Consider the following 57,671-nt stretch of genomic DNA (forward strand, 5'->3'; position numbering starts at 1 on the left):
AGAGATATGGGAGCACCGATCGACGCATCTTTTTGCACGTACATTCAGTTCCTGATTTTACTTATATCCCCTTATATGGAATCATTTATAGATTCCACAAACCTTTCCTCTCGACGGTCGGGGGAATGATCCGATAGGATAGAGACAGGATGGACCGATAAGGTCCTAGAATGGGATGAACGAAGGAGGAGATCGAAATGAATGAGTCGATGAGACAGGAGATCGCTTTATTTCGGTATGGATTGATCGCTCCATTGGTGAATGGACAAGTCGATCCAAAAACGTACTTGAAGGAAGTAGCGGAACGGATCCATCAAGTTCCCCACCATGGAGAGAAACGCATCGCCGCCAAAACGATCCTCGACTGGTGCACGCAGTACAAAAAAGGGGGCTTTGAGGCACTGAAGCCGAAACGACGGTCGGACCGTGGCCATTCCCGGAGGCTGTCACCTGAAGAAGAGGATCACATTTTAGCCCTGAGAAAAAAAACACCCCCACATGCCCGTGACGGTGTTTTACCAACACCTTATCGAGCAGGGGGAAATCCAATCCATCTCTTATTTCACTATATACCGACTTTTAAAAAAATACAACCTCGTGGGGAAAGAAATTTTACCGATTCCTGAACGAAAACGATTCGCGTACGATCAGATCAATGAGCTCTGGCAAGGTGATTTGTCCCATGGCCCGTTGATTCTCGACCGTATAATGGAACATATTCGTTTAACCACCTTTCTTCATCATATAGCAGGCATCAGTCAGCTTAGTTATATGCAGAGCAAAAACTTAGTATTCAGTAGGCAAAGAATCTTCAATTATAGTGCACCGCGCTGCGGTTGCTTTATCTAAAGAATTCATCTACAAAATATCGACCCAAATTTTCACCGCCGTTGCCAAAATTAAAACGGCTAAAATGACTTGGAGTACTTTTGTATTCATTTTTTGTCCTGCTTTTGCCCCTAGCGGTGAGGCAATCAAACTGGCAACCACCATAATGAGGGCAGGGATGTAATCGACCTGACCAGTGGTGATTTTGCCAAATGTCGAGCCAATGGAAGAAATAAAGGTGACAGCCAATGAAGTGGCAATCGTCATTCTAGTAGGAATTTTCAGAATCACGAGCATCACAGGAACGAGAAGGAACGCCCCCGCCGCCCCGACAATCCCGGAGCCAATTCCGATCAGAAATGCCAATGCGGCGGCCAGCCATTTGTTAAAGATCACTTTGTCCAACGGAATATCATCAATCCCTTTTTTCGGTACAAACATTATGATGGCTGCCAAAGTCGCCAAAATACCGTAAACGACGTTAATCGTTCCTTCGCTCATCAGTTTGGAGCCGTAGCCGCCGATGAAACTGCCGATTAAAATACTAATCCCCATATAAAGAATTAACGTTTTATTTAAATAACCGCCTTTTCGATATGCCCATACACCACCAATCGTGGCGAAAAAAACTTGCACGGCGCTAATGCCCGATACTTCATGGGCGCTAAACGCGGCAAGACCAAATAGCGGTGGAAGATAGAGAAGCATTGGATATTTAATAATGGACCCGCCAATGCCAACCATTCCAGAAATGAATGAACCGATAAAACCTATGAGAAAAATCACGATGATGAAATTCAGCGTCACTTCCATCAACACGTCACTCCTTTTGACGTTGTGAAAAATAGGGGGCACTTAATGTCCCCCGAATGATTATTTTCTTTTTATCCAAAATTTCCATACACCGTTTTCTTCTTTATAATCGACTAACTCATGACCGCTTACGTTTATCCAAGCGGTTAGATCATTTTTTGCTCCTTGATCCGTTGTTTCGATTTCAAGTATTTGGCCGGGCGGTAAGTCATCGATAGCCTTTTTTGCTTTCACAACGATCATGGCACAAGATAATCCTTTTGTATCTATGATCTTATTTGCATTCATTTTCTCACTCCTCAATTAACGAGTATGATGCAGCGCACAACGGTTTGGGCCGATTTCGAGTTCTTGCTGCTGTTCGATGTCGACCGCTTTTAGCCCGCGGTTAATCGCTACGATATCTTCAAAGTTTGGCGGTGTCTCTGTATTCGCGTTTTGAACGACAATATCGATAAATTCTTGTTTTTGCTTATACCGCATCATGTCGTTGCGGGCGCGAATGTTGCCTAATGTATCGCCGATATATCTCGCTTTGCTCATTTCTTCATCCAAATTAGCGTAATGGGCAGGCAGAACGATTACATCATCCGCAATCGCGGCTACTTTTTCGTATACCGTGTCATACAAATCCGCGGCCCATTCCGCCGCTTTTCCGCCTAAATCCGGGCGTCCGAGTCCGCCGACAAAAATTGTATCTCCAGAGAAAAGCAATTGATTATTCACGAAGAAGGAAACACTTCCCGGCGTATGCCCTGGCGTTTTCACCGCTAATACTTCTAATTGCACTTGCGCAAAATCAATGCGGTCATGTTTTTCCAGCGGTTCGAAATCAAACACCGCTCCTTCGCTTTTCATCAAATAGTATGTCGCTCCTGTCCGTTCCGCTAGCGCTTTTCCGCCGGAAATATGGTCGGCGTGCAAGTGGGAATCGACGATATGCGTAATCGCTACTCCTTCTTCTTTTGCGACTTGTTCATATACATCAATAAACCGCGACGGGTCCACGACAAGCGCTTCTTTTCCGGAAATCACCATATAAGAGAGACATCCTTTTCCGACACGAATGAATTGATATACTTTCATCTTGTCATCTTCATATACTTTTGCTTTATGAAGATGTTCACTCCACGCTTTCATGCCGCCAACGAGCGTATAAATATTGTCAAATCCTGCTTCTACTAATTGTTCTGCAACAAACGCCGCTGAACCGCCTTTGGCACAAACGACGACAACCTCTTTTTCTTTTGGAAGGCGGTCGATTACCGAATTGACACCATCAATCAACTCAAAGTATGGAACATTAATATATTCAAAGTTCTCCCCTTCAATTTTCCAATCATGAAAATCGCTTTCGTTACGTACGTCAAAAATAACGAGATGTTCTTTATTTAATACTTTTTCCGTGAAAATGCGCGCCTTTGGAGTGGCCATTTTCATCCCGGGTGGAGAGCAAGCGTTGCTCATGGAACTTTTCTGTTAATGTTTGCACCGTCATTTCTTTTACCGCCATTTTTATACCCCCCTATAGTATATTTTTGTTTTTAAAAAACCGCTCAATCAGGATTGAGCTGTATCGAGCGGCCCGTTCCATTGGGACATGCCTGGAACAACATTCCATACATTAGTAAATCCTTTTTCTGTTAATTTTTGTGCCGCTAAATCGCTGCGCGTGCCAGTACGGCAAACAACATAAATCGTTTTATCCTTCGGCAACTCATTAATGCGATCTTCTAATTCTCCAAGCGGAATCGAAATAGCGCCTGGTATATGTCCGAACGCATACTCCGCCGGCTCGCGGACATCTATAATGACCACAGAATCATCATTTATTTTTTCCGCCAGCTGTTCATTGGAAATTACATGAGAATATGTTGCTTCGCTTTTTGTCTCATGGTCACTTGCTTTACGAATATAATGTTTTAACACGTTTCCTTCTTCAATCGTTCCTAAGTATTGATGGCCGGTACTTTCCGCCCATGCTTTGATATCGGCTTTCGAACCTTTATCGGTTGCCTGTACTTCAAGCACTTGTCCCGGTTGCAAGTCATTGATCGCTTTTTTTGTTTTTACAATTGGCATTGGACAAGATAATCCCTTTGCATCGACTGTCATATCTACACGAATCATGCTGCATTCCTCCTTTTGCCGTTTTATTTATTCCACAGGTCCTTCCCAGTCCAACATGCCGCCAGTCATATTGACAACGCGATATCCATGTTTTTCAAGAAGTTCTGCCGCCCGTCCGCTTCGCCCGCCGGAACGGCAGACAAGAATATACTCTTTATTTTTATCAAGCTCATCCATTCGGAATTCAATGAGCCCAAGCGGAATATGCATAGCCCCTGGGATTTTTCCAGCCGCGACTTCATCCGCTTCACGCACATCGACAATATTCAGCGGCTTTCCCTCACGAAGCAACGTTTCCACTTCTTTTGCTGTGATCGTCTTCATCTCGTTCCCCCTCCTTTACACCCATGCATTGATTCCGCCTTTCACATTTGTCACATGTCGGAAACCCATTTTCTTTAATAGTTTGCTCGCTTTCATGCTTCGCATACCACTTTGGCAAATGACGATTACTTCTTTTTCTTTTGACAGCTCATGTACCCGAGAAGGAAGTTCATTCAGTGGGATATTTTTAAATCCCGGCAAATGGTGAGCTCGAAACTCCATCGGTGTGCGGACGTCAACATATTGCACATCTTTTTTCCGCAGTTGCTGCTTCAGTTCCGTCGGGGTGATCATCCGCACTCCCTTCGGCGGCAACACTCTGCTTGTGATAAACCATATAATGAGAATGAATAAAACGATGTTAACAATTGTTTGGACCATGTCGATGTCCCCTCATTTAAATAAACAAATTTACATTTCCTTCAGAAGCATCGGCTAAATACGCGGCCACTCCTGCAAATTCAATTCCATCGATCAGTTCTTCCGGCTTCAATCCTAAAAGATCGACTGTCATTTGACAGGCTACGAGCTTCACCCCTTGCTCTTTCGCCATGTCAATGAGTTGCGGAAGGGGCATGGCATTGTGTTTTTTGATGACATGTTTAATCAATTTCGGGCCGATGCCCGCAAAATTCATTCGCGACAAGCCCATGCGGTCGGCGCCGCGAGGCATCATTTTCGCAAACATTTTTTCTAAAAATCCTTTTTGGACTGGAGCGTGGGCGTCTTTACGCAATGCGTTCAGCCCCCAGAACGTATGGAAAATCGTTACATCATGATCGTAAGCAGCGGCGCCGTTGGCGATGATGTACGCCGCCATTGCCTTATCGTAATCGCCGCTAAACAAAATGATTGTCGTTTTTTTCTTTTGTTGCGACATCTTTCGCCCCCCTCCATGAATCATATGCAAGTGTACAGTAAGCGATCGTATTATCCTTTTTCGATCCAGAAAGTTAGAATGCCATTTTCTTCTTTAATATCGATCACTTTATGGCCGCTTGCCTGCGCCCACGCCGGCAAGTCGCTTTTTGCCCCTTTATCGGTTGTTTGGACTTCCAATACTTGACCAGACGTTAATTCATCCATCGCTTTTTTTGCTTTAACGACCGGCATCGGGCAAGACAATCCTTTCGCATCCAATACTTTTGCTACATTCATTTTTGATAACCTCCTTGATTTACTATTACTCCTATGGGTATATTAATTATTAATAAAAAGAGTGTTGTCAACACCTTTTATACTTGTTGACGCGACGATTTTAGCGACTTTTTATGAGCAATTCCACTGCTTCTTTCACAAGATGATCCGTTTTCTCGCCTTTTTCCAAACTTTCACGAAGACAATGTTCCAAATTAGAGCTGGCGATCACCGCAATGGCGCGATCAATCGCATTGCGCGCTGCCGACAGTTGGGCAACGACGCTTTTACAATCTTTTCCTTGCTCCATCATACCAAGAACCCCTTTAATTTGTCCTTCGATTCGTTTTAAGCGGTTTTTGGCAAGCAAGTTACTTGAAGCGATTCGTTCGTGCACAGGCGGTCCCATTTCACTGTTAATCACTTCCCATTCAATGAACAAAAACTGTCCGTTTGGCTTCATAATGCGGCGAATTTCATCCATCACAGCATCTTTTGGCTCAACCTCATGAAACACGAATGCCATTAAACCTTTATCAATAGAATGAGATGGAAGGGCAGTAGAGCTGACATCCGCGACCTGATACTCAATATTAGTAATCGCCATTTGTTCCGCGCGCTGTTTTAGCAGTTGGATCATTTCCGGTTGTACATCGACAGCATGTACTTTCTCATTTGTTTCCTTAGCAAGCGGTATGGTAAAATAGCCGTTCCCTGCTCCAAGATCAGCGATCACATCGTCCCGTTGAACAGATAAGACAGAAATCACTTGTTCGGGAGAAATCCATTCCTTTCGTTTTGGATCGAGCAGTTTTTCCGCTTTTTCATAATGAAAACGATGTCCAGCCATATGTTCACCTTCCTGCTATTGTGTTTTGCCCTTGCATTAAATCATATCAAAAGCAAGGTGAAAACGAAAGATCGCGAACGTTATACAACGATCCAAAGTGAGACGGCTTTAAAAAATAGAGGGCTCGATGCAACTGCATACCAAGCCCCCTTTTCTTTTTAGCTGCTATATGCTATGAAACGGCTCGGTTATCGTACAGCGCAACGGTTCGGCCCTATTTCCATTTCCCGTTGCTGTTCTTCGTCCGGAGAAAGTTTGCCCATGTTCGTTTGCCGAATTTCTTTGTACGCGTTCGGCTGCGGCGGCAAGTTCTCTGTCACCGTTTTTCGGAATTCTTCCTCGCTTCCAATATTTAAACCATGATTTTGCTTATAGAGAACGCCTAACGCCTCTGCCACACTTCCATCCTCGTTCATTTCATTCGGTCCCATATAGTGCGCTGGCAAAACAACCAAGTCATCAGCGAGTTGTTTATAGCGTTTATATAACGTTTGACGCAAATCACTGACCCAGTCTTGTGCCTTCCCGGCCAAATCTGGGCGGCCGATCGAGTCAATGAACAAAATATCCCCTGTTAATAAATATTGATCATCAACAATAAACGACGTGCTCCCGATCGTATGACCCGGCGAATACAACGCCTTGATCACCACGTTGCCAACTTGGATGCGATCCCCATCTTGAATCGGCGTGTAAGAAAACGTCACTTCTTCCGCATCTTTCGGTGGCAAATAGTACGTCGCTCCAAGTTGTTCGGCCAGCTTGCGGCCTCCAGAAATATGATCAGCATGCAGATGGGTGTCAATCACATGCTTAATGGTAATACCGTGTTCTTTCACAAACCGAACGTATACATCTGTCATGCGGTTTGTATCAATGAGCGCCCCTTCGCCGTTGGACTCGACAAGATAAGATAAGCACCCTTTGCCAAGGCGAACGAATTGATAGAGCGTGCCACCACTTTTCAACTCTCCAATTTTAACTGGTTCTAAATGCTCGCTCCACGCTTTCATGCCGCCTTCAATCGAGTAAACGTTTTGATATCCGGCTTGCTCGAGCTGTTCCGCCACAAACTCCGACGAACCGCCTTTTGCACAAACCGAATAAATCGTCGTGTTTTTATCTTTCGGCAGGCGATCTAAAAACGGCTCCACCCCATCGAGAATTTCAAAATATGGGATATTGACGACCTCTACGTTTTTTCCCTCAATTCTCCAATTAGCAAACTCTTCTGCATTGCGGGCATCAACGATAAACATTTTTTCGCCGCGAATAATTTTATTGGCCACTTCTTTAACTGAAATGATTTTTGCCATCGACTATACCCTCCCTCTAAAAAGATGAATGATCAAAATGCCGTATCCTCTTGGCGGTGTCAAAGACTATTTTTGGGACAAAATCTCTTTTTATCGATTCCATAATTGCATAATTGTTTCCGGGTCAAACCCGAGCACCCATTGCTCGTCAATTTTCGTTTGTGGCACGCCTATTTGCCCAGTTGTTGCAACTAACTTGCGCGCTGCCGCTGGATCTAGTTGAACATTCACCTCAGTAAACGGAATGCCTTGCTCGCGCAAGAAATTTTTTAACATCACGCAATACGGACACGTCGTTGTCGTATAGACAGTGACTTTCTTCATTCTCATTCATCTCCTAATGATCAAAACGCTAATGTAATATCGGCGTCTTTCGCAAATTGCAGAAATGTGGCCGCTCCAGCGACTTCAATTCCATCAACAAACTGTTCTTTCTCAAGCCCCATCACGTCCATCGTCATTTGGCAGGCGATCAACTTCACGCCCATTTCTTGCGCCATTTGGAGAAGTTCTTCAATTGACGGAACCTTCGCTTTTTGGAATCCTTGTTGGAAGTGTTCTTTTCCCGCTGGGATCGGAAGTTGTTTGTGCGCCTCTTTATGGATTAAATTCAATCCTTCAAACGTGAAAAATACTCCCACTTCCGCCTCGACAGCCGCCGCAGCCGTCGCGATATTGAATACTTTGTACGCATCAAACAAACCACCATTTGCAGCAATAATAGCTACTTTCATAATTGATGCCTCCTTATTTTTTTCGTTTATATTTTGGATTAAAAAAATTTCCCTATACACGGGTACATTATTATCCGTGTATCCATTCACATATACACATATAAATTACATATACGTGTATATGTATATTTTATATTACTTAACTTCTCTCCATCTGTCAAAACATTTTCCTTATTGATTTTTATCATACCCTCTCATGCCCTATTGCCATGTTTTAATCTATCCAAAACATCAACACAACTGACAATATCCTGACCGCCTGTTTATTGCAAAATTAAAGTGGTTCTTACGTTCTTTTGGTGAAAAGTCGACATAATTGAGAATAAGAAGCTAAAAATTCTACACACTATTTTTCTCAATTAGTTCCTCCCTATCACCAAGATTGCGTAAGAACCATTAAAGTACAGAAATGTGCAAAATTTTTATGCAATGGTTATGCTGAGAGGCTTTACATGGAGGGGCAGCCATGGTAACATGTTTGGGTTTGCCAAGTCTGTTGCAGTTGGCCGCTTTGCAAAAGAATCATGGTTGTAGAGGCTCCATGTCAAGCCCCCAATAGCGAGAATTCAGATTGAATTTTTATACGATATAAACAAATTTATATACTGAAATGCTCTGCACTTTTTTCTTAAAAAACAACCGCCGCATAGAAAAATAAAAATCGTTTTCACCACTCTAGAACATAGGTTTTGAAAGTTATACTGCGATATAGGAGAATATACATTCACAAATGGCACAAATTATATCCTAGGAAACCATTCTGAAGGGAGGTTTTATTCAAATGAACAAAATTGTTCTAGCCACTATAATTTTATGTTTAGCCATTATCCAATTCCACACTCAGGCCTTTGCCCAGTCCACAAGCAGCTCTTTTATCATCCATGAAGTCAAAGCAGGGGAACCGTTATGGAAAATCGCCAACAAATACAATCAAACCGTAAGCAGTATTCAAAAAATGAACGATCTTTCTACCGATCAAATTGTGCCTGGATAGTCTCTTCTTATTCCAGGAACAACATATACGATTTCTCGAGGAAAATCATTGTGGACGATTGCAAACCGCCATTCTCTTTCGGTTTGGCAATTAGCTCGGTTCAATGGTATTAAAGACCCTTCCGTAGTAAGAAGCAAAGATCTACATTCCGCAATATAAAAAACACCGTATTATGACAGGTGCTTATATGGTGCCGAAAAATAAAGAATCTGATCAATCGCTACTACGTAATTATCGCCCCTTGGTCAGTCAAATCGGTGTATTCGAATATCATCCGGATTGGAATGGAAATTTAAGTTCATTGCAAGCAATAACGGACATTACTGAAGGATGAAAGCAACATATGGTACCAGTAGCCGTTATTACCAACCTAAGTGCAAAGGGATTTGATCATCAATTAGCACACCATATTTTGAATAATCCATCCTTAAGAAAAAAATTAATCAATAATATCGAACGGTTACTCCGATACAATGATTTCAAAGGGGTAAATATTGATTTTGAGGAAGTACGTTCCGAAGATAGGACAGCACTGAATCTGTTTATGAAAGAACTAGCTAATAAATTGCGACCGTCTGGATTCACTGTTTCCATTTCTGTGCCTCCTAAACAAGGAGATCGGTATCCATCTCATTTTGCGGGGTATGATTATGCGGCGTTAGGAAAAGTTGTCGATTATATGTTTCTCATGACGTATGATTGGCACTGCTTTGGAGGGCCTCCTGGACCGATCGCACCCATTAATCAAGTGCGCGCTACTTTAAATTATGCAGTAAATACCGTTCCGAAGCAGAAACTATTTTTAGGTATTGCTATGTATGCTTATGATTGGATCTATTTGCGAAACGGCGCGACAAAAGGAACATCCCATTCACAAAATGAAGCTGTAAAACTTGCCATGGATCACGGGTCGTCAATTATATACGATCCCTCATCAAAATCGCCATACTTTTTCTATACAGATAAAAAAGGAAATAAACATGTGGTATGGTTTGAGGATGCCCGGAGCATTATTGCGAAATATCGATTAATTTCTCAATATGGCATTAGAGGAATGGGGGGATGGAAATTGGGGCTTCCGTTTCCTCAAGCAGAAGCAATGTTGAGGCAAATATTTTGGGTTGAAAACCGTAAATATGTCCTCTCCCACTTGCCAAGGAGCGGGAGGGGATCTTATCTTTTGTTTTATGCATGATCAAAAAACAGACAGAAGCTAATTTCAATTACTGCTGTCCAATTTTCTAGAAGCTAACGGTATCGTAAACCAAAACGAATGTGTATTCCCTTCAGAATACATTCCTACTTCTCCCATATGACGTTCGATAATCTTTTTCACAATCGATAGCCCCAACCCCGTTCCGCCGGTATTTCTACTTCTTGCTGAATCTACTCGATAGAATCGTTCAAATAACCATTCTCTTTTCTCTTCAGGAATCGGTTCTCCTTCTCCTTGCACCGTCACCTTGTACATTCCTTCCTCTTTTCTGCCATAAATACAAATATCCCCATCTCCTATCTTATATTGAATAGCATTTTGTATTAAGTTGTTCATTACTTGCTTCAGGCCATCCCGGTCAACGAGAACTTGTGCCTCTTCGATGCAAACGATATAGGAGATGCCGCGCTGCTCCAAATCTAACTGAAACAATTTTACACACTCTTCTATGAACGTCTTTATATCCACTTTATCTTTTAGCTCAAAATGATGTAAATGTTTGTACTCCCACTCTGTTAATTGATCGAGTTGATTGACCATGCGCGTTAATCGCGCAGATTCCTCGTAAAGTGATTGAAACAATGATTCATCTCCTTTTAATACGCCTTGGCTTAATCCTTCTAGATATCCATTTAGATTGGTCAAAGGCGTGCGTAACTCATGAGCCATATCACTAATCATATTTTTTCTTGCTTCTTCTATCTTTTTTAAACGGATAATCAACTGATTAAAGTTCTTCGTCAGTTCGCCAATTTCGTCTTTCGAAGCCACTTCGAGAAGCTGAGGATACTGACCGCTAGTTAATTTTTTAGTTGATTGGACGAGTTTCTGAAGCGGAGCCACGACTTTCCTTGTTAAATAATAATGCAAAACAACCGCGACAATTACTGCGATGATGCTCGTACGAATTAAATAATATTCCATGGTACTGTTAAAAAAGGCTTTCCTTGCTTCTCCAACCATATTAAATTGATTCACTAAAAAGCAAGCAAAGTCATTAACGGAAACACCTGTCAACCAAATAACGCTGCCAATGACTAACACATTAATCGCGATTAATTTCCAAAAAATTCGGGAATATAGTTTTTCTTGCAAAGTTTTTAATTTAAGACGCAACAAATTTATACCCCATTCCTCGAACCGTTTGAATCCATTTTGGCTGCGAAGGGTTATCTTCTAATTTTTCCCTCAATTTTCCTATATGCACATCAATAGTACGCTCCATCACCCATTTTTCTCCATTTGGATACAACTGTTCTAACAACTGTTCCCGGGAAAGAATTTGATTAGGATGTTGCATGAAAAAGTGAAGAAGGCGAAATTCAGATTGAGTAAGGTGAATTTGCCGTCCATGCAACCAAACTTCTCCCCTGCGCAGCTTAATAGTTAATCCGTTATAAGAAATTTTATTGCATCGTTGTTCTGTTCGTCGCAACACGGCTTCCACACGGGCTACAAGCTCTCTGGGCTAAACGGCTTTATTACATAATCGTCTGCTCCCGCCTGTAACCCAGCAACACGATCTTCCTCCCGTATTTTAGCTGTTAACATAATGATTGGAACATCATGTTTCCAGTCCTGACGAATTTGTTTGCATAGCTCTATTCCATTCATTTTAGGAAGCATGAGATCCAGAATAATTAAACAATGGAAACGCTTTAAAAACATATCCATTCCCATTTCTCCATCTCCCGCTTCCCATACTTCATATCCTTCTTTTTCTAAATATATTTTTACTAATTGCCTAATTTTCGCATCGTCTTCGACAACTAGAATTGGAGTGCTCATGTCCATCTCCTCCCTAAAAAACGGAGTTTATTCCATGGAAGCAATTTTCTCTACCATCCAATCATAGCTCATCGGTCCTGTAATCTTTTCGCGTATGATTCCTTTCGAATCAATAAGATAACTCGTCGGAATGGCTTGAGCTTGATACTTCTCAGACACTTCCCCCATTTCATCAAGAACTACAGTAAACGTAATTCCATAGTCCTTTAAAAAACGAGCAACGTCTTCTTTGTTTTTTTCGGCTTGTGTCAAGTTTACCGCTAATATTTCAACCCCCTCATCTTTGTATTTCTCATAAAATTTTTGCATATCCGGCATCTCTGCACGACAAGGTGGACACCACGTCGCCCACATATTGACAATTACTTTTTTTCCTCGAAAGTCAGACAGCGCAACCGTTTGGCCATCTAATGTTTGTAGTTTAAAGTCTGGTGCACGGTTTCCCTTATTAATTCCTTCCACATAGGAAGAACTATTATTATCTATAGATGAAGATGATTTTCCCTTAAAGGCTGTATCATAGACAGTCCAGCCCAATAAGCCGAACAATATGATAATTGCTATCACTTTTTTCAAAAAAAACACCCCTTTTCAATCCTTAGTACGAAAAGACGGAATAACTCGATAATAAAGCACTTATTTTTTGCATCTGTCCCGTATATAGAAGAACCCCGAGTAAAACCATGACCCACCCGTTTATTACTGATAACGCCGGCAGCCATTTGTTAACATTTTTAACTATTCTTAAAGAACGCGTAATAGCGAGTGAAATGATAAGAAATGGAATTCCTAATCCTAAGGAATAAAACCAGAGCAAGAACATTCCATTGTACATCGTTTCTGTCGATCCAGCCAAAAGCAAAATGGAGGATAAAGTCAAACCAACACAAGGAGTCCAGCCAGTGGCAAACGCCATACCGACAATCATAGAATTAAATATATTTTCTGTTTTCTCTTTACGGAGACTCCATCTCTTTTCACGCATGAAAAACCGAAATTTAAATATTCCAGCCATCTGTAGACCAAAGACTATGATTAATAAGCCGCTAATTTTTTCAATGAATGTGCGGTATTCTATAAAGAATTGCCCAATAAAGCTAGCAGTGGCCCCCATCAGGACAAAAATAATACTAAATCCGAAAATAAACGCTAGCGAACGGGTAAATATATCCCATTTTCTTCCTTGAATTTTGTTATCTTTTACAGATGTTCCGGTAAGATGTGCGACATAGGCGGGAACTAAAGGAAAAATACAGGGCGAGAAAAAAGAAAGCATGCCGGCTGTTAAAGCAAATAACGCAGACATTTTTGTGTTGCACACTCCTTTCCGTCGTTTCATTCTTTTTTCATGATATCTTCCTTATGTTAAGATTTTTTTAAGATTTTAGTTTCTTTCTTTTTTCCACAATAGTACTTTACCAACAACGCCAAACATAAGCATAGAAATGCTCCATACCTGCAGCTTCGATAGCCCAAAGAAATATGAATGTTGGCCAGCGAAAAAGGAAATGAGCAACTGCCCCGTACTAAATAAGATAAGGAAAAAATATGTATGTCCGGGAAAGTTTATCGGTTTTTTACGTAAAAGAACCCATACAATAAGCAAGAAAAACAATAGCAATTTATACAAATGAATTGGATGATGCGTCAATCCAACATGCCACGAATCTTGTGAAATAGGAACACCGTACTGCCGCTGAAACAAATAATAAACGAAGCCAGCCATGACATAGAAAGCTATCAGTGAGTTTGTCAACACATAGATAGGGATCTTTGCACGATATGCTCCAATGAAAACAGAAATAGAAGCAACTACAATTCCCAGGAGAACTCCCTTATTTCCACTAGGCAAATACAAAATGCTCAACGGATTATTCAAAAACAAGGAGGGATCAAATAGCGCGGGGCTGATTTTCCAAATAGCAAGATAATAAAGCAAAGCATTGGACAAAAGAGCTTCTATTTTATCTCTGTATTCTTTCCTCTCGGTTAATAAGAAGTGCAAAAATACATAGCCGCTAATACCAGACAACAGCCATACTAACCAATTGGTGCGGAATAAAAACGGGCCGATTGCTATCACATCACTCATTGATTTACCTCTCCAAATTAAAAAGTGATTATCCACTATTCTACTCCTAAACATTTACACAATACGGAACATTATTACCGATATTCCACGTTATTAATCGTTTCGCTGCTAGGCTTATTTCACTGATATCTCTTAATGATTCATTACAACAATTCCATCTTGAATATAGTGAAAAATTCTATCCTGAAAATACCCAAATTCCAAAATGTATAAACTTAAAATATTCGACAGAAGGGTATTTTCATCCTTCCGATGGCGCCGAATTTTTTCGGCATGGGGGTCTATCTAAAAACTTGTGCTGCTTTTTTTAAACACACTGTCTTCATATACCTATATGTGTATTTTAACTAATTTCTTATCACCTTTACAAAGAAAAAGGACTGATACCCTTATTATAAAAAAATAAGAATGGTTACAATCAACAAGGCGATAGCCATTCTACTTTATAAATTAAAAAATAATAGCCGAACAATAATGTGACTAGTAACATTAACATTGCTAAAAATAAACAAGAGGATGCGATGTACGAAATGTCTGTTCAATAATTTGTTTTGCTTTTAAAAATATCCAATCGTCGAAAAGATCATCGTACATATTCCCGTAATGACCGATAATATGCCGATTATTTGCACCGCTGCATTTGACAAAGGACGGGCGGACGATTTGATATGTAAGTTCATAATCAAAAACCCGATTCCTGTAATCGCAATCGCGGTTCGAATCCATGCTAAAAACGTTCGTTGTTAGCTAATGATGCTGAATGTATTTGGTGTCTTCTGTAACGGTGCGGATTTTTTCCTTCACTTCTTTAACACCTTTCTTCATAAAAATCCTTTCGAGTAAACAATACAAGCCTTTATGTGTTTTTGTTCATCATCGGGGTTTTATCATTGTCATTGATTTTATGTGAATCAATCAACCTTCTTTAATATAAGCAAAATAAATGATTATAATATTAACCCGTGGTGCTAGATAAAATCTCAAGACATAAAAACAGCCCTTGCATGAGGATCTCCTTTAAAATGAAAGTGCGAACAAACATCCAAAAGGAGAAGTCCCATGCAAGAGCACTTTCATTTTACAATAGATCGAGCCAAACTTCAAAAACAATATGTATCGATTTTGTGTTTTGTATCAGCTCAACTATCGAGTATCCAGATTCATCTTCAACGTCGAAATCTTCATTTGTTGAAACAGAAGGACGAGGTCATCATCGCCGTCCATGTCCTTGGAAAGTTGTTAGGCTTCACTTCCGAACGGGCTTGGCACCGGTTTGTGATCGGGAATTTGTTTTCCAAGGACTTGTTCCCTGAACGTTCTCGATACAACCGTCGCTGCCGAGCGCTTGGCTTTGCGGTCAAGTGGATGCGGCACCAGCTGGCCAAGCGTGGACAACACCATGCGTATGCGGTCGTGGACAGTTTGCCGATCGAGCTGTGTCATTCATCCCGAATGTATCGCGCCAAACGGTTTCGTGGAATTGCGGATATTGGCTATTGTGCTTCGAAAAAGATCGCTTTCTATGGGTTGAAACTTCATCTGCAGGTCACCGACCAAGGGCTTCCGATGGGATATGTTGTCACCGAAGCGTCTTGTCACGATCGGGTGGCCGCTGAAACCGTCATGACGCAAATTCCACATCCGTATAACCTCGGTGACAAAGGGTATATCAGCCAAAAGCTGCAAAAGAAGCTGTACGAAGAGCACCGAGTCGCTTTTTGGACGCCCGTTCGAAAAAATCAGCGAATTCGCCAATCGGACGCATGGAAACAGTGGATGAAGCGAAAACGTAAAGTGGTGGAAACCGTGTTTTCGATTTTAGTCGATTCGTATCGGATCACCGAGATTCGAGCGAACTCGGTTTCTGGATTTGAAACGGCACTGGATGGTATTTTACTGGCTTACTCCCTTGTTGTTCTTGGGCTAGTTGAGCGTTAAGACTCAACTAGCACCACGGGTTAAAAATTTTTTAATTACTCGATTAAGCAGACGACGGCGATTTGACCGTCTTTAATTGGAGTAAGTGCTGGTTAATGGGATAAGAAAACGCCAAAGGCCGTGGCAATCCACGAGGAAAGATTCAAAGATGCCATGGCCGTACTGAACTATCCAGTTTGTTATCGGTGATGCCTAAGCACAACAAACTCTGTTAAAATTTCGGCAACGCCTCCACGGCATCCGCCAAATCACTATAGCTGTCTTTTAAGTATCGGGACGTCGTGGCGATATTGCTGTGGCCGGCAAGCCTCCGTACTTTTTCGATATCGTTGTTCGTCGCCTTTAACATCCACTTACAAAACGTATGCCGAAACATATGGGGCGTGAGCTTTTTGTTAGGGAGGCTGTAGCTTTCAATCATTCGCTGAATGCCTCTTACGGAAAACTTCGGCGAGCGCTGGCTGTAAAAGACGTATGGCGATTCGGCCACATGCGGTTTCTTTTCGCCATTTCCGCACGAAACTTAAGCCAATCTTCTAGTTCTGCCAGCAAGATATTCGAGATCGGCACCGTTCTTACCTTCATCCCTTTTCCCACGATCCGAATTCGTTTCATTTCTAAATCTAAGTCCGTTAATTTTAAATTGGATAACTCCTCTACTCGCAATCCCGCATAGGTAAGGAGGTACACCACCGCACGGTCCCGGCGATATTTCTCTTCAGGATCGACACCTCGGCTTTGTACCGGCTTTTTCCGCATCCGTTGCAACAAGTCCTCGAATTCTTCTTCCGTGAGCCACATAATCTTTTCGTTCTCTTCATCGGCCGATTTTAAATCCTGGATATCTCTCATTGGGTTCTGTTCGATCTTGTGATGTTTGACCGCCCACGCATAAAAACTTCGCAGCGAATTAAGCCGGCGATTGATCGTGGAGATGGCCAACGGTTTTCCTTCTGCCGGATTCAACATTTGCTGAATCCATTTGCGGATGTCAGCCGGTGTGACGTAATCGCTTGGACGGATATGTAAATCCTGAAAAAAAATATTTAAGTCATTCGTGTAGGAGATGATCGTGTTTGGGGAAGCACCTTTTTCCTGAAGGTAGATAACATACTCATTTAACATCTTTTCCACCCTTTCACTTATACGACGAGTTTAAAAGGATTCAAAATGCAAAAAATCGGTCAAAAAAATAACATTATATGACGAGTATATCATAAAAAAGAATCAATTGTTAGTCATATAATGTATATTATACGTCCAGTTAAATTGATCTAATGTCACATAATGGCTATTATGTTGCGTTCGTCAATATCCTACAAAATTAGCAAAATCCCTTGTATATCAAGGGGTTTTATTTTTCTCAACTTCGGAAGGAATTTGAACGCAACATATGGAATGAAATTGTTAAGTTGAATGGAATATACTGGAGTGATCATCGTGAAACAAAATGATATTCTTTTCTATCTTGTAGGAGGAGCGATCTTCGGTTTTCTCTTTGGAACCATTCCTGATGAGGCTGTATTCATCATCTCCACTTTATTAGGAGGTATTCTGGCCGTATTAGTCGGTATCTTTAGGGAGTTATTGAACATCTCGAAACAATTGGAGGAGAAAAAAGGAATGACACATCAAGGGCAAAACAGCGTAGAACCGATTCAAGATCCAGAAAAAATTCGAGAAATGAAGGAGTATTTTTATATCTCCAAAAGACAAAGAACTATTTGTTAAAAAGATTGTGGAGTTGAATCAAAATATTAATATTACTTACTTATATGTAATAAAATTCAGGAGCCTTAATAAAATTGATTATTAATGTTTTAAGGGTGATAATGATAATGGAGAAAAAGAAAAGTGAGTTTTGGGGATGGATGAAGGCGATCATTATTGCAATTTTATTAGCTGCTTTTGTTCGGCACTTCATATTTGCGCCGATTATAGTAGAAGGAGAATCCATGATGCCTACACTACACGATCAAGATCGTGTGATTGTAAACAAAATAAAATATTCTTTTGTAAAACCGAAAAGGTTTGATATTATTGTATTCCATACAAAAGAAAAAAAGGATTACATAAAACGCATAATTGGGTTACCTGGAGATCGCATCGAGTATAAAAATGATATTTTATATATAAACGGGAAAGCGTATAAAGAACCTTATCTAGATGAATACAAAAAGCAAAACAAGTTTGGTGGCCCCCTTACGGAATCGTTTACTCTAAAGGACACTCCAATCGGTAGAGACACTGTTCCTGAAGGCTATTTATTTGTAATGGGGGATAATAGAAGATATAGTAAGGATAGTCGTCATATTGGGCCATTCCAATAGATGATGTTGTTGGTCAGGCAAACATAATTTATTGGCCTTTTAAACATATCCGAATAATAAAATAAGCATTTCAAAAAGGTTTTACGACTTTTCAGTAAAACAACTGAAAAGTACCCAATAAATTTATTTTAAAATCAAATCGTAGTTATCAACACTGATAGCTACGATTCTTATTTTCGAGTGTCTCATTAATTTTTTCTCCCGGGTTCAACAGTTTGAAGTCCATTTTAGGAAAACAAAATTTGAAAAGTCCTGTTCTATCGAGGGGTTGAAAATTACTAGTCTAGAAAAAATACTGAGTTTCATAGTGGTTTTATGTCAAGAATGATGTTAGTCTAAAAATTAGACACACCAAATAGAGACGTTATAAAAGTTGGTTGCAGAAGAAGGAAACACTATCGCTGAAACAGCGCGGCATCTCGATTTATCGCCAAAAACATTTCATAGATAGGTAACCGGCTACAAAGAGGATCACGTCAAGGTAAAGTCCAAAGCCGCCAAGGGCTATTTCAATAAACTTGGGTGGGCATATGAACGGAAAGATGACGCTTTTACCCAAAAAGCATGGCGGAAGACACGCACTCCTCATTTATACAGAACAAAGTCCTCGGAATTGCGTATTGGCAATCCCGAGGACTCAAGAGCATTATGCAGAAATATGTTGAACTTCATCAAGATTAGTGAACCACTTAGTTCAGGACCGCGTGCTAGGTGGTGGAGAAGACAAGGGAGAGTCGCCCCGCTCCCCTCTTACTTAATTTCGTAAGAACCATATGACTTTTATAACAGAACACATTTAAGATTTCTTGCCATGCTCGCTCTCGATAATACCTTCTCTACTTGAATGCCTTTCTTTCTAAAATGTTCAATAATCTGTTCTATACTCTTTTTCATTTTCGATTCCGTTTTTTCTGGTTTCATCCGTTTTCCCACCAACGGTTAATCTTTAGCAATTTTATTTTATGCGTGTATCAAATACATCGAAAACTTAGATGTATATTTCTTTATCTAATTTATTACATTATGTTCTTTATTCTCCCACAAAATCGTTAAGCTAATTAAAGTAACTAAAATAGTGGCACCCATATCCGATAAAATAGCAATCCAGAGTGTAAGCAAGCCCGGAATAGTCAGTAATAGAGCTAATAATTTAAGACCTAATGCAAGGGAAATATTTAGTTTGATAATACGATTTACTTTTTTAGCAGTTCTTATAGCGCTCGGTAGTTTTCCAAGATGGTCTTGCATTAAAACGATGTCTGCCGTTTCAATTGCGCTGTCAGTACCTTTTCCCATTGCAATACCCAAATCAGCTGTTGCTAAAGCAGGTGCATCATTGATACCGTCACCAATCATCGCCACTTTGCCTTTTAACGCTAATTCTTTTACCTTTTCCACTTTATCTTCTGGTAACAGATTGGCGTAATACTCTGTTACTCCCACTTTTCGTGCCACTTTCTCTGCTGTTTTTTGATGGTCACCCGTCAACATCACTGTATGTTGAATACCCGCTTGATGGAGCGCCTTAATTAAGCTTTTACTTTCTTCTCTAATTTCATCAGAAATTCCGACTAGCCCCATCACTTGACGTTCATCAGCAAGCAACACTAACGTCAAGCCTTCTTCTTTCATTTTCTCAATATCGGCTTTTACTTTCTCCGTTATTTGTAAATGCGAAATACTTTTCTCGTTCCCCACCCAATATCGTTTGCCTTGAATAAGCGCGATGATCCCTTGTCCAGAAACCGTTTCGATTTCCTCCGGATCATGTAAAGCGACTTCTGTCTCAACCACTTTTTTCATAATTGCCTTGGCCAACGGGTGGGATGAATTTTTCTCAATTGAACCGATAATCCGATAAAACTCATCTTGATCATCTATATAAACCGTTACTTTTTCAACATGTGGCTCTCCTTTTGTAAGAGTTCCCGTTTTATCGAAGGCAATCGTATTAATTTTTCCTAACTGCTCAAGAAACACTCCCCCTTTCACAAGAATCCCGTTACGGGCATTTCTTGTAATCCCAGAAACAATCGCAATCGGTGAAGATAAAATTAATGCACACGGACACCCGACAATCAAAACGGCTAAACCTTGATAAAACCATTTGTTCCACTCGGCACCAAAAAATAGTGGAGGTACCACCATAACTAAAACAGCAACAATCATGATTAGAGGAGTATAATATTTGGCAAAACGATTGATAAACAATTCTGTTGGCGTTTTTGTTTCCTGTGCTTCCTCGACTAAGTGTAAAATTTTGGCTAATGATGAATCCTCATATGATTTTGTAATCTCAATTTTCAAAATCCCTTCGTTATTAATACTTCCGCCAAATACCGTTTCTCCGCTTTCCTTTTCAACAGGTAATGACTCCCCCGTAATGGCGGCCTCATTCACGGAGCTTTTACCTTCCATAACTACTCCATCCGAAGGAATTTTTTCTCCGGGTTTTACTAAAACAATATCTCCTACTTGAAGGGACTCAATAGGAACCACTTTCTCTATGCCATCCTTCAATACTGTCGCTTGCTTTGGAGCCACTTCCAACAATTTTTCCATCGACTTTCTGGCCTTTTCCATTCCAATGCCTTCAAGATATTCATTTAATCCAAAAAGAATGGCAACAACCGTTGCTTCCTTCCACTCTCCTATGGAGATGGCCCCAATTAATGCCACGGTCATCAACGTATCAATGTTGAATTTCAGTTTAACTAAGTTTTTTAAACCTTTCAAAAACGTCTGATATCCACTAATAACCATGGCAATTAAGTACAAACCGATCACCAGAAAACTGTTTGTCTGCTTCTCAAGGAAAAACGCTATGAAATATAAAGCAGTCGAAACAATAAGTAAAAACTTTAAATTGACTCCTTGATGATGTGAATGCTCATGTTCGTGATGATGAGCTTGAGTTTTTTCAATAAATGCTCCGTCTTCTGATAAAATTTTTTCGACTTGTTTTAAATCAACTTTTTCATCAATTTTTAGTTTTCCTGTATTATAATTTAGTGTTGCTGATTCCCCATGTTCTAAACTCCGAATTTTCTTCTCGATTTCGGCGGCGCAATGAGCACATGACAAACCTTTTATTCGATATTCCTCCATGATAAAATCCCTGCCTTTTTAATGATGTCTCGCGTGATCAATTGTTTGTTTCAGGATGTTCATGACATGTTTATCGTCATGAGAATAATACAGCGTCGTTCCTGCGCGTCGGTATTTAACAAGGCGCAAATTTTTTAGAAAGCGCAATTGATGTGACACAGCTGATTGTCCTAACGACAATTTTTCAGCAATTTCGTTCACTGAATACTCCTTTTGTGATAGTAAATATAAGATTCTAATTCTCGTCGGGTCACTTAATGCTTTAAACGTTTGTGAAACAATAAATAAGGTTTCCTCGTCTAAATCCTTATCAACAGATGGTGTAGTATGTTTAGATTCTTCCATAAAATATTCCTCCTATATTGAATATATGAACACATTTTCATATATGCTACAAAAAAAGTATCATAATACTCTATACACTGTCAAACAATATTTAATGAATAAGTAATAAAAACATATAAACAAACAATAAACCAAGTAATACATACAACCCAAACTCATGAAATTTCATTTTTCTTTTGGCTTTCCATAAGATTTCATGGAACGTTACGAATGATAAAGTGCCAATTGCTCCTCCGAACAAGAGAGTATTGAGTTTGTAAGAATTGTCTCCAATTAGAAATCCGATAAAAATGCTTGCGCCAAGAACAACAGCCAAAAAAACAGCACTAATTACAAACAATACGGATGGGGATTCTACAAATGCCATTGACCCCATTAAGGCCATTCCTTCAGGAATATGATGTAGAATCAATGCGGCTAACAGTGGAGAAAGAGAAAATGCATCGGTTTTCATTGTGGTCCCTAACGCCAAACCAGTTGGCAAGTTATGAATGCCAATTGCAACAAGCAAAAGTACAAAAGAACGTATATACTCTAGGCTTCCATTAGCCACATTTAAATTTTTATGTAATAATTTCTCAGCTATACTCATCGATAAAATACCTGCTAATATCCCTAAGACAATTCCCATCCAGCTATTCTGAGTAAAACTTTCTGGAAGCAATTCGAATAGAATCAATCCGAGCAACAGACCGCCGCAGAAAACGAAAGTCCGCTCTATTTTCATTCCTAAAATAAAACGGAATAAAAAGCTGAAAATCCCCCCCAAGGTAATTCCTAAAAACATAAAAATAGTAATGATGGGAACCATTAATATTTCTCTTTCTCCCATGATGTCACCATCCATTTTGTCCATAATTCATTTTTATCTATCCTATGCATGAATGAAACAAAACATGTCTTATCAACATAAAAACACACTTTTCTTTCTGTCTTTCCGCAATAAAATGATTCGAGGTTATAACGGAAAAATTAGATCGTTATCTTTTACATCAAAATTTTTACTTCTTCCGCCTCCCTAGTATCTCATATTCCGTTTAACCACTATGTATTGTGTTGTTTTCAAACTGAAAAGCTTTTCTATGTGTTAAGAAAACGTGTATAATAGAGACGTATCTTTTATGAATATATGTTCATTTATTAATCTAGTGTCAGGAGGATATAAAATGGTAAATTACAAAAAATTTTTCCCTATTACATTATTAAGTGCGTTCTTAATTGTTGGTTGCTCTAATTCGCTACAAGAATCAGGAAACAACAAAAAAGAACATCAACAAACAGAAAGCAGAGATATTGTAGAAGAAACAAAAAGTGTCGAGGTTCTACCAAGTTTCTTGAACGATAAACCGAAGGAAATGAAAAACTTATACGCTAGCGTAGCGAAAAACAGAGAATTGCTTGAAAATATTCCGTGTTATTGCGGCTGCGGTAAATCTTCTGGTCATAAAAATAATTATGACTGCTTTGTATATAAAAATCATAAAGACGGAGCAATTGTGTGGGACGATCATGCTACAAAATGTGGAGTTTGCCTAGAAATTGCGGCCACTTCCATTCAAGATTATAAAGCAGGAAAATCAATAAAAGAGATTCGAAAAAAATTGATGAAGCATATAAAAATGGGTATGCCGAACCGACTCCAACGCCAAACCTGTAATATCTTAATAACGTTGAAGTTTTAAAAGTCCCTGTACTGACTCTTAGATGGAGTACTCTTCAAACTTGTAAGAGTACTCCTAATCTTTTTTATAAAAAACAGCAAGCATGAATCGATAATAAGCAAAAGGAGTTAATTTTATTTTTTTGACATTAGACGCAAGAAAAATTTAATGGAAAGCATACGCTTCAACACCCGCAAAAATAAAATGAGGGCATAGACGATCTGATTCACTCCTTTTGAATAATGCCTCTTGCAACATACCAAGAACTCTTTATAAAAATAAAATTTCATAAATATAATAAATTTTTAATGAAAGATATTTTTACCTAAAAATTACTCGAATCAATAAAGTTAGTTAATATGGGACGGGAGAAAAAGCTTTAGTTTGAACTAACAAAAAACCGTACAGATGCGTTTCTGTACGGTTAATGAAAAATTCTCCAATTTTTTCTTAATGACTTCCATGCCCTTCTCCACTCTCTGGAACAATTTCAAGCTTTTCATCAATAACCCCTTGCGTTTGATACGAAATCAGTTTTTCTGTTCCGGATAAATAAGCATGATTATACGGTCCTACAGTTGGATCGTTTTCAAACGTTGGTTTTAAGGTAGCCATAAACTCATAAACTTCTGGGTAAGTTCGCCATTCTCAAGCCAAATAAGTGGCGCATGTTTTCCTAAATGCGAAAAAGGCGCTGCTGCTAATGCCATTTCAGGAGATTTGGTCGAAACAAATGATAAACCGTGTCCCGGATTGTTTAATCCCCAACCAAATCCTGTTTTCTTATCTTTAAAAGTCGCAAATGCAACAGACTGTTGAGTTGGAGTATCTCCTGAAATTCGTGTAACCTTTCCAAATTCTTTTAACTTCTCTTCGACTTCCTTTGATATTATGGACTGAGGACCTAAAATGTAGATATTCGCTTTTCCTTTTCTTTTTTTCAATGCTTCTTCTGTTTGTTTCGGAATTTTATTTTGACTAACGTATAAAATCGGTTCTTCCATATGAGCAATCCAATTGGCCGCAGGAATCGTATAAAGTTTTGCTTTTTCCTCAAAAGAACCAATGATGACACTCTCTGGTAGTTTACCTGCTACTTCAGCATACAATTGATCAATTTTTTGTGCTAATGCTGCATAATCGGTTTCATTAATTTGTTGAACTTTATAACGTTTTAGTTTATCCAACTCTTGTTTCGGCAAGTTACCGATAACAAAAATTTGTGTACCGTCTTTAATCCCAAGTGGATTTAAACGTTGAATTTCATTCAACACTTGATTTGGAATTGTATTGTTTTTTGTAAATAAAATAGGTCCGTTATTTGGATGATGAATAAGATCAGCTGCAGCCAATGTTGCTTGCCAATTTTCAAGGGGAGCTAGGATAATCCCATTTGGTTGATTTTCTTTATGAGTAGCCGGCCATACCGTTTGTGATACTAATACCGAAAGTTCAACTGGATCATCAGTATTTAATCGAGTAACGTTTTTTGTTGACAATGTAAGAAGATTTTTACTCGCTTCTTCATTATATACACTCGGTTCTTGAACAACTATAGCTGTGTTTTCCTTGTCATTGCTTGCTCCATTCGATTGACTACTTCTATGCTGACTATGCTCCATTGATTGCTCTGCTTTTTTTGAGTCATTTCCATTTTGTGCGCTACAACCTGCCGCAATAATAGTAGACGCAAAAAGTGCAATTAACATTTTGAGAATTTTTTTTGTGTTCATCTATCCATATTACCCTCCTTGATTTCTATTATGTTCAGTGATTAAACTGTTAAAAAATACTTGTTTAAAGACTCTTAAGCTTTTTTCAACATACCGTATATTTCTACTTTTTTTATATTATCTTGAATTTGTGCAGAATTTATGGATTTTATTTTAATCAATGCTCAAATGCCATGTAAAAAGGAGAAAAAGAAATGAATAACAAATGGAATCGGATTATTTATAAATGTTGGGCTCCTTTTTATGATTTATTTTTTAATAGAGGTGTGTTTTATTCAGCGCGAAAACAGATATTTCATGAATTTCCTTTTGGAGATGGCGAGAATGTTCTATTTGTTGGAGTAGGAACGGGTGCTGATTTGGCCTTTTGTCCATTAGAAAAAATAAATGTAGTTGCTATTGATTATTCTAAAGAAATGCTGGAAAAAGCAAAAAATAAGTATCAGAATGAAAATATAAAATTCATTCAAATGGATGCTCAATCTCTAACATTTCCAAACAATTCATTTGATGTAGTAGTAGCAAGTTTAGTCATAAGCGTATTCCCTTCCCCCGAAAAAGTGATGTCAGAAATCGTGCGTGTAACGAAGAAAGGTGGACGTATTATTATATTTGATAAATTTGCACCTAAACATAGAGAACTGTCATTCGGAAAAAAAGTAATTCGTCCCATCATCAAGCTGTTGGGTACTGACATAGGTATTTCATTTGAAAAGGTTTACAAAAAGTTCAAACATGAATGTTACTTAGTTGAAGATAAAGATGTTATGATGAAAGGTATGTACCGAAAAATCATATTAAAAAAGAACTAGGTGATTAAAAATGATAAAAAAAAAATAATTCTAATGATGTTTCTTACCTTTTTATGTATTCCATCCATCGGACATGCTCATAGTTACTTATCGTCTTCTAATCCTAAAGCAAAAGAAACAGTAACTCAACCACTAGAAACAATTACTCTTACATTTGAGACAAAAATAGAGAAACTAAGCACAATGCATCTTCTCAACAATGGAAATGAAATTCCATTGAACAATATCACGGTGAAAGACAATCAACTTATCGGTACTATTTCAACCCCACTTGAGAACGGTTCATATACGATTGTATGGAAAATTGTTGGAGAAGACGGTCATCCAATCACTGGCGAAATTCCGTTTAATGTAAAAGTAGCACAAAATAAGACAAAAACGCCAACCCAGTCAACGACCTCTACAACGAAACAAGACAGCATTGAAAAAGATACGAAACTAGAAAAAAGTCAGAAAACAGAAGAAGATAGTCAAGCAAAAAATACATCTTCCAGCACATTGATCAGAATTTTAACAGTTAGCTTAGGTATTATTCTTATCGTTGGTTTGATATCAATCTTGAAAAAGAAGGGATAAGCATTGCCATTCATTGTTTCACTTAGCGAATTTTTTAACTATATTTTCTATTCTTTACTTGCTGGTCATGTTGCATTATCTTTCGTACCTGATGAAAAAAAACCAAAAATCATTATTCCAAAACCAATGCTCCTTTTATCTATATTAGGCATCATCGTCTCATCCTTTGGTCCAGTTTTACAAGTCATTTTTTATTTTTCTGATGGTAGTGACTATTTTAATCAGAAATCATGGTCAATCTTAACTGACTTTCAAGTTGGAAAAGCGTGGATTTTCATTGGTTGGGTGGCAACCTTCTTGTGGATGACCGTGTATGTGGAAGGTTCGAAATATTTACAAGCCTTTTGGTTATTATTGATGATTTTAGCAGTTGGTTACGCTAGCCATGTTACATCATTATCATTTTGGACTGGGCTGCTTTCTCACAGTATTCACTTTTTAGCAGTAGCATTATGGACTGGAATTCTCATTCATGTTGCATGGTTTTCAAAAAACCTTCATAACTGGATGACCTTTTTAAAATGGTTTACACCATTTGCTATTGGTTGTATGGTAATCATATTAACAAGTGGCTTTTCTGTGATGCTCTTTGTAGTAGATATAAGTGATTATATCAATTCATGGGTTCTGCCTTATGGTCAAATGTTATTATTAAAGCATATCAGTATCATACCTTTACTTGCATTTGCACTAATCAATGGAATTCTTTTAAGGAGATTGTCAGCGCAGCCTAATCTTAATATTCGAGCTTGGTTGAAAGCTGAAACCATCATTATTACTGTCATATTCTTTTTCACAAGTATACTTGGCACCTTATCTCCCCCACACGATATAGATTTTACAGTTAAATCTGAGGGAGCATCTAAGTGGCTTGAATACTTAATCGGCAAAACGATTATAACTCCCGTTAATCTAAAACCAATGTTTTCTGTTGAAGGATTTTTCTTAATACTCTTTAGTTTTATATTTTTAATTATGATCTTTTTGAGCTTTTACAAAAAGATGAAGCCATATTTTGCAGTAGTTTGTGGATTGTTATTTATAGTTTGTACTTATTTTGGTCTAATGGTGAGTATAAAATAATTGGTTAACATAAAGAGTTTGTCTTGGCGCATTTTTAGGCCGTTGCATTTTAAAAAATGCAACAGGCCAAAAATGCGTTTTATTTTTTTACCTCCTTCCCAAGTACGCTCCTTCCTTTGCCTCTCCCCATTATAATTTTTGCTTGTTAGGCGCGTAAAGGGTCTGCGCTCTTCGGACGGCTTGGGGAAGCCAAGTCGGCTAACCAACCCTAAAAAGCATAGCTTTTAAGGCTTGCTAAGTCATTGGGCTTCCCGCAAGCCGTCAGCGAATCGCTTGATACTTCGTATGCTCCACTTCGTTCCGCACCCTTCTACCCGCCTTCGCGCAAAAATTCCCCCGTCGCCAAACAAAGAAAGGAGTGTTCGACCATGGAAAAAATCTACGAAATCCAACGCATTAAACAAGTCGTTCAGGAGGTGGAAGCTCGATACATCATCCGTTGTCCGGAGGATGCAGCAAGAGTTGCCGCGCATTTCATCGGCGACGATGACAGAGAAGTGTTCTTCGTTATGTGCCTCAATACCAAAAACGAAGTCGTTGCAGTTCATCGCTGCCATATCGGTTCTCTCAACGCATCCATCGTTCACCCAAGAGAAGTCTTTAAAGCAGCCATCCTCAATAACGCAGCTAGCATCATCGTCGCACATCAGCATCCAAGTGGTGACGTCACTCCATCGAAAGAAGATGTTGAAATGACTCGACGGCTTGCAGAAGCCGGAAGGATACTAGGGATTGAAGTTCTCGATCACCTAGTCATCAACTACAAAGCAGAATACACTTCCCTCAAAGAAAGAGGATTCTTTTCCTGAAGGAAGGTCTTCCTCCTTCCTTCTTCTTTTTCTTTCTTCCCCTTTCTCCATTTTTGAATAGCATCGAGCTTTTCAAAAATGGGCTGTTTTAAAGCGTTGCAATAAAACAGCCATTTATTTTAGGAAAAAATGTTGTGATATACAACATTTTATGCTATTATTGTAGTAACTTACAACAAAGAGGTGGATTAAATGAAAAATACTACACAAAAGATCATCAATCAATTTCCTCAATTAAAACCTTTACTGGATGAATCCAATAAAGAAGTATTGAAAACTTCCTCGACATTAAGTGAGTTAGAAAAGACATTTTTGCAATTGGCTCGATTCTTTGAAAAACCGAATGAGGAAGCATTCTCGCTCCAATTACTATATCAGCACCTTGAAGATGAATGGCTGGAATTTGCGTTGCAACTAATCGTGGAGTTTTTCAGAAACGAAACGTATTTGATTAAAAACCCTAACTTCTCGATCATTAGAGACTCCCAAGACTACTACACCCAAAGTGATTTTGCGCGCTATCTAGAGGATAAAGGAATTCATTTCCCCCAAAACAAGATTGCTGTCTATCGCAAAAGAGGAAAGTTCCCAAAGGAAGACTTAGTAGTATCCGGAACGCCATACTGGTCAAAATATACCGTTGAAAGCTTTGCCAAGCATTTATTGGAGCAACAGAAGAAATGATCAGGGAAAAAATATAGCAAAATTTTGATTGAACAAAAGGGGATACGTTTTAAAAAGCCATAAATGCCCTATAGAGACGCTTTTTCTCTTCCGAATATAAAACAATTGAAGACGCGTTATACGCCAATCTGAGAAGCCGTTTTTTTAAAGGGGGGCTGAAAAATTCAGGATACCTCCCCTTTTCGTATTCCGTGAAAGTATCACTCACAAGTCCACTACAAAACCATGAAAACAGAGGGCCAATGCCCTCTAGATGACGAAATACAAATCATTCACCCTTATTTTTTTTGTTTTCTGTTTGTCGATAGCGGCCTGAAGATAAAGACTCAACAGCAATTTTCATTTCCTTATCGCTTGTGGCCACGTACCTCCTGGTCGTATCTAAATCACTGTGACCCGCAAGATCGGCAACATAAGTAATAGGAAAACCTTTTTCAATAAGATCATGGCAAAAAGTGTGCCGTAGCACATGCGGTGTAAGTTCTTCAATTTTTAAGTCATGTCGAATCTTATTAAATAAGTTATTCACGCCAGATATGGTTAGATTGCCGCCTTTCTGAGAGACAAAGACTTTATTTGTATTCGTTTCTTTGGTTTTCCTTTCGCTTATCCATAGACTTAGGGCATGTTTTAGATCGCTGTTCATGGGAATACGTCTAGCCTTACCACCTTTACCATCACGTATATTGATATAACCATTTGCGAAATCAATATCCTCTAATTCCAGCTCTACAACCTCACTGACCCTCATTCCAGCGTGAAGCATACAGTAGATGATTGCTCGATTTCTCGCATAGCGCCACGGATTTTTCTTTTGCTTTTCCTTATCGTCAATGTAATGCAAAAGTTTATTTTTCTCAACACGTTCAAGCCAACGCGGTGATAATGGTGTTTGTTGTTTTTGTACTGAAAGAGAAGAAGCCGGATTATCTTTAATAATACCGGTATCATAAAGATACCGGAAATAAGCCTTCAGGCTCTCAATTTTGTTGTTAACGGTAGAAATCGTGAGTTTTTTCCTTTCCCCTGTTTTTGGGTTTTCAATACGCGCAATATTTATTAAATAGTTCTTCCAGTCCTGGAGATCGATAGCAGACACATTTTTGGGATCGAAGGGAACTCCACCCGTCATTCCTTCGTACCATTGTTGAAATTCTTTTAGTACGGTTTTATAGCGACGGATGGTATGTTCACTTTTTCCTTGTTGCTGTAACCAATGAATGTATTTTTCCAATTTCCCTTCTCTCCTTTTGTAATTAATTACCAGATATTCAAAATCTAAAAATTGTGATAATCTATTAGTGGCGGTTTCCTGGCAGGAGTTCGGCATAACGCCGATCAGTATTTTGATTGCTTTGATTGCATCATTGATTTTCAGCCAACTCTCTTGCTTTTTTTAGAAAGGTTGCTCGGCTAATATCTCCACTCAATGCAGCTTTAATTAGTTTTTCTTCTTCTTCAGCTATTTGCAAACCTTCAAAACTCAACGACGCTTTTACCTCCGGCAAAATTCCTTCAATTTTTTGGTTCATTGTATTCTTTTTCGTAACAATCTCTCTCCTTTAGAATAAGCAAACAAAATAAGCAAACAAATTTGCTATCTTGTTTCGTAAAATCTTCGAAATGTGCAATAACTTAAATATCTGTAACACTAATTTAATCTCAACTTAGAAAATATCTCTTCCGGTTAATCTGACCATTGCTTTATGCGTAAAACTAACCAAGTCCCGCCACTTTTTCTCGCTTCATTACAATTTAAAATTTCTTTTCGACAAAACATTATTCTTTCTATTGCACATTATGTGTCTAAAACGCACGAATGGCTTTTTTCATTTCGTTAAGTAATCTCTTTTCTTTTTCCTTATCACCAAACAAATTAAATGGAAAAAAACTTTTTAATTCACTTTCATCTTTCGCGCTCCATGAAAACGAAATGGATGGAATAGCAAATATATACTGTGATGGTTCAACTTCATCATCTTTTGTCACGTACATGATAGCTTCTGTTTCGTTATCAAACACACTTTCCCTTATATCAATAGCGATAGTTTTCATTGTTCATCTCCCTTTTCTACACTTCACATTAGAAGTCTACCGCGAAACAAAACAATTGTTATTTTAAAATGGAAAATCATCAGGCCACGGGCAGCAAGCTCCCCAGTTTTCAGGATTGGCACGCCAACGTGCATCCTCAATTTCCTGTCTTTTCTGACGAACCAATTGAAAGAATTCACGTAATTTTTCCCCGTCTGGATCTTTCAGCTGGCTGACCGCACAATCAACATATAGTGCGAATTCGATCCATTCATCATCAGAAAGCGAAAGCGTTACAGTTAATCTTTTTTCCATAAGTAAATCCCATCCCCTCCTTTTAAAAAAATAGCCGAATTATCTTTCGTTTTTCTATTATATATTCTACCGAATTATCTCTCGTTTTTCAATGATTTCTAATAAAAAAACAGAAGATAATTCTTATTATCTTCTGTTTTCAGCAGATGCAAATATATGGTATAATAGAAAGGCAATAGAACGGAAGAACTCAAGGGTGGGTCGGCATTGTACCCCTTCATATGAAGAAAGGGGGTGATGCCGATGACGGTATTTGAAGCGTTAATGTTTGCGATTGCTTTCGCAAGTCTCATCGTTTCAATACTGTCTTTCAACCAAAAGAAATAATCCACCCTTGAGTTAACGGCCGGTCGGGTGGATTATTTCCTCTCCGCTGCCGATCCCCCTTGTAGGGAACCGTTCTATTGCGAAGGACCGAGGGTGTTGCTGCACCGTCGGTCTTATTTTTATTTATATGGAGCTTCTATATATATTATACATGTTTGAATGATGAATGTATAGGTCTATTCGCTCAAAGGTGACTTCGCCAAACTAAAAATCAAAAATGTTGTAACTTACAACAATAGATGTTATAATAATTGTAGTAAGTTACAACAATATAGAGAGGGAGTCAGTATGAAAACTTGCCCGTACTGTGGAAGTGGGGTACAAAATCACCAACATCGTTATTATTGCGGCTTTTGCAAAATGAAGCTTGATCGAAACGAAGTTCAGGAGAACGGGAAAAGAAAAAATCTCCTTCCTCAACAGCACCCGACGATCGAAGACGCTAAAAAACCCACTCCTGAACTGATGAAACTCTCCACTGTCGAATTGCTTTACCTTCTTAAATTAGCTCGAAAAGAACGATCAGATACGTATAACAACCGGTACATTTTCATTCAGGCGATGAAGCAAGGAGCGAAGGAATTTTCCGATGCAGAACAATACACGTATAAGGAGTATGAGTACTGGACGAGAAAATGCTTTGTCATCGAAAACATCCTTCGCGAACGAATCGGATTCATCCCTAAGAAAATCAATAAAGAGTTTATTCAAAATATGATACAACGGATGCAGCAACCCGTGAAAGACATGAACATCCAGCCTCCCAAAAAAGAAGTGGAGAGGGTGAAATGATCGCCCCTCTCCACTTTTTTTAGATGTTGTTGATCGCTGCTTCCAGTTGCTTAATCTGTTCATTCAGTTTTTTCACTTGTTCATCACGTTTTTTCGCGTCTTTTTCATTTTTTTGCACCTGTTGCACCTGCATTTTCAAATCCTCGACTTGTTTTTTCTTCATCTCGAAATCCTGGACTTTCTGGCTCAATTCAGGAGATTCCGCAGCCAATTTTTTAGCTTCATCCATTCTCCCCAAATGAAGATATGCGCTTAATAATTGGTTTTCCCGTCTCTCGGTCATTTTCACTTTGTCTTTTAATCGGACTACATCTTCCCATTTCTTATCTAAAAAAGCGACCTCATAATTAACAACTGGATTATCAATTTTACTTTGCAGCGTTCTTAAATCGTCGTACTTTTGATTACTGATTAAGTCGTTCACGACTTCTTCCGCATATTCCGGCTTCAGATTAATCGCTTTTTCGGGCTGTCCTGTCTCTTCATATAGACTCAACATCACTTTTTGGTCTTTCTTGCTCAGATTATCAAATCCCAATCTCTCCAATTGATCTAACGCTTTTTGTTTGTCTCCCGTAATTGCATGCCGGTAAATACCGATGAGCTTGTTAGATGGAATGACTTCTGTCTGTTCTTGTTTAGCTTTTGCTTCTTCAGTCTTGGAAAAATCAAATGCCCCTGTTGAGTTTCCAATGAGAATGACCAAAGCGAGTGCCGAAGCAGAAAGATACACGTATTTATTATCCCAAATCGACTTTTTCTTTTCATATGGTGCCGAAAGATTCGATTTTTTCTTGGAGAAACGCCAGACTGGCTGTTCAACAGTAGCAGCCGTTTCTTTTTTCGCGTTCCACTTTTCCTTAAAGGCCGTAAGGACGTTGGATTTCGGCTGCTCTTTTTTCTCCTGTTCTAACTGACGTTCAATTTCCAAAATCGTATCTTCTACAACTCTCCCGATTTCACTAACGGATTTTCCGTGCAAAATGTTTTCCGCAAAACGGATGACGATCTCCCGTTGATCGATGAAATCAATCCGTCTTGGTTTTCCCAACACACGATGAAGGGTGGTTAATGCCAGGATAATCGTTTCTTTTAGTCCGTCCACTGCATCTTGCGATACATGAATCGGGTGTTTATCGAACCCGAAGAGGAACGTTTTGATTTTCCCATCCGTCAAGTCCACGAGAAAGCTGTTTTTATCCCACACAATTGGTGTCTGTTCAATATTTTTCGCCATTTCCACCAGCGAACGAAGATAGTATAACTGTTCCTCAAACGGGAACTGTCGAATATAATGAAAAGCTTTCATTTCCTCCAACTGGAACGTGAAACAGAAGCGATTTCGTACTACTTCGAGGTTGCTCGCAAAGAGATAGTAAGGGGAATCCATTAATTCTTTTCCTTTTTTTCTGTAAGATTCCTCTAATTCTCCTAAATCACTGGCTTCCGTATAGGCGATAGGGATAAAATACCGAAGCTCATTATTTTGTACCTCAACTTCGCCATATTTGTTCAGAGGAAATTGCATAAGTATCACCTCTCTTTATTGGATGTTCAGTTCTTCTTTTACTTCTTGCTGGATTTCTTTCCGATTGTATTCATCGTAATAAGCGTCTTCATCTTTTGTCTCCAAGTCCATTCCGATCAACATTGGTGCATCCAAAATTAAAATTTCTCCATCCGTCGTTTTAACGAAACGAATAAACGACTCTAACTCCACATCCTCTGGGGACGTATCAGACTTAACGATATATTTAATTGGCAATCTCAATTCATGAACATCAATGTACTTATAATAAATTTCTTTAAATTCATCGCCTAATTGAAAGCGATCTTTCCGAAGAATTAATCTACTGTCTTCTTTAGCATTATCATCAAATTTAGTGAGATTTGCGAACGAAGTTTCAGGATGAATCAACTTTTGTTCATCTGCCTTTTGGCTTAACTCCGCACGAACTCTCGCATTGTCTTCATCACTAAAAATGGAGCGACCGTGAAATTCAGTGAGAAGAACGATAAATTTTTCAGCTTTTTCTTTTGCAATTTGACGATCTTTTCTCGTAAAGACGCTTTTTGCTTCTTCGTTTTCATCATTTTCTTTGGTCTTCGTTCCATTCTCTACTTGTGTGCTTTTGACTTCAGGTTGATCATTTTGACATCCAGCCAAGAACATCAACGACACAGCTGCACTGGCCAACAATATTTTTTTCACGTTTCATTAACCCCCTTATCGTCTCATCGCTACTCTGGCGATGGTTTTCGCTCCTGACATTACAGAACGTGCTGAACCGGTGCTCAATCCCCATTGACCCAAGAGGGATGGCAGTGTCACAGCGAGAATAAAAAAGGCTGTTCCGATAAATAGATTGGCCGTATCGCCGAAATACTGAGGTCTCTCAAAAAAGCGTTGCAGCCCAATGGCCGTAGCGATCAATTGTATTGCCAACGTGAGAAACGCGCTGATGAATTGTTTGAGCCAGAAATCAAAGAAGTTAAAAGTATCATTAATTTTCGTAACAATAGCGATCGGGCCGATAATATACAAGATCGCAACGAGAGCGATGCGATAGAAAAACTGAAGTGTTAGAACCACTAGAATGATTCCAATAACTAATACTGTAATGAAAGCAAATACCCCCGGAGAAAGTAATATATTGGAGATCATGTTTTCGACCATTTTTTCTGTTTGTATCGTGTCAATGATCGCAGTCATGAGTTTTTCTTGGAAGTTTAGAATCCAGTGGATAATTGATTCGTACAAGAATAGGAACACACAGATCACGAAGATGCTTACGAGCTTTTCGTTCATGACAATCGGGCCGTCATCCGCATCCGCCATGCGAAGGCTCATGATTTTTGTCATGTTAAATACAATGAAGATCGCCAATACTGTTTTTGATAATGCGAACAGTCCATCTTGGTATCTTTCATATAACGGATTCTGAATGATGTCTGTAGGGGAAATAATCGTCTTTTTCATGATTTCCTTAATGAATTCCATCGCTGAAACTCCCGTTTCAAAGATGAATTTATAGATATGGCAAGTAACCTGAAATTTTCCGCACTCAATCGTTTGACTGTCATCATCGTAGTTTTTTAGAATTTCAATATAAGCATTCGACGATCTATTCTCATCATCTAAATTTCCTGGCTCTTCAAAGAACGTTTTATTTTTTTCGTAAAAATCCCCTTTTTCCGCTAAACTTGCCGTTGGAAAGATCACCAAGGACAACAGAAGCGCAACGACCAGGACTCGAACAAATTTAGCCAAAGATTCTCCCCCGATCTCTAGCAAAAGCAAAATGAAGATAAATAAGATAACCGTCCACCCTACCGTCAATCGATATTGATACTCCCGAATTTCTTCCTCCGTCATTTCTGTGCGATACGTGAGGAAAAACTCTCTTTTCTTTCGCTCCACCGGCTTTTCATACAGCTTAAGTACAAAAGAGAAAAAACGATCGTAGACAGCGAGTATTTTTTGTGTAATCTGATATATCTGTCTACGCCGTTCCGGCGTTAGTTTCACTTTCCCTCTCCCCCTTTTCTTTAACTGGCTTGACCGGCTTTCCGTAGCGCTTCTTCAGCTTGTTTCCGCAACATTTCATCCCGACTGTCCTTCAGTAAAGACATTTCTAAATGATCGACTTTCCATTCCCCGGCGTCTTTCACCCAATGAGAGTTGACCGTTAATGTATGAATGTAGTCATCCCCGTATTTATTAGGATCTCCTGTTTCATATCGGACCTGTACGACGGCATACGATTCAGCTTCGTTGTCCTTATTCTTAATTTTTTTCGTGAATAGTTGCTGAATCTTCATTTCATTGACTTCTGCCATGTTTTTTTCAGTTGGTGTGCCATATTCCTTTTCACCAGTTTCATATTTCTCCAACTGCTCTCCAGTCAGATATTTTTTATGTTTGCCATAGATCAATGCTCGAATAAAATCTTCTGATCGTTGATTCAGCCTTTCAATGTCTTGATACTTTTCAATTGTTGCTTTGGCTTCCTGAAGGTTTGTATACAAGAGGAAGCTAAAGCTTCCTGCAATCAATAGAAGAGCGACTAGCACAAGGTTAGTAACGGTGATTCTCATTCATCTTCCTCCTTCTTTGCTGGCTGGAAGTACGTCATTGGGTCTACTCTTTCACCATAGATGCCACCTAGCTGAACTTCAAAATGCAAGTGGTATCCCGTTGAGGAACCGGTTGTTCCGCAAGTACCGATCTTCTGTCCTTTCTGCACCGTGTCTCCTACGTCTACATCCACATGTTCCATGTGGCCGTACAAGGTGAATTTATCGCCGTGGCTGATAATGACATGGTGTCCGTATCCGCCACCATATCCGGACTTCACGGACACTACAATTTGCCCCCCATCGGCTGCATAAATTGCATCACCTCGCGAACAAGCGAAGTCTGTTCCCTTGTGGAATTCCGTTCCGCCTCCGAATGGATCACTCCGATATCCAAAATTGGACGTGATGCTCATCGAACCGGTAGGCAGCGCGAATTCTCCTGTCCCCATAACTTCGCAGTTCATCGAGAGGCCGCCTAGTTCATTTGCGATATTGGTGACTACTGGCACCCAATTCGCGTTTAAGTTCGAGGGGTCATTATTCGCTCCAATTGGAGCGTACTTTGCCCCAATCTGTTGAATCGTTACTAATCCTTGAGATATATACACTCGATAGAGGTTTCCTGCCATAAAATCGATGCCGTCTTCCAGGCTATCAAATACTTTTAACTTTCCCGTGCTTGGGTCCATAATACCACCAGGATTGTTTTTGTTTTTCACGGCAGGGGATGTTCCGTATCCTGTTTCATGCAACGCAATGGCGATGAGTAGCACGGGATCAATACCGTATTTTTCAGCTGCACTCATGAACACATCTTTTTTTCCAGCAAAAACTCCGGCGTTAGATAGTACTTCTTCAATTCTTGCTTCATCCACTTTTCCCTTCGTACACATTGCTACTCCGCCTGAGATATTGGAGAAGCTCTCTTCTTCCCCGAAAATAGCGTTACTGATAGCACTAATGAGTACGATGATAAACAGAACCCCTGCCCCGATCCAAATCAACGGACCTGCTTTCCAAAGAAGTAGAGAGCGTATGACATCTTTCATACGATCAACTCACTTAAACTCTTCCGTTCAAACCATAGTTGTTTTTCAACATCCGTTAGTTGCACTTCCAATTTGATTTTTTTCGAGCCGACAAAATAGATGCCCTTACCTGCTTGCTCGTCTTTTCGCCCCTCAATGACCGTTAGTGTCGTTCGTTCCTCTTCAGAAAATTGATGTCCAAGTTCTTTCTCCAAGAAGTTGATTTCTACTTCTTGCATCGGCAAATACAAACGTTGAATAGCTTGTGAAATGACAGCTTCCCCATAGTTTCGTTTATCATCTTTTGCAGAAAGGAAGTCTTTGATCGACTGGGTAGCAGGAGTTACACCGCAATTAAACGACCGCAATACTTTCATCATGAAATACACATATTCCATCGCCAGAGGCACTTTTGGGTCAGCGATGATATGCGCCTCATCAATATACACTTGCGTTGGATGCCGGTCACCGTTCAAGATGTCATAGTTGATATGAGATAATAGGTTGAAGTATACTACTCGTTGTGCTTTTTCCCGGTTTTGGAGGTCAAAAATATCATAAGCAACAAGTGGATTCGACACATCCACATTGGTATGCCCATTAAACACTTTGGCAAACATTCCTTTCGCATAAGCGTGCAACGTGGTATGGAAGTCCCTTACGTGCTCATACTCTTCAGGGTTTGTTTCCTTGATTTCTTCAAGAAAATGATAGAAGTCTTCCATAATCGGAAAGTCTGTTACTGCTAATGCGTTTACGTCTGTTTCTTCCGTGATGCCAAACTTGGCGTACAGCTCAATTAATAACTTCGACAAGACATCTTCCTGCAAATCTGTCATCTGCGGATACATGAGGCGGAACATCGTCAACAAGGTACTGATTTTAGCGATCAGTGGATTTCCTTCTTCTGTTCCATGTTGATTTTTCGGGATATCAAACGGATTGATGATGTTCCCGCCTTTTAGGCTGATTTTCACCCACTCACCGCCAAGTGTACGAAATACCTCCCCGAATTCTCCTTTCGGGTCGATCACAATGATTCTGCGTCCTAACATGTACTTCCGCATCATATCTTGAAAAATGTAAGTGGATTTCCCAGAACCGGAAATTCCAATGACAAATTCATGGCGGTTTAACAACAAATCGTCGTCCACGATTACCACGTTGCCGGTCGTCATGTTGCGACCTTTAATAATGCCTTTTTCATCAAAAATCTCGTTTTCGTGGAATGGAAAGAAATAAGAAACAGCCTCGGCATTCATCGGGCGATATGTCAAGTCATATACTTTGTTTTTGCCGATTGGTAAGAAGCTATCAAACGCATCTTTCATTCTGGTTGTTGGGGTTAATGTTTTGGCAAATGGCCCGACGATGGCTTTCACTTGTTGAGTCAGCGCATCCAGCTCTTTCAGGTCGTTTGCAACAATGTGAATCAGCATTTGAAACATGAACATTTTTTCGTTCTTGAAACTCAGCTGATGAAGCAACATTCTAGCACTGTCGATCTGCGCTTGTGCTTCAGCTTTTCCTGCATCATTGACGTATTTGGAATATAGTTTCTGACTGTTTTGCTTAATGCTTTCCGATAAATGTCTCCGCACTTCTGAAGAATCGTACTCCGTGATGTACTGAATGACGCTGATGTTATCACTCAGATCATTCAGACGTTGAACATATTCCTGCACAATAATGGACGAATACTCTACAACAACAAGTGTTCGGGTATAGTTCGTACCCGAACGGACATAACTCTCTTTTTCTTCGATACTGTCAGGAGAAAGCAAATTCAAAATATGTTCATTAGCGTTGTAATACGATTCCTCCAAACTCTCTTCTTTCTTTTTTCGGAAAAAAGGAAGTGTAAGTCTCATCGTCCTTCCCCCTGGCTTAAATGATTTTCTCCGTTACTTCTTTCTCCCATTTCTTTTTCATCTCTCTATATGTCTCTTCCCCCAGTGTGATCGGGAATGTACTTGTTTTGATTTCCGCATTGACTTGTGCATTTTCGTAGTCAACACAGGTGTAGATGAGATGGAATAACTCTTCGTTGTTTAAGACTTCTGCTTTCAGCTGAAAGCGACCGCCGAGCATATTCTCGATTTGAGAAACAAGGATTCTTGCTTGTCTGTCGAGTTCCTCTAGTACACTTTCTCTGTTTTGCACTGTAAACGGTTTTGAGATAATGACATATCGGTTTCGAGATACCATGTTCTTAGACTTTTGAATATCGTCGATAAAATCAAGATATCCTTTCGCCAACAATTTTTTCGCCATATCTTGTTCTTGGGATGTCTGCTCTTGGATGAACAGGAAGTAGTTTTTCAAATTGACTGGTTGCGCGATCTGGCTGATTTGGAGCGTCAGATTTTTTGGAAGGTCGTTGAGGAAAGTTTCGTATGCTTGAAAAATCATGCGTTTCTCTTTGTTATTTAGCAACGAAAGATTGATGCTCGACACTTTAATCACTTTAACTAATCTTTTATCCGTTGTCTCATAGCAATCCGAATAAATGTTAGAAATGCCGAGCTGTTCACGAACATCTTTTTCCTTCTTCTTTCCCATCAGATCACCCTTTGTGTAAACAAACAGTTTTTGACGGTTGTTGTACTTAATGCGCCAAACAATCCGGTGTTCGAAAAACGAAATGTTCTTCCGATCGGGATGTTGAATCGTCAGCAACAGTAAGAACGTTGCCCAGGGAGCAAAGCAGACAATCACGTTCTGCGAATTAATGCCGATTCCCGTTCGATGGATGATATACAGTGCCACAATGCCAGCAATCAATAAAGGAAGGGAGATCAGCACGTCTCGATAACGAATGAAAGAGAGTAAATACTTTCGTGTATCAACGTTTAGAGGTAGCTCTATCTTCCCCTCTTCCCGCAACTGTTCCCTTCGTTCAGCAATTGACTGTGTTTCATATGCCAAATTCATTCACCCCTCCGATTAGAGGTTGCTTTGGAAGTAGTAAACAATCGGGCGAGCAAGCAAGAACACAATCAACCCAGAGATGCACAAAAACAACCCCCGTTTGAACTTTGCTTGATTTTCTTCTCCACCAAATGCCGCCAATAGGCCACAAATAAGAATCCCAATGGCGAACAAAGTGATAAATGTAGACGTAATGTCTCCGAACAAAGAATTCAATAGCCCTCGAAGTTGGTCAAACACAATTATTCCTCCTTTTTAAATTTTTAAAAATTAACTTATTATCCTAAATTTTCTGACGCAACTTTTATACTAGCCCCTCCCTCTTTTTTAATCTAATACAATTTTATCAGAATAAATTGGAAATGTAAAGAAAAACAGCAAAATTTAGCTGTTTTTTACAAAGATAAATCTTGACAAATCTGAGCTGCCACCAAGTTAAGAAAAAAACGATAAGACACATTCATCTCGATCGCCTTTTTTCGAATCATATCCTTCACGTTTTTCCCTAAGGTTAAATATAACAGCTCTGGTTCTTTAATATGGAACGACTTTACAGTTATTTCTTTATTTAAGATGTAGTATGAGAAGAGACTGTTGATAGAAATATATTGTTTCTCACAATACTCTACAATTTTATCTTTCACTGTCTTATCGAGCTTGATCTGCAAATAGTCTCGTTCCGTATTCACTTCTTTCTCCTCATCTATTTCATCTTTTGTTATGAAATAATGGTAATAACGATAGAAGTAGTCACAGATCAAGTAGCCAAAGAATAACCTTTTTGAAATACCATATCTAGATATGCGATCAATTTTTTCAGCAACGTGTTCGTTAATAGTCACGGTAGTCGCGTAATCCAGCTGAATAGATTCTTTTAACTTTTCAATCTCATCCTGAGTATATGACTTATTAAGAATATCTGTTAGAGCAATGGAAATGACATTTCGTTTGCTTGTTCCCATTTTTTTTGCTGCTAATTCGATAAAATGATTAATTTCTTTATTGATGAAAATATTTAATTTCAAGAAATGTCCACCCCTCCCAAATTAGCTCTTTTATTCACCTAAGAATTTTTCGATAACTACAATTAATTAAATAAACAAAAATTGTATTGGATTTTTATTTATATCTATATCTAAAAAATACCATTTTTTTCATGTGAGTTCAAACAAGACTTTCAACAAGATCAAAGTAGAAAGTAACTATTTGAACATTTGCGTCACGAAAACAAACAACTACGCAAAGAAAATGAACAACTGAAGTACCGTGTTCAAGAGCTGGAAGCACGCACGAAAAAAAACAGCTCCAATAGCCATTTGCCCCCATCTTCTGACCGTTTTGAGAAAAAGCGTTCCTCCCGCGAGCCGTCTGGCAAAAAGCTTGGTGGGCAAGAGGGACATGAGGGGAAGACGCTCCGTCAAGTGGAACATCCACATCATCGTGTCGTCCACCGTGTGCATACGTGTCAAGGATGTGGAGCTTCTTTGCGTGAAGTCAAACCGTTCAAAGTCGATATCCGTCAAGTGTTTGATGTCCCTCCTGTGGCGATCGAGGTGACACAACATGAACGTGAAGTGAAATCGTGTCCACATTGTCGATGCGTGCAACAAGCCGAATTCCCATCCCATGTCACGAATCATGTGCAATACGGTCCACGGCTCACGGCGCTCGTTGTTTATTTACATCATATCCAATTGATCCCGTACAAGCGTTTAAGTGATACAATCGAAGCGTTATATCAACACTCGATTAGTACGGGAACTCTTGCCAATATGGTGAAACGAGGACGCGAATCGTTGGAATCCAATATGGACATCATCGAAGACGCCTTACTGGAATCCAACATCCTGCATGTCGATGAAACGAGTTTGCGCATCAATGGGAAACTCGCATGGGTGCATGTCGCGTGTACATCGAGATATACATACTTGGCTCCTCACGCTTCTCGTGGAAAAAAAGCGACCGATGATATCGGGATTCTTCCCCGATATGAAGGGACGATGATGCACGATGCGTTCGGTACGTATCCAAAATACACACATGCCACCCATGCCCTTTGTCATGCCCACCATTTGCGTGAGTTAAAAGGATTCATCGAACAGGGGCATACGTGGGCGATGCGCATGACCACGTTTCTGTTAGCCGCCAAGCAAGCCGTCGAAGCCCATCACGGTGCACTTTCCGAAGAAGAAGCGAGACGGTGGGAACGAGTGTATGATCGCATCCTAGAAAGAGCACAACACCGATTAGAAACGATGACGCCTCTTCCGAAAAAAGCACTCGCTTTTGTTCGACGCCTTCAAAAACGAAAGGAAGAAGCGCTGCGTTTCTTACGTGAAGTACATGTTCCCTTTGATAACAACCAAGCCGAACGCGATCTTCGCATGGTCAAAGTCAAAGAGAACATTTCGGGTACGTTTCGCGAAGAAACATTCGCGCAGTCGTTTTGCATCGCAAGAAGCATCGTTTCCACACTGACGAAACACGAAAAAAACGTGTGGGATTCGTTATGTCTTCTGTTGGCAGGCGAAACGATCGATCGAGTTCTTTCCGCTACCTAGGGCATTTTCTATGACCGAAATGCCCTATTTGTGCTGGGCTTTTTTATACACTAGCACTGGGTGAATAGTTACAATATCTCTTTACTCATTCCGATTTCTCCTTCACACACCGAGGAAACAGGCACGAAACAATATAAATTCCCTGCCATTTCCTCTTTCGCTTTTTCTTCTTCCTCATCTTATCGTTCCATGCCTGCCACCTCGCTTTCTGATTTAGCACATATTTTCGTTAGAATACTTCGTTTTAGGCATAATAAAACGCCTGTCATTTAGACAGACGTTCCCGTGTATTTTGTATGTCTTGTTCAACTATCGCACCCGTTAGTTCAATTATTTTTTTAGTTCTTTTTTGTCAGGCAGTCTCTTATAAATATCAAATAAATCTATTATAGTTTTTTTAATAAATTCATCTCCACCAGTTCCATTTATTGCAGTATCAAGCCTTGCATACATAATCATTAACAGACTTTTCGCTTCCGACTCATCTAATTGAGTAATTTTCTCTTTTACTTTTTCAATTTCTAACAACAAAAACCCCTCCCATTCAACAGTATAGCACTTTCACTATCCTTCCCCGTTAGTTGAATAAGAAAAAGCGATGAAATCAACATTCACGTTTAACAAATCCTTGGAATAAAAACACCACCCCAATCGGGTGACGCCCTGCTTCAATATCCCACGATACCATCATAACACGTCTAAACAGAAATATTCTTTCATCTTTCTGTCATTTTTCCTTCACTTTTCCGTCAGTTTTCTGTCATCCATCCGCGCTCGGCCGCCACCTTTTTAGCTTCCTCGATTGTGTCGCAGGTTTCACTACTTTCATTTTTCATTCTCCTTTCTTGGTTCTCCGAATACCATTTCCATTCCATCTTTCGTCACTACCCATTGCTTTCCAAACTTCCGCACCGTTCCAGGCGGAAAATCATCAATACGCTTCCTAATGGATGACTCATCAATTCCCCATAATTCCGCTGCCTCTTTCGTGCTCAATAATTCGTCAGACAATATTTTCTCGACATTGCCAATACCATCAACAATCTGTAGGATGAATCTATCTTCTTTTTCAATAGCAATATATTCATCTGTGATTTCGATCAACTGGCCGTTTTCAAACCGAATTGGCGCAGTATCCAATAATGAATCTGTTTCTTCGTCATACCAATCCAAAAAGTTTTCCCAAACGATGACCATATGTCCTTTGTCTTCGATCTTCATTCTTTTTCCTCCTTTGCTATTTCGTATCTGCGGAAAAATTCTGTGACTGGCACTCGTTCAATATCTTTTTGCCATACAGCCACGTTCTCGCCATTGTGACCGTCAATTCCTGTATCTTCTCCTTCAAAAATCAAAACATAGTATTCATCGCTTTCTAATGCATCTGGATCGCGTTCAGAGAAATAATTGTATAGCTTTTCTGCCGTTTCTTCTTCCTCGCCTTCTTCAAACCGATAGCAGCTAACACCCGGAAGAGCCATTCCCCAACGGCAATGCTCTTCCCAAAATTCTTCGATCATCCGTTTTTGTAAATCTTCATTCTCTTCTTCTCCGGCCGGTCGTCGTGAATAGATACGATTTGGAGATCGCTGCGTCAACCTAGTGGAAATGGAGCGCTATGCTCGAAGACACGGGAACAGACATTGTCGCGCTAAAGACGAGAGAATGACGCTTGAAAGCGCGGCGAACAAAGTCGTTAGTCGTGTCCAGAAAACGGAGGACATCGCCCAGGAGTCAAATGTACCTCGCGCTATGACACACTACGGCGACAAGCTAGACCCTTTGTTATAAAGGATTCCATATGGATTGTATCGAATGTATATCGTATGAGGAGGCGAAAACGAATGCGAATGAAGGAATATTCCACAAAAGATATAGCGAATATCGTTGGTATAGCGACTCCAACCGTTCGCAAATATGCTCAAGCGCTCGAAAAGGCAGGTTATACATTCATAAAGAACGATCAAGGATTTCGTATCTTTTCCGATAATGATGTTCAAATATTCGAACGCATAAAAGAAATGTCCAATGATACAGGGATGCCAGTAGATCGGATCGCATCAATGCTTGTCAGTGAACAAAAAAATGACACATCTGACCCGATTCGTATCGAATCGGAAGTCGCTACACCACTAGAAAATGAGTTGAAAATGATAGACGAAAGCGATATAGGTCGCATTGATCGTCAATATGAAGCGTTACTGAAAGAAATACAGGAACTCAAACAAATGGTAATAGCACAACAGAAATATATAGATGAACGATTGAATAAACGAGATGAGATGCTTTTGAAATCGATTCGAGCGCTACAGGAACAAAAAAGAGCGATGATTGAAGAAACGCAAAAACAAGAGAAAGTCACGTTGGAGGCAGCAGCGACAACGGAGGACAAAACAACAGAGGACAAGAGGACAAAAAAGCGGGGATGGTTGTCACGAATTTTTGGAAAATAAATCTTGTCGCGACACAGGAAGTAATAGTAAAATATAAATAAGTTAATATGAACGGGGCAAAATAAAAGAGCTTCCAAGCGTGTGTAAGTGGTGCTGCCAACACCCTTACACCGTTCGCCGTACCCGACCTACGGCAAACACCTGCTCGAAAGCTCCCTCATTAGCCATGATATGCTTTGTCTTCATTTTAATGCATATCATTGGCTAATGCAAGGGGTTATCCTTGGAAAATCTCGTTTTCCATATATTTTGACTAAAGGACAAGAGTCTCTTTTCCATAAATTAAAGGATAAGAGCGTAGAGCGTGTTTGCTGTGCTAAAAAAGTACGGCGGCACGCTCTTTTGTTTGTCCCGAATTTCGGGAGAAACAGGAGGAGAATATATATGGCAAAAGTAGAGTTTACTAGAGCAAAGAAAAACAGAAACGAATTGCAGCTTCCAATTCTTCATTTTGTTGTTGCTGACGATTGGATTGATAAACTTGGCCCTGAAGCCTTCGCAGCCTGGCTAAAATTCTACAGTTGGTGTGATCGTTCAGATCAGCGAAAAGATAAATATAATGATGTGATTCCTTCAAGCCTTTCCAAAGTCATGAAACGTTTAGGGGTTGGAAAGAAAAAATTCTACAATGAGATCATCCGGCCTTTATGGAATTATGGTTTGATTGATCTTGTCACATATGAAGATGACGAATATCCAGGGAACAAACCTGTAAATATTGTAGTTTACGAGTATCCGCAAAACGATATTCAAAAGAAATATCAACCACTTGAAAAGATTCGTGATTACGATACTGAATATGAAACAAGCAGCAGAACTTTTGCCAAAAAAGGCGGAAGAAAACAGAACGAAAGTTCGGATGGTTTCAATATGAAACCAGGGGTGGTTTCTGTAGGAAACCAGGGGTGGTTTCCTATAGAAACCGGGGGTGGTTTCGCAGAGAAACCTAATAATGATTCAAATGATATAAATAATGATTCAAATGATATAAATAATGATTCAAATAATAATCATCATCATCCACTGATTGAAGGCTTTAACCAACAGCAATCCGATTTGATCCATGAGTTTCTACAAGCCAACAAGATTGATGATGATGACTTGAAAAACAAACTGTTGGAGAAACTAAAAGGAAAACGATTCAAATACATGGCCTACATAGAAAAGACATTTGAAACCGTGAAGAAAATGGTAGACTCTAATTCTAGCGAAGGGCAAAAAATTCAGAAACCGACACGTAAAGAATTAGTACCGGATTGGTTGAAGATGGACTATAACCAACCGAAGGATGATGAGGATTTCGACATTGAACAGGCACGACGGGAACTTGAGGAACGGTTGAAAAAATATAGAGACGAATAACCAATGAGACTAGCATCGATAAGACTCTTAACGACTCAATGAAACGTGTGAAAACGAAGGCTAAAGCCGAAAAAGCTCGCCGTAAGCCAACCGAGGTGACAGACTATAAACCTGCCGGCTTAATTTGGTACGATTTCACGAAGGAACCGGCGAGCGCCAGCTTTTGCCTAGAACTAGTTCTGTATTTCCTTTTCAATCTGCGCAATCACTTTCGGCAAGTCGTGGTAGATCATGCGCCCACTGTACCGTAGCACTTTCCAGCCATTCTTGCGCAGATAAGCGTCTTTTCGCCGATCATGGGCCTTTTGCTCAGGCGTCGAGTGATATGCTTTGCCGTCGCACTCTATGGCGATTTTATACGCTGGTAACGCTAGGTCAATGCGGTACTTACCGCAAGGTACTTGTGTTTGTACGTAATAACCTAGTATCCGAAGTGTATCGTAAAGGTGGCGTTCGATCGGACTTTCGCATTTTAGGCGCTCTTGATCGATTGGAATTGCTTGCGTTTGTGGCCGTCTCAAATCGAGTACAAAGAAGACGAAACCGACGATAATTAACCCGAAAAAGACAACGTACTCAATCATAGCTATCACACGTTAAAAAAGTCGTCCGGTACGTTTTTACCGAGCTGTTTCAGTGCTTTTTTAATCTTTGCTATCGTCGAGTGTTTAGGCCGATACGAGTCATCGTTACACAACCTCGAGATAGTGCCGCGACTTAGCTTTGACCGCCTTTCTAGCTCTAATTGTGATATTCCCTCGCGGTCAAGCCATTTGCCGAATTTACTCCGTTTCTTTCCAAGCCCTAGCCAATTGAACATGGTTATAAACCTCCTCGGTACCATTCTTGTCCGAGATGTCATTTTTTAAACCTAACGCAAAAAAGTGACAACTTGGACAAGCAGTGTCGCATAGGCTATTAACACAAAAGTGACGAAGCAATAACGTTGTAGCTTTCTCGTCGAATACTCGTTAAGATCTGCCAATCAACGAAAAAGCAACATTGTAGCAACGTTTCAATAACAATGTTTCGGAAATGTATTGCGACACAAAAGTAAGAGCAGAAACGCCGCAATAGCGCCAAAAAATCGATTTGTTAAAAGAAGGGAGCGAAGCGAACGACGGAAGGGGGAGCGCGAGGGGGAAACCAAACCATTTTTTCTAAAGGAGCGATAGTGATGTTCCGCAAAAATGAAATCGAGGCGATTGACTTTCGCGAGTTCATGGCCGGCAACCATCACACGCAAAAACAATCGCCTCGTACTAAAAATGTACGCGCTATGTCAGCGTTTTTTCCTGTAATTACGCCAGGCTCATTTTTTCCGATTTACGACCCTGTGTTTGCGCTATTCCTAGTCGGAAGTAATGGGGAAAGCGCCCACATCCCTTTTCCCCGCCAAAAATCCCCTCCCCCCCCTGGGGGCGAAAAAAAAATACAAACCAATCCTGTTTAACCGTGGGGGGTTTTTCGATGGGGTTTTTGGGTTCGAAAAAAGAGGTGGAAAAAAAATTCCCCCCTCTCATTTTGAAGGTTTGTTTCCCCACCGAGTTTTAATTTCGAGGTTCCGTGAGGCTTTTCCCCCCCTTGTATTTTGAAAAAATTTAAGGGGGGGGGTGAGGGCCTTTTTTTTTTTTCCTGCCCTGGGGTTTCCCCCCAACCCGGTATAAATAAAAAAATCCAAATCCCTTGGCTTTTCCATTAATTTGCTGCCCCCGCGTTTAAAAACGTGGTGGCACCCCATTTGACCCATGGGGTCGGTACCCCCTTCCCTGCTACTAGTTTGGCCAAAAAAGTTTCCCACCCCCCCCCCAGTTCCAAGCCGATTTTACCGGAAAAAAAAAGTGGTTCCCGTTTTACAATTTGTCAGTTTTTCCCTTCGAAAAAAAAACCGTCACTTAAAAACCGGTAAAACAAACCGGTGCAAGGAAAGAACGTTTTTTTTTCTGGAAATTCCTCCCCCCCCGTCCCTAGCTAGCCTCGATTATTTGCCCGCCCACGGGAAAAAATTGTGGGGCTCAATCCAATTATTTTTCTTTTTTTTTTTGCCTTTAACCCTTCTTTTTTCCGGGTTTTACCCCATTCCCCCAGTTTTTAATCCCAATTGTAACAACGTATTCCCCCCCCTTTTTGGGGGGTCCTCCCCACCACCACGTCGTCAACCAAACATTTTTTTAACCCGGAGTGATTCCTTCGGGGGAATAAAATCCCTATATTAGTTTACCCAATTTTATCCATCCCCCCACCAACCATTTTTTTGTAAAAAAACGGGGAAATAACCGAACGGCCGCTTTATAAAAAAGGTGCCTTTTTTGTGAAAGAAAAAGCAAAATCCTTGACCGGTTGGCCGCCCCCCGAATAAATTTCCCCGTCAGGACTGTTTTTTGCAATTGCTACACCCCCCCCCCTCCTTTATATACGTTGGAAAAGAAAAACCCAAAAAAAATCCCCGCAAAACCGGAAAAACGAGTGGGAAAAAAAACCGAGAAAAAAACACCAAATCCTAGCTAAAAGTGTACTTTCCGAGTGCCCCCGTGTTTCCCCTGAAATCGCGATTTGGTTGGGAGGCCTCCCCCATTTTTTTTGGCCGCCCAAAAACAGTTGGGCTGGAAAAAAAAGGGCGTGAACCCCCAGCAATCGCCCAAACGCCACTTTTCCGACTTATGGAAATAGCCCGGGGGGCCAAAAAACCCCCCACCCGGGTTACCCCCACACCCCCCCGTTTAAATCCCGGAAAAAAACAATGAGCCCTGGGCGTTAATTACAAGGCAAAAAAAAACGCCCCTGACATAATGCCCGCGTTACAAAATTTTTTTTTGGTTTTTTAGTACGAGGGTCGTAAACAATTTTTTGTTTTTGTGTTTTGCCGTGGGGGTGGGGGGTGGGGGTGGAAAATTGGTTTTTTTTTATGCCCGGCCAATTATTGAAATCCCCCCCCCCCCTCGCGAAAAGTCCAATCCCCCGGCCCCCCCCCCCCCTTCCCATTTTTCATTTGTTTTTTTGTTTTGCTGAAACTCCACACCTAAAGGCCCTCCGGCTTTCCCCCTTTTAGAACAAAAAAGTTGGTTTTTTGTTTTTTTTTTTGGGTGGGTTTGTCCCCCCCCTCGCGCGGTCTCCCCCCCCGCCCCCCCTTCTTCCCCCGTCACGTGCGCTGTTCGCTGTCCCCCCCTTTTTCTTTTATTTAAAACAAAAATCGGATTTTTTTTGGGCGGCCTCATTTGCGGGCGTGTTTTCTGCTCTTACCTTTTTTTGGTTGGGGGGTCCCCCACCCCCACGCACGATTACATTTTCCCGAAACCATTGTTTATTGAAAAAACGTTGGTTTCTTACAAATGTTTTGGCCGTTTTTTTTTTTTCGTTGAATTTTGGCCAAAGCATCCTTTAAACGAGTAAATTCCCCGACCCGAGGGGAAAAACTAACAACCACGTTTTTTATTTGTTTGCTCGTCCACCCACACTTTTGTTGGTGTTTAATAGCCACTTTGGTGTGGCCCCGACACTGCCCCTGTTGTTCCACCCCCAAGTTGTCCCCACTTTTTTGTTGTTTGTTTTTTTTTTTTTTTTGCGGGGTTTAGGTTTGTTGTTAAAAAAAAATGGAGCCCATCTCCCACGGGACAAGAAAAATTGGGTAACCGATGCGGGTTTTTTTTTTGTTTATACAAACCACATGGTGTCCAATTTTGGGCTTTTAGCCGGCCCTGGTTTTTTTTTTGGGGGAAAACAAGAAAACCGGAGGTAAATTTCCCGGCCCCTAAATGGCTTTTTTAACCCCGCTGAAGGGTAAACACCAAGATTACACGGGGGCTAGAAGGCGGGGGGTTCCAAAAAGCTTAAGTCGCCCCGGGGGCCCCCAACTAATCATCCCCCCGAGGGTGTGGTGGTGTAAGATGACTCCCCCCCGCCTGTAATCATGGCCCCCCCCTAAACCACCCGTCCCGACCAGATTAAGCAAAGATATTTAACAAAGCCCAACTGAAACCAGCCTTCGGTTTAAAAAAAAAACCCACGTAAAACCGTAACCGAACCCTTTTTTTATTAACGGGTTGGGGTTATTAATTTAAGCTAATGATTTTGAGTTAAACTGTTGTCTTTTATTAGTCGGTTTAGTTTTCAAAAATCGTACCCCGGTTATCCCCCTGTTCCTGTCCCCTTTTTTCCCTTTTGTACTCTGATTCGAAAGAAGACTACCCCCAACAAACGCAAGATCCAATTACCCAATTCGATTCAAGTGAATCTGCCCCCCCCTGAAAAAAATTGGGCCGGGAAGTTCCCGATCGGAAAACGCCAAACCGTTTACTAACAAACTTCGGGTTACTCGGTATATAAATACCTAACAAACCAACCAGTAACCTGTTTGGCGTCAAAAGTTAACGGCCCATTTTTGACACCCCTAGAGTTTTTTACCCAAGCATCCTTGTCATAAAAATCGCCCCATAGAAGTTGTGTGGCCGTACGGCCCCCAAAAATTAGCATATAAAATCAAACCCCCTCGAACCCTCCCTTAGCCAAAAAGGCCCTGAAAAACTCGGGCCCCCCCCGAAAAGAAAACCGCTTATCTCCCCTGCCCCCCGCAAAAGAAAGTGGCCTTTTGGGTAAAGTGTGGCCTAACGGGTAAAACAGGTTTTGGGCCCTGCCCAAACCATTGACCCGTACCACGACACCCCTTGGGCCTCCCGTAACGGAAAATTGTCCTGTCCATAGTTTTGTTGAAAAAATGAAACAATACGTACTATTTCCCTAGTTCCACTAAAATCTTTTCCTCTCCCCTCCACCCGGTTTTTGTTCCCCCCTTCCCTGCCCCCCTTTTCCCCTTCCGTGGAAATCGTTAACCCCAAAATTTAAAAAGCCGGCAGAAGGGTTTTATAAGTTCCCCCCCCCTGGTTCCCACCTTCCCCGGTTTTTTTTTTGGCCCGTTACGGCGCAAGCTTTTTTTCGGACCCCTTTCGCCCCTTTCGTATTTTCCACAACCCCCCCGTTTTTCCCCCCCATTGAGTTCCGTTTTTTTTAAAGAAAGTTCCCCCCCCCCCCTTTTTTAATCCCGCATGGCCCTAGTACTTTCCAACCCCGTTCCTCAACGTTTCCCGTTCGCCCCGTTGGCCCTGTTTTTTCAATGTACACCCCCCGAAAAATCCTCAATCCCCCCCCCCCTTTCGGTTGGGGTTGTTATAGGTCCATGTCTTCAACCAATCCCGGTACTAATTCTTTTACGTGGGGTGTCCCGGTTTTTTGTTTCCCCCCCTGAATTTTTTTTTTTTTGCCCCTTTCCTAGGGAAATTAAAGTTCCCCCCCCTAAACCATTTTTTCCCTTCAACGGTTTTTGTTCCCCAAAATTGTCCCCCCCCCACCCTTATTTTCTGATGTAGCCATGTATTTTGAAACTCCCGTTTTTTTTCCCTTTTATTTTCCCTCCTCCAACCCAGTTTTTTTTTTCCTCAAAAGTCCCACCCCCCCACATCCAATCCATCAATCTTGTTTTTGGCGTTTTGGGGATAAGACACTTACCGCTTGGAATTCCAAAAATTTCGGAAATTGCACTGTTGGTTTTTGGGTGTTTGGTGTGTTAGAAAAAAGCTTCCCACCACAATCCAGTTGGGTTGGATTTGAATGACAAACAAAATTAAAAACAAAAAAATTAGTTTTTTTGAATCAATTTATTTGTTATTCAGTTATTTTGAATCCCCCATTTATTTAAAATAATTCATTTTTGGAAAAAAAATGCATTTTATTTAGGTTTTCCTCCTGCGGAAAAACCCCCCCCCCACCCGGTTTTTTCCTATAGAACCCCCCCCACCCCCCCCTTGGTTGTTCCACCCCCCCCCCTACGAAAACCACCCCTGGTTTCCATAAATTGAAAAAAAACCAATCCCCCGAAACTTTTTTCGTTTTTGTGTTCCTGTTTTTTTCTACCTCCCTTCCCCCCCCCCTTTTTCGGTGGTTTCCATAAATTCCCCCATTTAAAATCCCGTAATCACGGAATCTTTTTAGTCAAGTGGGTTTGGAAAATATTTTACCCCCTTTTTTTGAAATACCGTTTTTCTTGCCGGGAGGGAACCAAGATTCCAATCCCCAAACCATAAAGTTCCCCATAAAAAGGGCCGGAATGAAAATATCTCAATTTGGTAGAAATTTTTTTTCTTTCCCCCAACCCCCCTACGTTTTTTCCATGACCCTTTTTTTGGGAATAGGCTTTTGAAAGGAAAAGTCACCAATCATTATTTTTAAATCTTTTTCGCCCTTGAAATCTGGAAACGATTCACCCCAACTGGTACAGAATTTTTTAGCCCCGGCTTGGCCGAGGCCCTTTTCCCCGGGGCCCGAAGGGTTCATCAATTCCCCATCCCGTCCCCTCCCCCCCCCCAGCAAAAACCCCCAAAATTGAAGGAAGTTGGAGGAATCCTTTGCAATTTCCCCCCGTTTCCTGTTTTTTTTCCTTTTTTGCTCCCTAGTCAAACCAACTCCTTAACCCTTTTTTTTTTTTTTCCCCAATCTATTAAATATTCCCTCCCCTTTTTTTTCCCCCCTCCCTCCCATATCCCCGAAAATTTCCCGGGACCCACCGAACAGAGAGCTGGGCCCCCGCCGTTACGTTTTTGAGCCCCAGCCAAACACGCCTTCCCTACGCTTCTTGTATCCGCCTTTAATTTTAAGGGAAAAAAGAGAAACCCCGTCTTGTCCCCGTTTTTTAGAGTGTCCCCCCCCAAAAAATAATTACTGGACAACCCGAGGAGTTTTTTTTCCCAGGGGATAAAACCCCTGCCCTTAGCCCCATTGGAATATGCCATTAAAAATGAAGACCACAAAGGCATTCAATGGCCTTAAATGAAAGGGAGCTTTCGAACCAAGGTGTTTGCCCGTAGGTTTCCCCCGGGTACGGCGGGAACCGGGTGGGGTGGTTAAAAGGGGTGTTTGGGGCAAGCACCCAAACTTACAAAGCCAAACGCGTTTTGGAAAAGCCCTCCTTTTATATGTTTGTGCCCCGGTTTCAATAATTAAACTTATTTATTATTTTTTAAAACTATTCTTTCCCCTGTGGTTCCCACCCCCCCCGCGACAAGAACCGCCAAAAGATTTATTTTCCACAAAAATTTCCGTGAACAAAACCCATTTCCTCCCCCGCTTTTTGTGGTTTTTTTTTTTTTTGGTCCCCTCTTTGGTCCCCTCCTTGGGTTTTTGTTTTGTTGTTTGTTCCCCCCCCGTTTGTCGCTTGCCCCTGCCCATCCCAACGGTGACCCTTCTTCTCCATGTTGTTTTTTTTTTATTTTTTTTGCGGGTTTCTCCTAAATCATCCCGAGCCTTCTTTTGTTTTGTTTTCCTGTTAAAAGCCGCCTCCCCGAAATCCGGATTTTTTTTCAAAAAAAGCATCTCCTCTTCCCGTTTCACTAGTTTTAATTTTTATTTAATATTACTTCAATCCCCCGTTTCCATCTTAATAATATTTTTCCCTGTTGTGCTTAATTACCATTTTTTGGTTTTGGGGAGTTTTTCCCCCCCCTGGTTTATTTTTCTTTGTCCAGTAACCCCGCCTTTTTTCCCTAAATTGGAAACGATCAAATTTGCCGGCACCCTTTTATAATACCTTTTTTCCGGTCCACCCCGCCCCCCTTTAAATCAGTTTTAGTTCCCCCCAAACTCCAATTTTTTTCCCCCCTGTGGGTGGTTTAGCGAACTTCACCGCATTTTTCGATAACCCGAAGTCGGGGGTCCCCCCCAAAGAGCAAATTGTCCCCCCCCCCCCCCCCCCCGCAATTTTTTTTTTGTTTTTTTCACCTGACCCAAGGCATTGGAAATGCGATTCCGCAATCTTACTGGCATCCCCCCCGCCCTGTAATCCATTTGGACCCCCCCCATTTCCTTTGTCATGCCGTTTTTCGAAATATTTTGAACACACTTTTATCCGTTAAAAAAAGGAAGTAAACTAACTCCCCTTGATCGTTTTTTTTTTTCCCTTTATGAATGTATAAAACCCCTTTGCCTTTTTTTTCGCGAAAAGCTTTGGAGCCTATGTTTTGGCGAACGGTTTTTTTTTGTAAGGTCCCGCCTTTAAATTTTACCAGAAGAACGATGTTTCCGCTATAAATTCCTTTTTTTGTGGAATTTAATTCCCACCCCTTTTCCCATTTCCCCCCGCTATTTCCGGGTTTTTTTTATCGCCCCCCCGGCCTCCCAACCCCCCGAATTAGTTACCTTTCGGATACAAATTCCCCACCATAAAGTGGGGGAATTCCTTTAATAACCCCAAAGGTCCCCACCCCCCCCGCCCCCCCCCCTTAGCCCCTTTTTGGGTCGTCCCCCCGCCGTAGTTGGTGGGGTAAAACCCATTTAAGCGGGGCGAGGTCACTTGTGCTCCCTGGGCGATGTACCACTACTCCCCGTGTTTCCTGGGACACGAACCTAACACCCGGACCCGTTTTGTTCTCCCGCGCTTTGAAAAAATTCCCAAAGCCCGTCTTTTTCAAGCCGGCGCAATGTTTCACCTGGTTGTCCCAGGTGGTCCCCCCCCCCCCCCCCCCTTTTTTTCGAGCAAAAATATGCGGGCTCCTTACCCGTTGTTGTCCACTAGGGGTTTGAATCGCAGCCCCCGATCCCCTCCCCAAAATCGTAATCCCTAGTTCCAACGACCGGAAAACCCCGGCCCCCCCCCGTAAAAGAAGAAGATAAGGGGAAAATAATTTTTACAAAAAACCGGATGTGATCGAAAAGAAAATTTTGTGGAAAGAACATTGGCCCCGTTTTGGGGAATATGCCTCCTTCCCGGGTGTTTGGGGTTTTGTTCAGCTTTTTTTTTGACCCTATTCGGTTTGGAAAAGAAGGGCGAGAAAGCAGAAACGGCCCCCAAAAAGAAAAGCCCCTATAACCAATTATTTTTTTCTCTGAAACGCCCGATGCCCCAGGATTTGCATGTAAGAAAATTGGCGATGAAATTAAACCTATTGGTTTTGAAATTTTTTGAAGTGGCGAAAATCCCCAGGAAAATTGACTGGGTCAACAATGGCGGAAGAACCGTGGCCTTTTGGTATGGCCCCAAAAAAAAAGATATGGGGGGAAAACGAGTTTGGGGGGGCCCCAGTCCACAAGAATTTTGTTGTCTTTTTCCCCGCAGATATTACCGAAAAATAAGGCCAAAAAAAAAGGGAGGAAAAAAAAAAGGGAATGGGAAGAATCGTAAACGACCCAAAGACCAATATTGGGTACCACAACCCCAAATCGTATTTTTGTGGAAAAAAACTTTTTGTTGTGATTGGGGTTTAGAACCGAAGGAAAAACAGAATTTTTCAATTTTTTATTTGATAAACTCCACGCCAATTTCCCCGGTTTGGGAAAAAACGGGAAAAAAACGGCCCCAGTATTTGAATCGAAAAACCCCACAGATAATGTAAAATTTTGGGGCTTAATTTTTTGTGGAAAAAAGAAAGAAATAGAATTCCCAATCCACCCTACAGATATGTTTTTTTGAATGGTAATTGGCAATGGGGTGCGGAGGAAAATTCTTTTTTCCTGGAACGGAATGTAATTGAGCCAACGAAAAAGAGGGCCCAAGCCGGGGAAAATGTTTATGGGGGGGAAAAATTTGAAATGGAGTCCCCCCCCCCCCCAATCCCCAATTAGAAAGCCGTATGGTTGGGGGAAATTGAGTTTTGTCCCCTTTTCCCGCCCCCCTGGAAAAAAAACGTGGTGTGGCCGGTTGGAAAAGTTTGTTTTTTTGGGAAAAAGTCAAATGGGTAAAGTTGGAACGAAAAAGGGATGGGAAAAATTGAAAATGGTGTTATTTCGGAAGCAACAAGAAAAGGGAAGGAAAAAAATTTGGAAAAAAAATTGAAAAGTAGTGAAAACCCTATGCCCGACAACCAATACCGAAGGAAAAAAAGCTAAAAAAAGGTGTGTCCGGGGGCGTGGCCCCCCCCAAGCGGCGAGGAAATTGGGATAAGACCTAAAAAACCGTGACCCCCGGGAAAAGTGGGAAAAGGAAAAAAAAGACACAGAAAAGAATTGGAAAAAGAAAAGTATTTTTTCTGTTTGTTTTTTTTTGTAGGGACCACCCCACCCGTGGGGGGTTTTATAAATGGTGTATACCCCGTGGGTTGTTGGAAAAGGGCCCAGTGGGTGGGTCCCCGCCACCACCCCCGATTTTGGTGGGTTTTGGGTTTGTTTTTTTTTATTTCCCAAGGGGACTTTTTGTTTTGAAACGTGACATGTTTTTGATTTTTCACCAGTCCGCTTTTTTATTTTTTTCCCCCCCTTGTTTTCAACTTACCTGGGAAGGAAAATTAAGTGGGAAAGTGCCCTTTTTTATACCTGTTGTTTTTGTTTTTTTTTTGAAATGGGAGGGTTTTGTTTTATTGTGTGGGTTTTTTTTTAGACAAATTTGAAAAAAAAAGGTTCCAAAAAGGAGAAAAATGTAACTCCAATTAAAAGGGAGATTCACCAACCCCGGGGAAAACGAAAAAGGGTTGCCTGGGTTAATGAATTTGTGGATAATGGCAAGGCCCTTG

General features: G+C 40.5%; 58 protein-coding genes and 8 pseudogenes. 19 read left to right on the forward strand and 47 right to left on the reverse strand.

The window, feature by feature from the left end:
• Positions 1-197: 197 nt before the first annotated feature.
• Positions 198-696: pseudogene (locus NXM86_RS18025) on the forward strand (helix-turn-helix domain-containing protein); the annotation flags it as partial.
• A gap of 162 nt (positions 697-858) precedes the next feature.
• Here the strand turns inward: NXM86_RS18025 and NXM86_RS18030 are convergent.
• The 14 genes and pseudogenes from NXM86_RS18030 to NXM86_RS18095 all read right to left on the reverse strand — a co-directional run bounded on the left by NXM86_RS18030 (position 859) and on the right by NXM86_RS18095 (position 8,132).
• Positions 859-1,641 (reverse strand): sulfite exporter TauE/SafE family protein, encoded by a 783-nt coding sequence (locus NXM86_RS18030; RefSeq protein ID WP_498959083.1) that lies wholly within the window; start codon positions 1,639-1,641, stop codon positions 859-861.
• Positions 1,642-1,701: 60 nt separating this feature from the next.
• Complete coding sequence (locus NXM86_RS18035) at positions 1,702-1,929, reverse strand: sulfurtransferase TusA family protein (protein WP_108897626.1); 228 nt, start codon at positions 1,927-1,929, stop codon at positions 1,702-1,704.
• Positions 1,930-1,944: 15 nt separating this feature from the next.
• Positions 1,945-3,075: an MBL fold metallo-hydrolase gene (locus NXM86_RS18040; RefSeq protein ID WP_498959084.1), complete on the reverse strand. Its 1,131-nt coding sequence runs from the start codon at positions 3,073-3,075 to the stop codon at positions 1,945-1,947.
• On the reverse strand, positions 3,029-3,154 hold the full coding sequence (locus NXM86_RS18045; protein ID WP_498959085.1) for a hypothetical protein: 126 nt from the start codon (positions 3,152-3,154) through the stop codon (positions 3,029-3,031). Before NXM86_RS18045 ends, NXM86_RS18040 begins: the two co-directional genes overlap by 47 nt.
• A 47-nt stretch (positions 3,155-3,201) precedes the next feature.
• Positions 3,202-3,771: a sulfurtransferase TusA family protein gene (locus NXM86_RS18050; protein WP_498959086.1), complete on the reverse strand. Its 570-nt coding sequence runs from the start codon at positions 3,769-3,771 to the stop codon at positions 3,202-3,204.
• 27 nt (positions 3,772-3,798) lie between these two features.
• Entirely contained in the window at positions 3,799-4,095 is a 297-nt protein-coding gene (locus NXM86_RS18055) for a rhodanese-like domain-containing protein (RefSeq protein WP_498959087.1), read from the reverse strand.
• A 15-nt stretch (positions 4,096-4,110) separates the two neighbouring features.
• Entirely contained in the window at positions 4,111-4,476 is a 366-nt protein-coding gene (locus NXM86_RS18060; protein WP_094245782.1) for a rhodanese-like domain-containing protein, read from the reverse strand.
• A gap of 16 nt (positions 4,477-4,492) precedes the next feature.
• Entirely contained in the window at positions 4,493-4,975 is a 483-nt protein-coding gene (locus NXM86_RS18065) for a DsrE/DsrF/DrsH-like family protein (RefSeq protein ID WP_094245781.1), read from the reverse strand.
• 50 nt (positions 4,976-5,025) lie between these two features.
• Positions 5,026-5,253 (reverse strand): sulfurtransferase TusA family protein, encoded by a 228-nt coding sequence (locus tag NXM86_RS18070; RefSeq protein WP_108897621.1) that lies wholly within the window; start codon positions 5,251-5,253, stop codon positions 5,026-5,028.
• Between the two features lie 100 nt (positions 5,254-5,353).
• Entirely contained in the window at positions 5,354-5,602 is a 249-nt protein-coding gene (locus NXM86_RS18075; protein WP_498959113.1) for a metal-sensitive transcriptional regulator, read from the reverse strand.
• Positions 5,594-6,082 (reverse strand): annotated as a pseudogene (locus NXM86_RS18080) (class I SAM-dependent methyltransferase); the annotation flags it as partial. The pseudogene NXM86_RS18080 and the gene NXM86_RS18075, both read right to left, overlap by 9 nt.
• 188 nt (positions 6,083-6,270) lie before the next feature.
• On the reverse strand, positions 6,271-7,398 hold the full coding sequence (locus NXM86_RS18085) for an MBL fold metallo-hydrolase (protein ID WP_498959088.1): 1,128 nt from the start codon (positions 7,396-7,398) through the stop codon (positions 6,271-6,273).
• Between the two features lie 90 nt (positions 7,399-7,488).
• Positions 7,489-7,722: a glutaredoxin family protein gene (locus NXM86_RS18090; RefSeq protein WP_108897617.1), complete on the reverse strand. Its 234-nt coding sequence runs from the start codon at positions 7,720-7,722 to the stop codon at positions 7,489-7,491.
• A 20-nt stretch (positions 7,723-7,742) separates the two neighbouring features.
• Complete coding sequence (locus NXM86_RS18095) at positions 7,743-8,132, reverse strand: DsrE/DsrF/DrsH-like family protein (protein ID WP_108897616.1); 390 nt, start codon at positions 8,130-8,132, stop codon at positions 7,743-7,745.
• A gap of 781 nt (positions 8,133-8,913) precedes the next feature.
• Between NXM86_RS18095 and NXM86_RS18100 the strand changes: the two genes are divergently transcribed.
• A complete protein-coding gene (locus NXM86_RS18100) occupies positions 8,914-9,126 on the forward strand; it encodes a LysM peptidoglycan-binding domain-containing protein (RefSeq protein WP_270897437.1) in 213 nt (70 codons plus the stop codon).
• Positions 9,127-9,469: 343 nt separating this feature from the next.
• A complete protein-coding gene (locus NXM86_RS18105) occupies positions 9,470-10,321 on the forward strand; it encodes a glycosyl hydrolase family 18 protein (RefSeq protein ID WP_108897613.1) in 852 nt (283 codons plus the stop codon).
• Between the two features lie 24 nt (positions 10,322-10,345).
• On the opposite strand, the gene NXM86_RS18110 is transcribed toward NXM86_RS18105, so the two are convergent.
• The 7 genes from NXM86_RS18110 to NXM86_RS18140 form a co-directional block, all read right to left on the reverse strand.
• Positions 10,346-11,458 carry a sensor histidine kinase gene (locus tag NXM86_RS18110; protein ID WP_498959090.1) on the reverse strand — a complete coding sequence of 371 codons (1,113 nt, stop codon included), beginning with the start codon at positions 11,456-11,458 and terminating at the stop codon, positions 10,346-10,348.
• Complete coding sequence (locus tag NXM86_RS18115; protein ID WP_498959092.1) at positions 11,448-11,777, reverse strand: winged helix-turn-helix domain-containing protein; 330 nt, start codon at positions 11,775-11,777, stop codon at positions 11,448-11,450. Before NXM86_RS18115 ends, NXM86_RS18110 begins: the two co-directional genes overlap by 11 nt.
• Positions 11,778-11,794: 17 nt before the next feature.
• Positions 11,795-12,130, reverse strand: coding sequence for a response regulator transcription factor (locus NXM86_RS18120; protein WP_498959093.1), 336 nt, complete (start codon positions 12,128-12,130; stop codon positions 11,795-11,797).
• Positions 12,131-12,157: 27 nt separating this feature from the next.
• The gene (locus NXM86_RS18125; RefSeq protein WP_333723906.1) at positions 12,158-12,697 is read right to left on the reverse strand and encodes a TlpA disulfide reductase family protein; all 540 of its coding nucleotides are present in this window, start codon (positions 12,695-12,697) and stop codon (positions 12,158-12,160) included.
• Between the two features lie 31 nt (positions 12,698-12,728).
• The gene (locus NXM86_RS18130; RefSeq protein ID WP_108897609.1) at positions 12,729-13,436 is read right to left on the reverse strand and encodes a cytochrome c biogenesis CcdA family protein; all 708 of its coding nucleotides are present in this window, start codon (positions 13,434-13,436) and stop codon (positions 12,729-12,731) included.
• 78 nt (positions 13,437-13,514) lie between these two features.
• Positions 13,515-14,222, reverse strand: a complete 708-nt coding sequence (locus NXM86_RS18135) for a hypothetical protein (RefSeq protein ID WP_108897608.1) — start codon at positions 14,220-14,222, stop codon at positions 13,515-13,517.
• 557 nt (positions 14,223-14,779) lie between these two features.
• Positions 14,780-14,902: a hypothetical protein gene (locus tag NXM86_RS18140; RefSeq protein WP_244910497.1), complete on the reverse strand. Its 123-nt coding sequence runs from the start codon at positions 14,900-14,902 to the stop codon at positions 14,780-14,782.
• Between the two features lie 379 nt (positions 14,903-15,281).
• On the opposite strand from NXM86_RS18140, the gene NXM86_RS18145 reads away from it, so the two are divergent.
• Positions 15,282-16,160, forward strand: a complete 879-nt coding sequence (locus NXM86_RS18145; RefSeq protein WP_498959096.1) for an IS982-like element ISGth1 family transposase — start codon at positions 15,282-15,284, stop codon at positions 16,158-16,160.
• Between the two features lie 211 nt (positions 16,161-16,371).
• Here the strand turns inward: NXM86_RS18145 and NXM86_RS18150 are convergent.
• Positions 16,372-17,285 (reverse strand): annotated as a pseudogene (locus tag NXM86_RS18150) (tyrosine-type recombinase/integrase).
• Positions 17,286-17,600: 315 nt separating this feature from the next.
• Here NXM86_RS18150 and NXM86_RS18155 point away from each other — a divergent pair.
• Complete coding sequence (locus NXM86_RS18155; protein WP_042410031.1) at positions 17,601-17,891, forward strand: hypothetical protein; 291 nt, start codon at positions 17,601-17,603, stop codon at positions 17,889-17,891.
• A 107-nt stretch (positions 17,892-17,998) separates the two neighbouring features.
• A pseudogene (gene lepB, locus NXM86_RS18160) lies at positions 17,999-18,555 on the forward strand (signal peptidase I).
• Between the two features lie 943 nt (positions 18,556-19,498).
• Here the strand turns inward: lepB and NXM86_RS18165 are convergent.
• The 3 genes from NXM86_RS18165 to NXM86_RS18175 form a co-directional block, all read right to left on the reverse strand.
• Positions 19,499-21,598, reverse strand: coding sequence for a heavy metal translocating P-type ATPase (locus NXM86_RS18165; protein WP_042410014.1), 2,100 nt, complete (start codon positions 21,596-21,598; stop codon positions 19,499-19,501).
• Positions 21,599-21,616: 18 nt separating this feature from the next.
• Entirely contained in the window at positions 21,617-21,943 is a 327-nt protein-coding gene (locus NXM86_RS18170; protein ID WP_042410013.1) for an ArsR/SmtB family transcription factor, read from the reverse strand.
• A 91-nt stretch (positions 21,944-22,034) separates the two neighbouring features.
• A complete protein-coding gene (locus NXM86_RS18175; RefSeq protein ID WP_161939236.1) occupies positions 22,035-22,775 on the reverse strand; it encodes a ZIP family metal transporter in 741 nt (246 codons plus the stop codon).
• A gap of 334 nt (positions 22,776-23,109) precedes the next feature.
• On the opposite strand from NXM86_RS18175, the pseudogene NXM86_RS18180 reads away from it, so the two are divergent.
• Positions 23,110-23,600 (forward strand): annotated as a pseudogene (locus NXM86_RS18180) (PCYCGC motif-containing (lipo)protein).
• A gap of 79 nt (positions 23,601-23,679) precedes the next feature.
• Here NXM86_RS18180 and NXM86_RS18185 read toward each other — a convergent pair.
• Both NXM86_RS18185 and NXM86_RS18190 read right to left on the reverse strand, forming a co-directional pair.
• A pseudogene (locus NXM86_RS18185) lies at positions 23,680-23,783 on the reverse strand (undecaprenyl-diphosphatase); the annotation flags it as partial.
• A gap of 271 nt (positions 23,784-24,054) precedes the next feature.
• Positions 24,055-25,337, reverse strand: a pseudogene (locus NXM86_RS18190) (cell wall-binding repeat-containing protein).
• Between the two features lie 194 nt (positions 25,338-25,531).
• Between NXM86_RS18190 and NXM86_RS18195 the strand changes: the two are divergent.
• From NXM86_RS18195 to NXM86_RS18215, 5 genes are all read left to right on the forward strand, one after another.
• Positions 25,532-26,149: a class I SAM-dependent methyltransferase gene (locus NXM86_RS18195; protein WP_498959099.1), complete on the forward strand. Its 618-nt coding sequence runs from the start codon at positions 25,532-25,534 to the stop codon at positions 26,147-26,149.
• Positions 26,150-26,725 (forward strand): copper resistance CopC family protein, encoded by a 576-nt coding sequence (locus tag NXM86_RS18200; protein WP_498959101.1) that lies wholly within the window; start codon positions 26,150-26,152, stop codon positions 26,723-26,725.
• Between the two features lie 3 nt (positions 26,726-26,728).
• On the forward strand, positions 26,729-27,808 hold the full coding sequence (locus NXM86_RS18205; RefSeq protein ID WP_498959102.1) for a CopD family protein: 1,080 nt from the start codon (positions 26,729-26,731) through the stop codon (positions 27,806-27,808).
• A gap of 368 nt (positions 27,809-28,176) precedes the next feature.
• Positions 28,177-28,617, forward strand: a complete 441-nt coding sequence (locus tag NXM86_RS18210) for a JAB domain-containing protein (RefSeq protein ID WP_071997951.1) — start codon at positions 28,177-28,179, stop codon at positions 28,615-28,617.
• Between the two features lie 192 nt (positions 28,618-28,809).
• Positions 28,810-29,301, forward strand: coding sequence for a hypothetical protein (locus NXM86_RS18215; RefSeq protein ID WP_008881757.1), 492 nt, complete (start codon positions 28,810-28,812; stop codon positions 29,299-29,301).
• Between the two features lie 268 nt (positions 29,302-29,569).
• On the opposite strand, the gene NXM86_RS18220 is transcribed toward NXM86_RS18215, so the two are convergent.
• The 4 genes from NXM86_RS18220 to NXM86_RS18235 form a co-directional block, all read right to left on the reverse strand.
• Entirely contained in the window at positions 29,570-30,535 is a 966-nt protein-coding gene (locus tag NXM86_RS18220) for a tyrosine-type recombinase/integrase (protein ID WP_033016622.1), read from the reverse strand.
• Positions 30,536-30,665: 130 nt separating this feature from the next.
• A complete protein-coding gene (locus tag NXM86_RS18225; protein WP_498959103.1) occupies positions 30,666-30,833 on the reverse strand; it encodes a hypothetical protein in 168 nt (55 codons plus the stop codon).
• A gap of 274 nt (positions 30,834-31,107) precedes the next feature.
• Entirely contained in the window at positions 31,108-31,356 is a 249-nt protein-coding gene (locus tag NXM86_RS18230) for a hypothetical protein (RefSeq protein WP_033016628.1), read from the reverse strand.
• 63 nt (positions 31,357-31,419) lie between these two features.
• Positions 31,420-31,650 carry a hypothetical protein gene (locus tag NXM86_RS18235; RefSeq protein ID WP_498959104.1) on the reverse strand — a complete coding sequence of 77 codons (231 nt, stop codon included), beginning with the start codon at positions 31,648-31,650 and terminating at the stop codon, positions 31,420-31,422.
• Positions 31,651-31,893: 243 nt separating this feature from the next.
• On the opposite strand from NXM86_RS18235, the gene NXM86_RS18240 reads away from it, so the two are divergent.
• Both NXM86_RS18240 and NXM86_RS18245 read left to right on the forward strand, forming a co-directional pair.
• Positions 31,894-31,977, forward strand: a complete 84-nt coding sequence (locus NXM86_RS18240) for a putative holin-like toxin (RefSeq protein WP_353391810.1) — start codon at positions 31,894-31,896, stop codon at positions 31,975-31,977.
• 288 nt (positions 31,978-32,265) lie between these two features.
• Entirely contained in the window at positions 32,266-32,769 is a 504-nt protein-coding gene (locus NXM86_RS18245) for a hypothetical protein (RefSeq protein ID WP_033016630.1), read from the forward strand.
• 19 nt (positions 32,770-32,788) lie between these two features.
• Here the strand turns inward: NXM86_RS18245 and NXM86_RS18250 are convergent, their stop codons facing one another.
• From NXM86_RS18250 to NXM86_RS18290, 9 genes are all read right to left on the reverse strand, one after another.
• Positions 32,789-34,297, reverse strand: coding sequence for a hypothetical protein (locus NXM86_RS18250; RefSeq protein WP_498959107.1), 1,509 nt, complete (start codon positions 34,295-34,297; stop codon positions 32,789-32,791).
• 15 nt (positions 34,298-34,312) lie between these two features.
• The gene (locus NXM86_RS18255) at positions 34,313-34,981 is read right to left on the reverse strand and encodes a hypothetical protein (RefSeq protein ID WP_498959108.1); all 669 of its coding nucleotides are present in this window, start codon (positions 34,979-34,981) and stop codon (positions 34,313-34,315) included.
• 15 nt (positions 34,982-34,996) lie between these two features.
• A complete protein-coding gene (locus NXM86_RS18260; RefSeq protein WP_498959109.1) occupies positions 34,997-36,298 on the reverse strand; it encodes a conjugal transfer protein TrbL family protein in 1,302 nt (433 codons plus the stop codon).
• A gap of 20 nt (positions 36,299-36,318) precedes the next feature.
• On the reverse strand, positions 36,319-36,867 hold the full coding sequence (locus NXM86_RS18265) for a hypothetical protein (protein WP_498959110.1): 549 nt from the start codon (positions 36,865-36,867) through the stop codon (positions 36,319-36,321).
• Entirely contained in the window at positions 36,864-37,898 is a 1,035-nt protein-coding gene (locus tag NXM86_RS18270) for a peptidoglycan DD-metalloendopeptidase family protein (RefSeq protein ID WP_498959111.1), read from the reverse strand. The genes NXM86_RS18265 and NXM86_RS18270 overlap by 4 nt, the downstream gene beginning before the upstream one ends.
• The gene (locus tag NXM86_RS18275; protein ID WP_498959112.1) at positions 37,895-39,748 is read right to left on the reverse strand and encodes a VirB4 family type IV secretion system protein; all 1,854 of its coding nucleotides are present in this window, start codon (positions 39,746-39,748) and stop codon (positions 37,895-37,897) included. The genes NXM86_RS18270 and NXM86_RS18275 overlap by 4 nt, the downstream gene beginning before the upstream one ends.
• Positions 39,749-39,764: 16 nt before the next feature.
• On the reverse strand, positions 39,765-40,811 hold the full coding sequence (locus NXM86_RS18280; protein WP_042409970.1) for a TraC-like domain-containing protein: 1,047 nt from the start codon (positions 40,809-40,811) through the stop codon (positions 39,765-39,767).
• Between the two features lie 12 nt (positions 40,812-40,823).
• Positions 40,824-41,048 carry a hypothetical protein gene (locus tag NXM86_RS18285; RefSeq protein ID WP_008881746.1) on the reverse strand — a complete coding sequence of 75 codons (225 nt, stop codon included), beginning with the start codon at positions 41,046-41,048 and terminating at the stop codon, positions 40,824-40,826.
• A gap of 155 nt (positions 41,049-41,203) precedes the next feature.
• On the reverse strand, positions 41,204-41,833 hold the full coding sequence (locus NXM86_RS18290) for a hypothetical protein (RefSeq protein WP_042409967.1): 630 nt from the start codon (positions 41,831-41,833) through the stop codon (positions 41,204-41,206).
• Between the two features lie 183 nt (positions 41,834-42,016).
• Between NXM86_RS18290 and NXM86_RS18295 the strand changes: the two are divergent.
• Positions 42,017-43,369: pseudogene (locus NXM86_RS18295) on the forward strand (IS66-like element ISBst12 family transposase); the annotation flags it as partial.
• 330 nt (positions 43,370-43,699) lie between these two features.
• Here NXM86_RS18295 and NXM86_RS18300 read toward each other — a convergent pair.
• From NXM86_RS18300 to NXM86_RS18310, 3 genes are all read right to left on the reverse strand, one after another.
• Positions 43,700-43,897, reverse strand: coding sequence for a hypothetical protein (locus NXM86_RS18300; RefSeq protein ID WP_029761922.1), 198 nt, complete (start codon positions 43,895-43,897; stop codon positions 43,700-43,702).
• Between the two features lie 297 nt (positions 43,898-44,194).
• Positions 44,195-44,590: a helix-turn-helix domain-containing protein gene (locus tag NXM86_RS18305; RefSeq protein WP_498959066.1), complete on the reverse strand. Its 396-nt coding sequence runs from the start codon at positions 44,588-44,590 to the stop codon at positions 44,195-44,197.
• Complete coding sequence (locus NXM86_RS18310) at positions 44,587-44,889, reverse strand: hypothetical protein (RefSeq protein ID WP_498959067.1); 303 nt, start codon at positions 44,887-44,889, stop codon at positions 44,587-44,589. Before NXM86_RS18310 ends, NXM86_RS18305 begins: the two co-directional genes overlap by 4 nt.
• A gap of 324 nt (positions 44,890-45,213) precedes the next feature.
• On the opposite strand from NXM86_RS18310, the gene NXM86_RS18315 reads away from it, so the two are divergent.
• Positions 45,214-45,822, forward strand: coding sequence for a MerR family transcriptional regulator (locus NXM86_RS18315; RefSeq protein ID WP_498959068.1), 609 nt, complete (start codon positions 45,214-45,216; stop codon positions 45,820-45,822).
• Positions 45,823-46,206: 384 nt separating this feature from the next.
• The gene (locus NXM86_RS18320) at positions 46,207-47,184 is read left to right on the forward strand and encodes a hypothetical protein (RefSeq protein WP_041265036.1); all 978 of its coding nucleotides are present in this window, start codon (positions 46,207-46,209) and stop codon (positions 47,182-47,184) included.
• Between the two features lie 173 nt (positions 47,185-47,357).
• Here the strand turns inward: NXM86_RS18320 and NXM86_RS18325 are convergent, their stop codons facing one another.
• Both NXM86_RS18325 and NXM86_RS18330 read right to left on the reverse strand, forming a co-directional pair.
• Entirely contained in the window at positions 47,358-47,777 is a 420-nt protein-coding gene (locus NXM86_RS18325; RefSeq protein ID WP_498959069.1) for an endonuclease domain-containing protein, read from the reverse strand.
• A complete protein-coding gene (locus NXM86_RS18330) occupies positions 47,774-48,004 on the reverse strand; it encodes a helix-turn-helix domain-containing protein (protein WP_042409949.1) in 231 nt (76 codons plus the stop codon). Before NXM86_RS18330 ends, NXM86_RS18325 begins: the two co-directional genes overlap by 4 nt.
• Before the next feature lie 357 nt (positions 48,005-48,361).
• Here NXM86_RS18330 and NXM86_RS18335 point away from each other — a divergent pair, with 357 nt between their 5' ends.
• The gene (locus tag NXM86_RS18335) at positions 48,362-48,637 is read left to right on the forward strand and encodes a hypothetical protein (RefSeq protein ID WP_498959070.1); all 276 of its coding nucleotides are present in this window, start codon (positions 48,362-48,364) and stop codon (positions 48,635-48,637) included.
• Between the two features lie 4,694 nt (positions 48,638-53,331).
• Here the strand turns inward: NXM86_RS18335 and NXM86_RS18340 are convergent.
• Positions 53,332-53,631: a hypothetical protein gene (locus NXM86_RS18340; protein ID WP_498959072.1), complete on the reverse strand. Its 300-nt coding sequence runs from the start codon at positions 53,629-53,631 to the stop codon at positions 53,332-53,334.
• A 552-nt stretch (positions 53,632-54,183) separates the two neighbouring features.
• Positions 54,184-54,534 carry a hypothetical protein gene (locus tag NXM86_RS18345; protein ID WP_498959073.1) on the reverse strand — a complete coding sequence of 117 codons (351 nt, stop codon included), beginning with the start codon at positions 54,532-54,534 and terminating at the stop codon, positions 54,184-54,186.
• 1,355 nt (positions 54,535-55,889) lie between these two features.
• Between NXM86_RS18345 and NXM86_RS18350 the strand changes: the two genes are divergently transcribed.
• Positions 55,890-56,558 (forward strand): hypothetical protein, encoded by a 669-nt coding sequence (locus NXM86_RS18350; protein WP_498959074.1) that lies wholly within the window; start codon positions 55,890-55,892, stop codon positions 56,556-56,558.
• Positions 56,559-57,671: the final 1,113 nt, after the last annotated feature.

It is taken from the genome of Geobacillus sp. CX412 (assembly GCF_027942335.1).
Taxonomy (GTDB): domain Bacteria; phylum Bacillota; class Bacilli; order Bacillales; family Anoxybacillaceae; genus Parageobacillus_B; species Parageobacillus_B toebii.

Excerpts from the sequence above, each read along its gene's own strand:
- NXM86_RS18030 (WP_498959083.1), bottom strand. The coding sequence starts at position 1,641 with ATGGAAGTGACGCTGAATTTCATCATCGTGATTTTTCTCATAGGTTTT.
- NXM86_RS18035 (WP_108897626.1), bottom strand. The coding sequence starts at position 1,929 with ATGAATGCAAATAAGATCATAGATACAAAAGGATTATCTTGTGCCATG.
- NXM86_RS18040 (WP_498959084.1), bottom strand. The coding sequence starts at position 3,075 with ATGGCCACTCCAAAGGCGCGCATTTTCACGGAAAAAGTATTAAATAAA.
- NXM86_RS18045 (WP_498959085.1), bottom strand. The coding sequence starts at position 3,154 with ATGGCGGTAAAAGAAATGACGGTGCAAACATTAACAGAAAAGTTCCAT.
- NXM86_RS18050 (WP_498959086.1), bottom strand. The coding sequence starts at position 3,771 with ATGATTCGTGTAGATATGACAGTCGATGCAAAGGGATTATCTTGTCCA.
- NXM86_RS18055 (WP_498959087.1), bottom strand. The coding sequence starts at position 4,095 with ATGAAGACGATCACAGCAAAAGAAGTGGAAACGTTGCTTCGTGAGGGA.
- NXM86_RS18060 (WP_094245782.1), bottom strand. The coding sequence starts at position 4,476 with ATGGTCCAAACAATTGTTAACATCGTTTTATTCATTCTCATTATATGG.
- NXM86_RS18065 (WP_094245781.1), bottom strand. The coding sequence starts at position 4,975 with ATGTCGCAACAAAAGAAAAAAACGACAATCATTTTGTTTAGCGGCGAT.
- NXM86_RS18070 (WP_108897621.1), bottom strand. The coding sequence starts at position 5,253 with ATGAATGTAGCAAAAGTATTGGATGCGAAAGGATTGTCTTGCCCGATG.
- NXM86_RS18085 (WP_498959088.1), bottom strand. The coding sequence starts at position 7,398 with ATGGCAAAAATCATTTCAGTTAAAGAAGTGGCCAATAAAATTATTCGC.
- NXM86_RS18090 (WP_108897617.1), bottom strand. The coding sequence starts at position 7,722 with ATGAAGAAAGTCACTGTCTATACGACAACGACGTGTCCGTATTGCGTG.
- NXM86_RS18095 (WP_108897616.1), bottom strand. The coding sequence starts at position 8,132 with ATGAAAGTAGCTATTATTGCTGCAAATGGTGGTTTGTTTGATGCGTAC.
- NXM86_RS18100 (WP_270897437.1), top strand. The coding sequence starts at position 8,914 with ATGAACAAAATTGTTCTAGCCACTATAATTTTATGTTTAGCCATTATC.
- NXM86_RS18105 (WP_108897613.1), top strand. The coding sequence starts at position 9,470 with ATGGTACCAGTAGCCGTTATTACCAACCTAAGTGCAAAGGGATTTGAT.
- NXM86_RS18120 (WP_498959093.1), bottom strand. The coding sequence starts at position 12,130 with ATGAGCACTCCAATTCTAGTTGTCGAAGACGATGCGAAAATTAGGCAA.
- NXM86_RS18130 (WP_108897609.1), bottom strand. The coding sequence starts at position 13,436 with ATGTCTGCGTTATTTGCTTTAACAGCCGGCATGCTTTCTTTTTTCTCG.
- NXM86_RS18135 (WP_108897608.1), bottom strand. The coding sequence starts at position 14,222 with ATGAGTGATGTGATAGCAATCGGCCCGTTTTTATTCCGCACCAATTGG.
- NXM86_RS18140 (WP_244910497.1), bottom strand. The coding sequence starts at position 14,902 with ATGAACTTACATATCAAATCGTCCGCCCGTCCTTTGTCAAATGCAGCG.
- NXM86_RS18145 (WP_498959096.1), top strand. The coding sequence starts at position 15,282 with ATGCAAGAGCACTTTCATTTTACAATAGATCGAGCCAAACTTCAAAAA.
- NXM86_RS18165 (WP_042410014.1), bottom strand. The coding sequence starts at position 21,598 with ATGGAGGAATATCGAATAAAAGGTTTGTCATGTGCTCATTGCGCCGCC.
- NXM86_RS18170 (WP_042410013.1), bottom strand. The coding sequence starts at position 21,943 with ATGGAAGAATCTAAACATACTACACCATCTGTTGATAAGGATTTAGAC.
- NXM86_RS18175 (WP_161939236.1), bottom strand. The coding sequence starts at position 22,775 with ATGGGAGAAAGAGAAATATTAATGGTTCCCATCATTACTATTTTTATG.
- NXM86_RS18195 (WP_498959099.1), top strand. The coding sequence starts at position 25,532 with ATGAATAACAAATGGAATCGGATTATTTATAAATGTTGGGCTCCTTTT.
- NXM86_RS18210 (WP_071997951.1), top strand. The coding sequence starts at position 28,177 with ATGGAAAAAATCTACGAAATCCAACGCATTAAACAAGTCGTTCAGGAG.
- NXM86_RS18215 (WP_008881757.1), top strand. The coding sequence starts at position 28,810 with ATGAAAAATACTACACAAAAGATCATCAATCAATTTCCTCAATTAAAA.
- NXM86_RS18225 (WP_498959103.1), bottom strand. The coding sequence starts at position 30,833 with ATGAACCAAAAAATTGAAGGAATTTTGCCGGAGGTAAAAGCGTCGTTG.
- NXM86_RS18230 (WP_033016628.1), bottom strand. The coding sequence starts at position 31,356 with ATGAAAACTATCGCTATTGATATAAGGGAAAGTGTGTTTGATAACGAA.
- NXM86_RS18235 (WP_498959104.1), bottom strand. The coding sequence starts at position 31,650 with ATGGAAAAAAGATTAACTGTAACGCTTTCGCTTTCTGATGATGAATGG.
- NXM86_RS18240 (WP_353391810.1), top strand. The coding sequence starts at position 31,894 with ATGACGGTATTTGAAGCGTTAATGTTTGCGATTGCTTTCGCAAGTCTC.
- NXM86_RS18245 (WP_033016630.1), top strand. The coding sequence starts at position 32,266 with ATGAAAACTTGCCCGTACTGTGGAAGTGGGGTACAAAATCACCAACAT.
- NXM86_RS18250 (WP_498959107.1), bottom strand. The coding sequence starts at position 34,297 with ATGCAATTTCCTCTGAACAAATATGGCGAAGTTGAGGTACAAAATAAT.
- NXM86_RS18265 (WP_498959110.1), bottom strand. The coding sequence starts at position 36,867 with ATGAGAATCACCGTTACTAACCTTGTGCTAGTCGCTCTTCTATTGATT.
- NXM86_RS18270 (WP_498959111.1), bottom strand. The coding sequence starts at position 37,898 with ATGAAAGATGTCATACGCTCTCTACTTCTTTGGAAAGCAGGTCCGTTG.
- NXM86_RS18275 (WP_498959112.1), bottom strand. The coding sequence starts at position 39,748 with ATGAGACTTACACTTCCTTTTTTCCGAAAAAAGAAAGAAGAGAGTTTG.
- NXM86_RS18280 (WP_042409970.1), bottom strand. The coding sequence starts at position 40,811 with ATGAATTTGGCATATGAAACACAGTCAATTGCTGAACGAAGGGAACAG.
- NXM86_RS18305 (WP_498959066.1), bottom strand. The coding sequence starts at position 44,590 with ATGAAGATCGAAGACAAAGGACATATGGTCATCGTTTGGGAAAACTTT.
- NXM86_RS18310 (WP_498959067.1), bottom strand. The coding sequence starts at position 44,889 with ATGATCGAAGAATTTTGGGAAGAGCATTGCCGTTGGGGAATGGCTCTT.
- NXM86_RS18315 (WP_498959068.1), top strand. The coding sequence starts at position 45,214 with ATGCGAATGAAGGAATATTCCACAAAAGATATAGCGAATATCGTTGGT.
- NXM86_RS18320 (WP_041265036.1), top strand. The coding sequence starts at position 46,207 with ATGGCAAAAGTAGAGTTTACTAGAGCAAAGAAAAACAGAAACGAATTG.
- NXM86_RS18330 (WP_042409949.1), bottom strand. The coding sequence starts at position 48,004 with ATGTTCAATTGGCTAGGGCTTGGAAAGAAACGGAGTAAATTCGGCAAA.
- NXM86_RS18335 (WP_498959070.1), top strand. The coding sequence starts at position 48,362 with ATGTTCCGCAAAAATGAAATCGAGGCGATTGACTTTCGCGAGTTCATG.